The following is a 55,283-nucleotide window of genomic DNA, read 5'->3' as shown; positions in this document are numbered from 1 at the left end:
GTGCGATTCACGGCCCGCGTGCGTCCGGGTCACCAGCCGCTGACGGTGAGGGGCATGTTCTGCCAGATCTTGCAGTGCTTCGGGCCGGGGCCGCAGAAGGCGCCCTGCGTGCTGATGCGCCCGCCGTTCGTGATACCGGTCTGCTGCTGGCCGATCATGAAGGTCGGAGCGAACACGCCGTTGAGGTTCTGATTGAACTTGCCGTTACCCGAGTTGAGCTGCCGGGCCGCGGCCGTTCCACCCGCCGCGACCTGGCCCCCGCCGCCGCCGTGGCCGGTCACGAGGTTCGTCGCCCCACGCGGCAGGGCATGCGCGCTCGCGCAGGCCTCCGCCTCCTGCACCGCCGTGCTCCACGCGATCGCGGCCACGAAGGCGGCAAGCGTCAGGCGGCGGGCCGTCAGAGCCTGACATGGTCGCGAGCGGAACGTACAACGGCGAGACATCGTGGAACGCACCTACCTACCAAGGCCATCCGGCATGGGCTTTCGTCGCGGACATGAGCAATGCCGACCTCATACCCCGCGCCGTGGTCTCCCCCCCGCCCATGCCGAGCACGGCATGCACCATGACGCATTTTTTGTCGCTATGCCTTCTGGTCCGATATTCAGCTCATATACCCCCGAATGCCCCTATCGTCGTGAATCCGTGTCACTCCGACGACTGCATGGCGTCGAGATAGACCCAGGCGCCTTCGTGGCGGACGAATCGGCTCCGCTCGCGCATCTCGCCTGGCTGTCCGCGATAGGCGTACCGGGCGCGGAAGGTGACGGTGCCGTCGGTGTGGATCGGGCTCCCGCCGGTGACCGCCTCGATCTCCAGCCCGGTCCACCGCATGCCCTGCTCGAACTCGACCCGCGGGGGGCGGGTGGCGGGATGCCAGGTCCGCAGCAGGTACGACTCGTCCTCGACCGCGAACGCGCAGAACCGCGAGCGCATCAGCGCCTCGGCCGTGGGCGCGGCCTGACCCGCGTGAAACCGGCCGCAGCACTCGCCGTAGCCGACCGGCAGACCACAGGGACAGGGATCGCCGGAGCGCGGCGTGCGGCGGGATCGAGAGGTACGGCTCACCCCGCGAGGCTATCGTCCCCGGTCGCCGGGCACGCGCGGCCCTCGATCACCGGCCCCCGGACGCCGGCCCGCAGGTACGGCCCGCTCACGCGCGGACGAGGTCCCCGGCGGCGACGGTCCCTCTTGGAACCGCCCGCCGGAGACCTCGCCGTATCAGCCGTCGGCGCCGTCGGCGACGCGGGCTCGGCCCGCCTCACCGCGCGGCACCGCTCAGTTGTAGGGGTTGTCGTAGGTGGCGGTGCTCTTGGTGCGCATCTGGTATTGACCGTTGCTGCCGAACCATCCGCCGGTCACGTCGAAGCGGATGTTGCGGACGATGCCGCCGTAGTTCACCTCTCCACTGGAGTAGCTCACGGACTGGCACCCGGAGGCGGACGACGAACCGGTGACCGGCCCGCTGAAGTACGAACCGTTGACGTAGGTCGAGTAGTACGGCGAGGGATAGGCGTGCTGCCAGCACAGGCGCAGCGAGTAGCGGTACTTCGTGTTGCCGTCGTCGAACGCCACCGTGCCCTCGAGGAGAGCCAGCTGCGTCGCGTTGCCGTCGTTGCTCACCAGCTGCAGGTAGACCGGCTGGTCCGGGCCGTACGCCGCGTGGGCGGGGCTGAGCGGCAGGAGCGCGGCGGTCATCGCCACGATGGCGGCGGCGATCGACGTCGTCAAACGACGTCCTCGCGAGCGTGCGATCAATTCACACCTCATCCGTTGCAGGAGTGCCGAGTGCCCGGAGGGTATTGGGACATTCGCGGACCGATCCAGCACGGCGACCGAGGGTGCCCGATCCGGTCGGGCGTTAAACGACGCGATCGGGGGACCTTGGGAACGCCGTTCCCCGGCAACCAGGACAGAGAGGACGGCGGAACCGGTCGAAATTCCGATGTGCCCGTTGAACGTTTCACGCGCGTGAGACGGCGAAGGTCACCGGAAGACGCCGGTGTGGCCGAGGGAGTAGCGGCCCGGCTGGGGATAGACGCACAGCCCGTGCGGGCCGGCCCCGACGGGGATGGTGCGGACGAGTCTGCCCTCCTTGGTATCGAAGACGTACACGACGCCGTGGTAGCGGCCGCTGAGCCACAGCTTCGTGCCGTCCGCCGACACCCCGCCCATGTCGGGCGAGCCGCCGCCGGGGATCCGCCAGACGTCCACCACCTTCCGCTTCGGGAACGACACGACCGACACCGACCCCTCACCCCGGTTCGACACGTACAGGTGGCGCGAGTCGCGGCTGACGTACAGGCCGTGCGCGCCCCGGCCGGTCGGCAGGAACCCCATGACCGTGTACGTCGCCGCGTCCACCAGCCACACCCCGTGCCGTTCCATGTCGGCGACGTAGAAGACGGTGCCGTCGGGCGACAGCTTCACGTCCTGCGGCATGCTCATGTGACCCAGGTGGATGTGCCGGATCACTCTCGGCGTACGCCAGTCGAGCACGACCAGGTCGCCGCTGAACTCGCAGCTCGCGAGGAAGACCGAGCCGTCGGCGGTGAAGTCGCCGTGGTTGATGCCCCGGCACGGCAGCGACAGCGACCGCAGCAGCTTCATGCTGTGCGGGTCGCGCAGGTCGAGCTGGTTGTTCCGCTCCGCCATGACCAGCGCGTACCTGCCGTCGGGCGAGAAGTACAGGTTGTACGGATCTTCCACGGGCACCGGGCGGCCGGGCCTGCCGGTGCGGGGGTCGATGGGGGTCAGCGAGTTGCCCCGGTTGTTGTTCACCCACAGCGTCTTGAGGTCCCACGACGGCACCACGTGCTGAGGCAGCGCCCCGACCGTGAAGTGCCGCACGATCCGGTAGGTCTCCGGGTCGATGACGTCGACCGTGCCGCTCTCGCTGTTCGGCACGTACACCAGGGAGCGGAAGCCCTTCACGACGGGGCTGAGCATTCCCGGCCGATCGGCCGCGTAGACGTCGGCCTGATCCCGGCCCCTCGCCTCGACCGACGTGGACGGCGACGGCGAAACGGACGCCGGTGGGGCGCTCGCGACCCGCGACCGCACGACCCCCGGTGGCTCGGCATGCGGTGCGGGCGGCTCCGCCGCGCAACCGGCGAGGGCGAATCCTCCGATGATCGCCAGCACCACGGTCACGGCACCGGTTCCACGCGCTCGTCTCACGCCTGCCCCTTCGTCGCGGCGGGCTGTTCCCGGCCGGCCCCCGTACGATCACGACGACCGGCCGCGTACGCGCGGGAGCGGCGCACCCGGCGGGTCGGCGAGACGCTAACGCCCGCCGAGTTCGGTCCGAAGGCGGCTTTGCCTGCTCTTGCACGACTCCTTTCCGCCCTCTCGCACAGGGGGCGACGCCGCCGGACGGCATCGGCCGCCTCCGTAATGCGCGGGCCGGGGCCTGCGGAACCGCCCTCAAGCGGGACGGTGCCGAAGCGACCGGGACGGATCAGCGGCCTCGATGTCCCGTAGCTGCGCCGCGATCGCCTGATCGACCGGCGACGCGTCGGCCGGCGGGTGGTGGATCCACCAGCCCGGACCCCACCGGAGCACCTTGCCGTACAGGGTGAGGACGAGACCGCTCTCGAAGTCCTCCGCCGGGAGCCGGACATCACGCACCAGAGGGTCCTCGTCGGCCGAGTGGTCGTAGTGCCCGGCCCCAGGCACGTACGCCGTGCGGGTCTCGGCGAAGCAGTCGAAGAACACCCACCCGGCCGGGTGCGCCGAGGCGCGTCAGCTCGTCCCACTCCTGCGGGCCGAGCTCTCGATCCACGGCGAGATAGCCGAGCCGATGGAACTGCTCGGCGTAGACGGACGCGACTTCGGCCATACATCGCTGCTCGGTCCCGAAGAGGGCGGTGAAGGGACCGGGCACGCCAACCTGACCGTACCGGCCCAGTTCTTCTCTGACCTCTTCGTACTCCCGATCCCGCTCGTCGAGGAAGCAGAGGTTCTCCAGGAGCGTCCGGGCCACCGACTCCATCTCACGGCCGTTGCAGGCCCACATGCCCGAGAGCAGCACGACGTGCCGCACCTGGTCCAGCCACCGCCGCCGCAGATCGTCCACCGTACGCACAGCTCACACTAATCTCTGAGATCCACAGGGCGGGAGCGGTATTCGACCGGCGGCCGGGCTCTGCCGGGATAGACCATCACGAGGATGTGCTGAGGTGTCCAGGCCTCGTAATCGGGCCCGCGGTAGTGCACCCGGATCCGGTAGCGGCCCTTGCCCCGGAACGCGAGATTGGGCAGGTCGTCCTGCCCGACCATGGGGTCCATGAGCCGGACCTGCCCGGTCGTGCTCTCGTAGCCGACCTCCACGACGTGGTCCCACCCCTTCAGCTCCAGCGGTGGCCGCCGCCGGTACGTCTCCACCGTGAGGCAGATGTCGAAGTCCGAGTGGCTGAGGATGATCAAATGTCCCGGTCCCGCGGCCACCAGGCCGTTCTTCTGTGCCGCCCCCAGCAGGTCGTCCTCCCCAGGAAGCCGCGCCGTCGACTCGTCGTACTCGTAGGACTCCAGCACGCCGTAGTCGGTCCAGGTGCGGTCGCGGACCACCCGCACGGGCGTGATCCGCGGCCTGTGCCGTGACGCGTCGCACACCCGCTGGTTCCTCACCTCCTCGGCGCGGAAGTCCGCGCCTTCGGCGTCGAGCTTGGCCTGCACGTCGGCGGCGGCACGGGGGCAGATGGGCGCGATGAGATAGGCGTCCGACACGCGGCCCCGATACGCGCGGCATCCCGCGCGCCCGTACGCGAGCAGGTCGTGGTCCGACACGCCGGCGAACTGCCCGCCGGCACGGGCGCCGCAGAGGAAGGCGCGCTCCCCCATTGCGACTTTCGTCCAATCGTTCACCGGGCACTCCTCCAGCGGAGCGATCGGCCCCTTCGTCAGGTCGGCCGCGGGCAGCAGAGTCAGCAGTCCCAGCGCCGCCAGACCGGCCGTACCCCTTCGCAGGCGGCGGGAGGCGGCCAGCCGGCGGATCCGGTGGCGGGGAGTCCGGACGGCCGCGAGCACGCACAGCGCGGCCAGCGTTGGCGCGATGTCGGTGTCCAGGAAGAACGTCGGATCACCGGTTGCGCTCCACATCCCGAGACAGTCCCGGTCGATGCTCACGTCCACCGCGAAGGCGAGCGGAGCGGTGCCGTAGACGACCAGCATGAGCGCCGCCTGGACCCGCGCGACGACCGTGCCGGCGCGCGGGCGCCGGACCCGTACGCAGATCCAGTGGGTGAGGAACGCGACGACGACGCCGGGCAGGCCGGCGTACCGGAGCAGGGGCACCCAGTCGACGACCGTCCACCGTGCCACACCCGCCCCCATCGCTGCCTCCCAGCCCGGGCAGAAGGCGTAGGCGGCGTCGATACCCAGGAAGAGGGCCCCCTCCCGCAAGGACAGGACGTACGCGGATCCGGCCAGCGCCGCCGTCAGTGCGGCGGCCCACCACCATCGCGATCTCCAGGACACGTCGCGAGACGGTAGCGGCCCCCACTGACAGCGGACACCTGCCGCCGGCTCTCCGGGACCGGGGCGCCTCAGCGAGCGGCTTCCTCAGCCACGGCGGCGAGCAGTTCGTCCACCGCCGTGCGGCCGGGCAGCGAGGGGCTGGCACCGGGCAGCGTCGTCGCCAGCGCTCCGGCGGCCATCCCCCGGCGGACGGCGGTGGCGGTGTCGAGGCCGGCCGCGAGGGCCGCACCCAGGAAGCCGGTGAAGGCGTCACCGGCGGCGGTGGTGTCCACCGGGGTGACGGGGTAGGCGGGGAAATGCCGGGTGCGCTCGCGGGTGACCGACAGGGCGCCGCCCCCGCCGAGCGTGATGAGCGCGTGCCGCACGCCCCGGTCGAGGAACCAGCCCGCGGCCCGCTCGGCGGACTCGGCGTCGGCCACCCGCATTCCGGTCAGCGCCGCGGCCTCGCTCTCGTTGGGGGTGACGACGGAAACGTGCCGCCAGACGCCGTCGGGGAGCGGCTGCGCGGGCGCGGGGTCGAGCACCACGGTCAGGCCGGCCTCCGCGCCCGCCTCGGCGGCGTGGCAGGCCACGTCGACGGGGATCTCGAGCTGGAGGAGGAGCACGCTCGCCTTGCCGCGCACGGCCCGGATGCTCTCGTCCACCATCACCGTGTTGAGGTCCGCGTTGGCGAGAGGAGTCATGACGATGTCGTTCTCGCCCGAGGCGTCCACCCTGATGTGCGCGACGCCCGTGCGGGTGCCGACGGAGCGGATCTCCGTCAGCGCCACCCCGTGGGAGCGCAGCGCCGACGACACGATCTCGCCGAACGCGTCCGTGCCGACGCAGCCCACCAGCCAGGTGGGCGCTCCGGCGCGGGCGGCGGCGACCGCCTGGTTCGCGCCCTTCCCGCCCAGCACCAGGGTGACGTCGTCGCCGAGAACGGTCTCCCCCCGGCGGGGAAGCCGGCGGGCGAAGGCGGTGACATCCGCCGAGATGCTCCCGACGACGACGACACCATTCGGTTCCATGAGGTTTCTCCTGTTCCAGGCTGTTGGTGCTGCACCGAGCTCGCGGCGGTGCCGGCGCCGGCGACGCTCAGGCGGCCCGGCCGAGGGCCTCGATCGCACCGATCATGAGATCCCAGAACCGGTCCCGGTCGAGGCCGATCCCGACGTTCGCGTTGGGCTCCCAGTCCATCCGGCGGTGGAGGTCGGCCACGGTCGCCCCACGGGTGTGCGGGCCGTCCAGCTCGATCCGCAGGCCCACCCGCTCGTAGGTCAGGACCGTGGGATCGATCAGGTACGCCACCGTGATCGGGTCGTGCAGCGGCGGCGCGGGGAACCCCCAGGTCTCGTGGTAGCTGGAGCCGAAGAACGTGAGCAGTTCCACGCAGACGCGGGCGAGCGGGGTGCCGAGCGCCTCGATCCTGGCGAGCACATCGGCGGTCACCAGCGCCTGGTGGCTGACGTTGAGCCCGACCCACGTCGTCGGCACGCCGCTGTCCAGCACCTCCGCCGCCGCCTCCGGGTCGGCGTAGATGTTGAACTCCGCGTACGGCGTGTGGTTGCCGCGATCCGTGGAGCCACCCATGATCACGATTTCCCTGATCCGCTCGCGGTCCTCCGGGTGACGGCGCAGCAGCGTGGCGATGTTCGTCAGCGGCCCGATGGCCACCACGGTCACCGGTTCGGCGGCGGACGCCAGCGTGTCGTGGATCAGATCCACGCCGTGGCGGGCGTCCAGCGGGACGCTCGGCTCCCCGAACGCCGGGCCGTCCAGGCCGCTCTCCCCGTGCACGTAGTCGCCGATCTCCAGCGGCGCCGTCAGCGGGCGGTCGCAGCCGGCGGCGACCGGCACGCCGGTGACGCCGGCCAGGCTCAGCATCCGCCGCGCGTTGAGGGCGGTCTTCTCCACCGTCTGGTTTCCCGCGACCGTCGTGACCGCGCGCAGGTCGATCGCCGGGCTGGCCACCGCGAGCAGGATGGCCATGGCGTCGTCGTGCCCGGGGTCGCAGTCGAGGATCACCGGAATCGGCATGTCAGAGCTCCTTCGCGAGCCAGCGGACCGCCCGGGTGAACAGGGTGCGGTAGCCGTCCCAGGAGACGAACTCGTCCGGGCACCAGTGCGGCGCGATGTCGGACGCCCACGCGAGCGTCCGGCCCTCCCCGGCCTGCCGTACGGCGAGCAGGGGGTCGCCGCCGACGGTCGCGAGCAGCGTCGCGTCCTCGGGCAGCGTGAAACGGTTGTAGCCGAGCAGGTCGGGCCACTGGGCGGCGAGCCCGGCCACGATGGGGTGCGCGTCGTCGGCGAGCAGGCCGGGCACGCCCTGCGGGGTCTCGACGCGGTCGTCGTAACGGGAGATCCGGGCGGGGAGCACCCGCTCGACCGCCGTGCCGGCGAAGGCGGCCTTCGCCTCGAAGCCCTGGAAGCTCAGGTAACCGCCGGCCATGGCGAGGCCGCCGCCCCGCTCCACCCAGTCGGCCAGCAGGTCGATCCGGTTGACGGTCTTCTCGCTGGACAGCCAGGTGGCCGGGTGCAGCAGGATGCTGTTGGCCCCGATGTCGGACAGGACGATCACGTCGTAGGCGGCCAGCGCCTCGGGCGTGCCGGGGAACAACGCGGGCACGTCGTGCGCGGGCAGGTGGTCGACCTCGATGCCGTCGGCCACCAGGACGTCCCGCAGCGGATCGATACCGGTGTGGTAGGTGGTCGTGGTGAACGCGTCGAAGCCCTTGTAGTGGGTCGACTGGCTCACCCATGATTCGCCGGCGACCAGCACGCGGGTCATGAAATCGTCTCCTTCTGTTCTGTGTTCTCAAGCCGCGCGGCGGCTCCGTGTTATCAGGAGCCGCGCGGCTCTGTGTGATCAGTGGCCGCGCGCGGCGGCGAGGAAGAGCTCGCGCGGGTTGTCCGCGAGCAGCCGGGTGGTGTCGCCGGCGGTCAGCCCGTGCCGGTGCAGGCGCGGGACGAAGTGGGTCAGGATGTGGGCGTAGCCGGTGCCGCCGTAGCGGACGAGCATGGTCTTCAGGAACACGTCCTGGGAGAGCAGCACCCGGCCTCCGAGCCCGGCGCGGACCAGCCACGCCACCGCGGCGGCGTTCTCCTCGTCGCACGGGGACTGGCCCTCGCCCGGGTAGAGGTAGTCCATGCCGCACATGTCGTAGCCGAGGTAGGCCCCGCGCAGGGCGAGGGACACCTGGTAGTCGCGGTCGGCCCCGCTGGGGTTCAGGTGCGAGAGCACGGTGCCGGAGAGCAGACCGCCCTCCTCGGCGACGACGTCGAGCACGCGGTGGCCGTACCGCACCCAGCCGGGGAGGTGGACCGACAGTGGCACGCCGGTGCGGGCCTGCGCCCGGGCGGCGCCGCGCAGCACCTTCTCCTCCTCGGCGGTGAAGTCCGGCGAGACGCCGATCTCGCCGATGACTCCGGCGCGTACGCCGTCGACGCCCTCGACCAGGTCGCGCTCGATCTCGTCGGCGACGTCCGCCGCGCTCATCGAGCGGACCCGGGCTGGGTGGGTCTTCTGCAGGTAGAACCCGCAGCCCATGACGATGTTGAGCCCGGTGGCGCGGGCGATCGCGACCAGCTCGGCGGGCGCCCGCCCGATCCCCTCGGGGGTCACCTCGAGCAGGGTGCGCCCGCCGCGCTCGGCGAACCTGCGCACCTCCTCGATCGCGGTCCCCGTGTCGTCCAGCGACACGTTGTCGCGGGAGAGGTACGGGTCGTTGCGGAGCCTGCCGAGGAACTCGATCCGCACGGGGTCGCGGGCGACCAGCTCGCCCTCGGCGTCGCCCTCGTGCGCGGGGTGCCAGGCGCGGGCGCCGTCGTTGCGCAGGTGCTCGTGGCAGAGGGTGATCCCGAGGTCGTCGGGGGACACCGGGCCGAGCACCGTCGTCACGGCCGGAGGCCGGGCTGCGGAGGTCATTTCCGTATCGCCCCGAACTTCGCCCACACCTTGCTGTTGGCGAAGATCGCCAGCAGCAGGATGGCGCCCTGGACGATCTGCACGTAGAACGGCGAGACGTGCAGCAGCACCAGGCCGTTGGCGATCACGCCGAGCGTGAGCGCGCCGAGGATCGTGCCGAGCATGCTCGCCCGGCCGCCGAAGAGGCTGGTGCCGCCGAGCACGACGGCGGTGATGACCTCCAGCTCGAAGCCGGTGCCGGCGTTGGACGAGCCGGAGCTGAGGCGGGTGGCGATCAGCACGCCCGCGATCGCCGCCGCCAGGCCGGTGAGCACGTAGACGGTCAGCCCGATCTTCCGCGTGTTCACACCGGTGCGGCGCAGCGACTCGCCGTTGGAGCCGAGGCCGATGACATAGCGGCCGAACGGCGTCCGCGTGAGGACGAACCAGCCGACGAGCGCGACGACCACGGCGAGGATGGCCGGGACGGGCACCCCGGCGATGCGGCCCTGGCCGATCTGGACGATCCAGAGATCTCCGTCGATGGGGGTCGAGTAGCCCTCGGTGGCGCGCAGCGCCGTACCCCGCATGATCGACAACATCGCGAGCGTGACGATGAACGGCGGGATGTTCTGGTAGGAGGAGAACCATCCGTTCACGAAACCGAGCAGCGCGCCGAGCGCGAGGATCGCGACCAGGGCGAGGGTGGGGTTCCACCCGTGCTGCAGCACGATCGCGAGCAGCGACCCGGACAGCGCGACCGTGGAGCCGACCGACAGGTCGATGCCCGAGGTGCTGATCACGAAGGTCATCGCGGTCGCGACGACCAGCGTGGGGGCGATCTGCCGCAACAGGTTGAGTATGTTGCCCGTCGTGGCGAACCGGTCGGCGGAGAACGCGAAGAAGATCAGCAGGACCACCAGCACGACCGCGATCGCGATCGTCTGCGCGTGCCGGCCGATGTGGGCGTTGGCCCGGGCCGACCTGGTGGTGACGACCCGCTGGCTGGTTCCGTGGCTGGTTCCGGTCTTGGTGGGGGTCACCGTCGACTCCCCTCCTTGTCTCCCTCGTCGTGGGCGACGATCTCGGACACGAGCCGTTCGAGGCTCGTGTTCTGGGCGTCCAGGTCGGCCCTGAGCGTGCCCTCGTACATGACGCATAGCCGGTCGCAGACCCGGAAGAGGTCCTGCAGGCGGTGCGTGATGAGGATCACCGAGACGCCCTGCGCCGAGACCGTCTTGATCAGTTCGAGGACGGTCTCGACCTCGGCGACGGCGAGCGCCGCCGTCGGCTCGTCGAGGATGAGCAGCTTGGGCCCGAACGTCACCGCCCGGGCGATGGCGACCGCCTGCCGCTGGCCGCCCGACAGCCCTCCGACGGGGATGTCGGTCAGCGGAATCCTGATGTTCAGGGCGTCCAGGTGGCGCCTGGCGTCCGCGTGCATCTTGCGCAGGTCGAGCATCATCCCGCCGGCCTTGCGCGGCTCCCTGCCGAGGAACAGGTTCCCCGCCACGTCGATGTCGTCGCAGAGCGCGAGGTCCTGGTAGACCATCTCGATGCCCAGCTCGCGGGCGTCCTTCGGGCTGGCGAAGGAGACCGGCCGGCCGTCGAAGACGATCTCGCCGGAGTCCGGCACGACGGCGCCGGCCAGCACCTTCATGAGGGTGGACTTGCCGGCCGCGTTGTCGCCGACGAGCCCCACCACCTCTCCGGGGCCGACGCGCAGCGTCGGGCCGCGCAGCGCGTCGACCATTCCGTAGCGCTTGCGGATGTCGCGCATGACCACCCGGTCAACGCGACCCGTCTCTTGGTCCGTCATGCGAGTCCCTTCGCCGCTCACTTGAAGGTGGCGCGGTACGGGTCGACGTTGTCCTTGGTCACGATCGTCACGGGCACGTCGATCTTCTTCTTGGCCTGGGCGCCGCCGACCAGGGCCTTGGCCTCCTTGACGGCCTCGTAGCCCTCGGTCTTCGGGTCCTGCTGGACCACTCCGGCGACGAATCCCTCGTCGATGCCGTTGATGGCCTCCTTGGTCAGGTCCCAGCCGAAGACCTTGACCTTGTCGCCCGCGTTCTGCGACTTGACCGCCGCGACCGTGCCGAGCAGGGCCGGCTCGCCGGTGGCGTACACGATGTTCATGTCGGAGCGCGAGGTGAGCAGGTTCTCCGCGGCCGTCATCGCGGTCTCCTGCTTGTTCTGTCCGTCGACGGTCTGCACGATCGAGGCGCCCGCGCCCTCGACGGTCTTGTTGAAGTCGTCCTTGCGGATGTTCTGGATGAAGGAGTTCAGCGCGCCCACCACGCCGATCTTCGGCGCCTTCAGGCCCTGCGCCTGGGCCCACTTGTTGACGAAGTCGCCCGCCTGCTGGGCGGCCGCGGCGTTGTCCACACCCACCTGCGTGTCCACCGCGGGCGAGTCGACGATGGCGTCGACGGCGACGACCTTGAGCCCGGCGTCCTTGGCGATCTTCACCGCGGGCTTGATGCCCTCGACGTCGATGGCGACCACGATGACCGCGTCGAACTGCTGCTGGACGAAGTTGTCGACGGCCTCGTTCTGCTTGGCCGGGTCGTCGTTGGCGTTGAAGATCGTGAGATCGACGTTCGCCTCCTTCGCCGCCTGCTGGGCGCCGGCGTTCATCTCGTTGAAGAAGATCGCCTGCTGGTTGATCTGGACCAGTCCGATCCGCGGCCTGTCTCCGCCGGAGTCCCCGGAAGCGCCGGAGTCGTCCGAGCCGCCGCAGGCCGACGCCAGCAGGCCGGTGGCCAGGATCGTCGTCGCCGCCGTCAGGCGGATGAGCCTCGTGGATCGAGCCATAGGAGATGTGCCTTTCGGAGGGGGCCGGGATGGAGTGAGATCGATTGGGTAATCGATTACCCGAGTGCCGGGCATGCTAGTGCGACCCAAAAAGCACCGTCAAGGTGCAGTTTTTTCACAGAACCTCTATCGTTCCGTGTGATCCCAGCATCGCAAGGGGCGGCAAGGTCGATCGTTGGCAAAGATTAAGGGAAATCGATTACACGATGGGCGTGACGATTCACGACGTGGCCCGCGCGGCCGGCGTCTCCGTGGCCTCGGCCTCCCGCGCGCTCTCCGGACGGCGTAAGGTCACGCCCGAGGTCGCCGAGCGGGTGGCGCGCGCCGCCGCCGAGCTCGGGTACCAGCCGAACGCGGTCGCCAAGGCGCTGCGCGACCAGACGACCGGCACCATCGGCATGGTCGTGCCGGGCATCGGCAACCCGTTCTTCACCACGATCGTCGAGGCCGTCGAGCGCGAGCTGCAGAACTCCGGCACGGACCTGCTGCTGTGCTCGTCCAGGTACGATCCCCAGGTCGAGGCGCGGAGACTGGAGACCCTGCTGGCCCGGCGCGTGGACGGGCTGATCATCAGTCCGTGCGACATCGAGGCCAGCGTCCCCGCCGTGCTGGACGCGGCCCGCCGGGTGCCCCTCGTGCAGCTCGACCGCCACATCGAGGGCGGCGCGGCCGACTGGGTGGGCGTGGACGACGAGGCCGGGCTGGTTCTGGCGGTCGAACACGTGATCGCGGGCGGGGCCCGCTCTGTGGTCTTCGCGGGCAGCCGGCTGGTGAGCTCCTCCGCCCGGCTGCGGCTCAGCGGGTTCGAACGCGCGGCGGCGCGGGCCGGGGTGGAGGTCCGGGAGCCGCTGCTGGGCGAGTTCACCCTCGAATGGGGTATCGAGGCCGGGCGCAGGCTGCTCGGCGCCGGCCCGCTGCCGGACGCGGTGGTCTGCGCGAACGACGAGATCGCCGTGGGCCTGGTGCGGGCGCTGCGGTTCGGCGGGGCGCGCGTCCCCGAGGACGTGTCGGTGGTCGGGTTCGACGACGTCGGGCACGCGACGATGTGCGACCCGCCGCTCAGCACGGTGCGGCAGCCCGTGGAGGAGATGGCGGCGGAGGCGGTGCGCCTGCTCGGCCAGGTCAAAGCCGCCGATCCGCGGCCCGCGCAGCGCATCGCCATCGCGCCACGACTCGTCGTACGGCAGAGCAGCCGGCCGGTGCGGGCCGACGCGCAGTGAGCGAGGGAAGGGAGTCCGCGTGAACGAGGCGGTGGCGCTGGCACGCGAGCTGATCAGGATCGACTCGGTGGGCGGGGGCGAGGCCGCGGTGGCCGAGCCGCTGGCCGGACGGCTGTCCGACGCCGGTTTCGCGGTGCGGCGGCACGAGCACGCCCCCGGCCGCACGGGGCTGATCGCCCGCTGGGGAACGGGCGTGCCGGTGACACTGACCGGGCACCTCGACACGGTGCCCTTGGGCGGGCAGGCGTGGCGGCACGCGCCGCACGGCGCGGACATCGACGGCGACCGCCTGTACGGGCGCGGCTCGAGCGACATGAAGGCCGGCGTCGCCGCGCTGGTGGTCGCCGCCGAGCGGCATGTGCGCCGCACCGGGTCGAAGGCCGCCCTGGAGATCGTCTTCACCGTCGGCGAGGAGACCGGGTGCGAGGGCGCGGCCGGCATGGCGGCCGCGGGCCTGGTGGGCAGGTCGCGCGCGCTGCTGGTGGCCGAGCCGACCGCCAACCGGGTGCTGCTCGGGCACAAGGGCGCGCTCTGGCTGGAGGCCACGACGCGGGGCACGACCGCGCACGGCTCGATGCCGCATCTGGGCGACAACGCGATCTACAAGATCGCCCGGGTGATCGGCGCCGTCGAGACGTTCGACACCGGAGTGCCCGACCACCCCTTCCTCGGCCCGTCCACGGTGAACGTGGGAACGGTGCGCGGCGGGATCAACGTCAACTCGGTGCCCGACCTGGCCACCGCGACGATCGACCTGCGCACGGTCGCCGGCCAGGACCACGGACGGCTTCGCGAGCGGTTGCGGGCCGCGCTCGGTGACGACGCCACCCTCGACGTGCTCGTGGACCTGCCCGCGATCTGGACGGAGCCGGACGACCCCTTCGTCCGGGCCCTGGTCGAGGCGGGGGCGGGCGCTCCCGGCGACCGGCCGGCGGCCAGCTACTTCACCGACGCCTCGATCCTCGCCGCCGCCTGTGGCGGGGGACCCACCGTCATCTGCGGCCCTGGCGAGCCCGAACAGGCGCACGTCACCGACGAATACTGCCTGGTCCACCGGATCGAGGAGGCCGTCGAGATCTACACCGCCGCCCTGGGGCGGTTCGCCTGATCACGTGAGCGGCCCGGCGACGCGGCCGCCACAGTCGTGTCACGGCGGTCCACGGCGAACACCGGGCGGTTATGGTCGGATTGCGGCAAAGCGATCATCAATCTGCCGGTGACCCGAGGAGGTCGCGTGCGCGACACGTCCACGCCCCTGCACATGCGACGGGACGGATTCCATCCCGCCCCGGAGCTCTCCGCACTGCGGAACGACGAGGGGGTGGCCCGGATCCGCACCGTGTTCGGCACCGACGCCTGGCTGGTCACCAGGTTCGAGGATGTCCGTACCGTTCTGAGCCATCCCGAGCTGTACAGCAACGCGCTCGTGCCTCCGCTCCGGCCGCCCGGCGCACCACCGCCCAGCCGGGAGGAGACCGCCGCGATGCGCGCGGGCAACCTGCTCGGCTCCGACCCTCCGGAGCACACCCGGCTGCGCCGGATGCTCACGGCCCAGTTCACCGTCCGCCGTATGCGCCGTCTGGAGCCCAGAGTCCAGCAGATCGTCGACGACCATCTGGACGCCATGGAGCGCGGCGGGCCGCCCGCCGATCTGGTGACGGACTTCGCCCTCCCGGTCCCCTCCCTGGTGATCTGCGAACTGCTGGGCGTGCCGTACGCCGACCGTGCCGGTTTCCAGGGGACGTCCAAGCGGATGCTGGACGTGTCCCTGCCTCCGGACGAACGCGCGGCCGCGGCGGCGGAGGCTCGGGCCTACATCGCCGGCCTGATCAAGGCGATCCGGGCCGATCCCGGTGAGGAGCTGCTCGGGATGCTCGTACGCGAGCACGGCGACGAGTTGAGCGACGCCGAACTCACCGGCATCGGCACCCTGCTGCTGCTCGCCGGGCACGAGACCACGGCCAACATGCTGTCTTTGGGCACACTCGCCCTGCTGCGGCACCCCGGTCAGCTCACGCTGCTGCGCGACGAGCCGCACCGCGTGGACGCCGCCGTCGAGGAACTGCTGCGGTGGCTGAGCATCGTGCACTCCGGGACGGTCAAGATGACCACGACCGAGGTCCGGCTGGGCGATCGGACCATCGGCCCCGGCGAGACCGTCGTCTGCTCCCTTCCCGCCGCCAACCGCGACCCCGGGCTCGTCCCGAACCCGGACGACCTGGACATCCGCCGGGATGTCATCGGCCACGTCGCATTCGGACACGGCGTCCATCATTGTCTCGGCGCTCCCCTGGCCCGCATGGAGATGCGCATCGCGTTCCCCGCCCTGCTGCGCAGGTTTCCCGGTCTGCGACCGGCGGGCGAGCCCGTGTTCCGCTCCCTCACCGTCGTACACGGCCTGACCACGATGCCGGTCGCCTGGTAGGCGTCCCGCTCACCGCCGAGCACCCGGCCCGACGGCCACTTCACCGACGTCCCGCCGAGGCAGAGGTCGCGCATGCGATGACGGCCTGTATGAGCTGGACGAACACGGCGATGGGGCTGCCGGCTACCGATTTGTTATGTGTCGAACCTGCCCGTAAGGGCACAAGCTGGGACAGTCAACCATGGGAGCGTGAAGTAATGGCCGTAACAGGCATCATTTCCGCCATAATCATCGGGCTTGTCATCGGCGCGCTCGGCCGGCTCGTCGTACCCGGACGTCAGAGCATCCCGATCTGGCTGACCATCGTGATCGGCATCGTCGCCGCCCTCATCGGTACGGCGATCGCGGGAGCCCTGGGGGTCGCCGACACCCGCGGCATCGACTGGATCGAACTGATCCTCCAGGTGGTTCTCGCCGCGGTCGGAGTCATCCTGACCGCCAGCCTGTACGGCAGGCGTCGCCTCGACTAGACGACCCGTGCTTCTGCCCCGGCGGCCCCGGTCCACGTCATCCGGACCGGGGCCGCCGGGGTCTGGGCCGGGGCACGCTCACCAAGATCGCGGGGACCGGGGTCAGTCCGGCAGCCAGTCGAAGGAGAAGCGGCCGCCTTCCCGGATTACCCGGCCGGCGGCCGGGCCGGGGAAGTGGGCGGGCAGCAGGATGGTCCGGTCGGCGGCGCACTCCTCCATCAGCGCGCGACGGGTGCGGGCCGCCTGTTCCGGGTCCTGGTCGCCGCCCTGCGCGAGCTCCGGCACGGCGAACTGCAGCGGGTGATGGATCACGTCACCGCTGAAGAGGGCGTGGCGGCCACCGCCGTACACGTCCACTGCCAGGTGCCCGCCCGTGTGCCCGGGCATGCCGCGCAGCGAAACCCGGACGCCGCCCTCGTCGAGGACCACGTGCTCCTCGCCGACCAGCACGGCCTGCTCGGCGCGTACGACCGGCTCGACGCTGTCGGCGAACGTGTGGGCGAGATCGGCGAGCACCGGGTCGTCCGGGTCGGAGCGGAACAGCGCCTCCAGCCACTCGAACTCGCTCCGGCCGAAGAGGTAGACGGCATTGGGAAACGTGGGCGTCCAGCGGCCCGCCTCCAGTCTGGTGTTCCATCCGCAGTGGTCGGGGTGAAGGTGGGTGGACACCACGACGTCCACCTCCTCCGGGCGCACTCCCGCCGCGGCGAGCCGCTCCAGGTAGGGGGTGTCGAACCGATGGTGGGCGAGCAGCGCCGGGCGCTCCTTGAAGTTGCCGTTCCCGCTGTCGACGACGATGATCCGACCGGCCGCGCGGATGACGTAGCAGTTGATGCTGAGGATCAGCTCGCCCGTGACCGCATCGACGAAGCGCGGTCCCAGGTCCCGGGCGGCCCGCTCAGCGATCTCGTCGGTGATCGCGGGAAACAGCTCTTTCGAAATGAAGGGCCATCGCTCCAGCTCGGTCACCCGGCTGATCGCGGCCTCTCCCAGGTGCAGGTCGTTCACGGACCGGTCCTCGCCGTATCAGGGTGGGAGCTCATGTCGAATGTCTCCTTCTGTGAAGTGCTGCCGTGAAGTGGAGTGGCGACGGCTGGATCGGCCCCGCCCGCCGAACGGCACGGTGGTCGCCGCGTTCCCGGCGTGGAGCTGCCCGCAGGCGATGCCGTAGGGGGCCGGCCTTTGAGAGAGACGGCCTTGGCCGGGCCGGTGATCGCGTGTTTTCCGGTGTGGTGGCGTCACCGTAGTCACCCCCGGCCCCCGCCCGCCTCCGGGTTTCCACGTATCCCGGGTACGTAGGCGCGGGCGAACGGTTTCGTACGTAGGTGGGATCGGACTTTGACCGAATCCCCGCAGGGGACCTACCGTTGACCGGGAGTTTCCGGCACTTCACCTGCCCCGAGGTGATCATGGCGAGAGCGGCCGTTCGCCTTTCCGGCGCGGTTCTTTCCACCGAGATCACGACGTTCGTCGGCAGGCGGCGCTCGGCCGTCCGCATCAGGGAACTGCTGTCCACCACCCGCCTGGTCACCGTGACCGGCACTGGCGGCGTAGGGAAGACCCGGCTGGCGCTGCATGTGGCGAAGGAGCTGAGCGGGGAGTTCGACGCGGGCGTCTGGATGGTCGACCTTTCGGCCCTGCGGGATCCCGCGCTCGTGCCGCACGCGATCATGTCCGCCTTCGGCGTCGCCGACGGGTCGGCGCAGGAGCCCATGACCGTCCTCGCGACAGCGCTGGCCCGGCGGCGGCTGCTCCTGCTGCTCGACAACTGCGAGCACCTTCGGGACGCGTGCGCGGAGATCGTGGGCTGCCTGCTGCGGGCCTGTCCGGGGTTGCGCGTTCTGAGCACGAGCCGGCAGCCTCTCGGACTGCCCGGCGAGCACTCGCTGGTGCTGCCACCCCTGGGAGCGCCGGACCCCGCAGCCGTGACCGGGCCGGACGATCTCCAGGGCTACGACGCGGTGAAGCTGTTCCTGGACCGGGCGACCGCGGTCCTGCCCGACTTCCGGCTCACCGCGGACAACGCCCACGACGTGGCCGCGTTGTGCGCCCAGCTGGACGGCCTTCCGCTCGCCATCGAACTGGCGGCGGTGCGGCTGCGGGCGCTGTCCGTACGTCAGATCCTTCAACGGCTGGACCAGCGCTACCGGTTGCTCAACCAGGGCAGCACCACGGCCCGGCCGCGGCAGAAGACGCTTCGGGGACTCATGGACTGGAGTCACGACCTCTGCTCTCAGGAGGAGCAGCGGTTGTGGGCGAGGCTGTCGGTCTTCTCCGGCGGCTTCGAACTGGAGGCGGTGGAGGAGGTCTGCTCCTGCGAGGATCTTCCCCGGGTGAGGATCCTCGACACGGTCGCCGCCCTCGTGGAGAAGTCGATCCTCATACGCGAGGAGTACGACGGACGTGTGCGCTACCGGCTCCTCGAGACGATCCGTCAGTACGGCGCGGAGCGCCTGGCCCTCGGCAGCGAGACGGCCGCGGCCGTGCGGCGCCGGCACCGCGACTACTACCTGCGGCTGGCCGAGAGCGCCGAGCTGGGATGCACGCGAGCGCTGGAGGCCGGCTGGCAGAGTCGCGCCCGGCGTGACCAGGCGAACTTCCGGGCCGCCCTGGAGTTCTGCCTCGCTACCGAAGGAGAGGCGGAGTCCGGCCTGCGGATGGCCGCCGCCCTGTGGCTGCACTGGCGCGCGCTGAATCTGCTCACTGAGGGACGCCGCTGGTTCGACCGGCTGCTGGAGGCGGAGACCCGGGCGACGGCCGCGCGGGCCAACGCCCTGTGGGCGAACGCGTGGCTCGCCGCGCTGCAGGGCGACTTCGACCGGGTGACCGCCCTGCTCACCGAGTGTGAGCTGCTGAGCCGGCAGCTCGACGACGCCGGTATCTCCCACCACGTCACGGACATGTGGGGCCTGGTCGCCCTGTTCCACGGCGACTTCGAGCGCACGCTCGAACTCGTCGACACGGCACTCGCCGGCTACCGGGAGCGGAAGGACGCCGTCAGCGGCGCCCTGGCCCTTCTGCGGCTGGCCCAGGCCGCCCTCGCCCTCGGCGATCACTCTCGCGCCCGGGCAGTCGCCTCGGAGTGCCTGGCGCGGTGCGAGACGTCCGGCGCCACCTGGGTCACGATCTACGCGCTCTGGATCCTGGGCATCGCGGAGTGGGAGATGGGCGACACGGTGCTCGCCATCGAGCACGAACGGGCGGCGGTACGCGCCGGTCGCTCCCACGGCGACCGGCTCGGTGGCTCTCTCGGTCTTCAAGCGATCGCCTGGATGAGCGCACAGTGCGGGGACGCGAGGTTCGCCGCCAGGCTCCTCGGGGCGACGCGCCGGATCTGGGGTGAGATCGGCACCTCGTTCCCCTATCACGCGCATCTCGCCCCCTACCAGGACCGGTGCGTGCTCCGCCTCCGATCCGCCCTCGGCGCCGACCGCTTCGAAATGTGCACCGTCGAGGGCGAGCGGCTGCCCGAACGGGCGGTGTTCGAGATGGCGGAGTCAGGGGTGACATGCCCGGAAGGCGAGACCAGCGGCGGCGCCGCCGGCTCTCTCACTCCCCGGGAGAGGGAGATCGCGGGCCTCGTCGCGCAGGGGCTGAGCAATCCGGAGATAGCGAGGAAGCTCGTCATCTCGTCGCGTACGGCGGAGACGCACGTCCAGAACATTTTGACCAAACTGGGTTTCACGTCACGGGTTCAGATCGCGACCTGGGTCACCCGAGGACGGTCGAGCACCTGACCTGGCGGCACGCGACGATGCGGCGGACCGGACGCCGCCCGGCGGTTGCGGCCGCCGCGTCGCGTCCGCGTCGCCGGACGGTCACGTCGTCTGACGTGGATCCTGCTGTGCCGCCGGGACCACGCGGTTGGCGCGCAGCCGGACGGCGTGGTCGAGCACGCCGTGGTCGTACGCGGTCTCCGCGTGCAGCGCCAGGTCGACGCCGGACACCTCGTCCTCCTCGCTCACGCGGAAGCCCATCAGCCGGTGGATCAGTGTGCCGATGCCGTAGGTGACCGCGAAGGCGTACAGCGCGACCACCGGGACCGCCATCGCCTGCTTGCCCAGCTGGGTCAGACCGCCCCCGTACAGCAGGCCACGGGGACCGTCGGCGCCGGTGAGCGTGCGGGTGGCGAGCAGCCCGATGAACAGGGTGCCGACGATGCCCCCGACCAGATGCACGCCGACCACGTCGAGGGAGTCGTCGTAGCCGTGCCGGAACTTCCAGCCGACCGCCTGCGAGCAGATCATGCCCGCGGCCAGGCCGATCACCAGGGCACCCAGCACGTCGACCGATCCGCACGACGGTGTGATCGCGACCAGCCCGGCCACGACGCCCGAAGCGACCCCGAACGTGGTGGGGCGGCCGTCGCGGCGCTGCTCCACCAGCAGCCAGCCCAGAAGGCCGGTGCACCCCGCGGCCAGGGTGTTGAGGAAGACCGCGGCGGCGGTGCCGTCCGCGGCCAGCGCGGAGCCGGCGTTGAATCCGAACCAGCCGAACCACAGCAGCCCGGCGCCGAGCAGCACCAGGGGCAGGTTGTGCGGCCGCATGGCCTCGGCCTTGAACCCGATCCGCGGCCCGAGCACCAGCGCCATGGCGAGCCCGGAGGCCCCCGAGGTGATCTCCACGACCAGGCCGCCCGCGTAGTCGAGAGTGCCCATGGATTGGATCCAGCCACCGGGGCCCCACACCCAGTGCGCGATGGGGGCGTAGACCACGAGCGCCCACACGGGGACGAAGACCATCCAGGCCGAGAAGCGGGCCCGGTCGGCGATGGCACCGCTGATCAGCGCCGCGGTGATGACGGCGAAGGTGAGCTGGAACGTCGCGAACAGCAGCGTCGGCACCTGCCCGGTGACCGATCCGGTGGTGATGTCGTGCAGCCCCACGTGGGCCAGGCCGCCGATCACTCCCCCGATGTCGGGGCCGAACGCCAGGCTGTATCCGGCGGCCAGCCAGACGAGGGTGACCAGGGCGATCGAGACGAAGCTCATCATGATCATGTTGAGCACGCTCTTGGCCCTGACCATCCCGCCGTAGAAGAAGGCCAGGCCCGGCGTCATCAGCAGGACGAGCGCGGTACAGGCCAGGAGCCAGGCGGTGGCGCCCCCGTCTACCTTCACCGGCATGTCATCGCCTCACACTCCTCACGGTGGTCGTCCGCGGGTTCCGCCACGGGCGCACCATGAGACTCACCGCCGGCCGTTTCACGGCGTATTCGGGAGTGTTACCGAGGTGTTTCCTGTTCCGAGGGCATCACCGGTTCTGTTGCGGGGGCGTTACCGGCTCCTCACACATGGCCCGCTCGCCGCCGGCGGTGGCGCACGAACGCCCAGCGGACCGGCCGCCTCCTCCCCCGGTGTTCGAGGGAGGAGGCCGAGAGGGCGGCCCGGGAGCGCTGCCGGTCCCTGCGGTCGGGTGCGGATCCTCAGGCGACCGAGGCGGGGAACCGCTCCCACACCCGGTGGGCGGCCATCAGCCGCTGCACCTCGCCGAACACCTCCGTGGCGGAGTCACCCGTGACCACGCCCGGTGTGGCGGACACCCCGGCCTGCGCGAGCAGCTTCGCGCCCGCGCCCCAGGCGCCGATCGCCTTGGCGTGCCGCCAGCATTCGTCGATCAGGAGCGTCACACGCGGGTCCACCGCGGCGGAGTCGCCTGCGCCCGCCTTGGCGTCGCGCGCGGGCAGAGCGTCCGGGGCCGGCGCCGGCGCGGCCGCCACCAGCAGGGCGTCGAACTCGACCGACCGGGCGGTGGCGAAGGTCCGCTGCACGGGCGTGTCCCCCAGCATGCCGCCGTGCGGGGCGATCAGCAGCGGCACCATGCCGGCGGCGAACACGGCCGTGCGCAGTTCGCGTACGCCGTCGAGATCGGCGGCGTCGTCGACGACGACGCCGACCACGCGGCCGTCGACCGGCCACTCCTTGCCCACCTGCGAGAGCGCGGGGCTGGGCGCCTGGTCGGCGAGCGGCAGCGCCGGCTCCGGCGCGGGAAGGCCCAGCCCGGTGGCGACCTCCCGGCAGAGCACCGGGTCGATGTTCGCCAGGCACTGGAGCTGGCGCTCCTTGATCGCCTGCTCGTAGCACTTGCCCAGCTCGAACGTGTAGGCGCGGATGATGTGCTCCTTCTCCACCGGCGACATGCTCAGCCAGAACAGGCGGGCCTGGCTGTAGTGGTCGCCGAAGGACACGGGGTTGGCGCGGACCTTCCTCGCCCGGGCGACCTCGACCGGTGCGTCGACGAACGCGTTGTCGCCATCACCGGCGACGAACGGGTTGCCGCCGTCGAGGGAGTTCGGCCGATACGGCGCGACCCCGGCGTGGACGGCGTGCTGGTGAAAACCGTCCCGGAGCATGTCGTTGACCGGGCAGTGCGGCCGGTTGATCGGGATCTGGGCGAAGTTCGGGCCGCCCAGCCGGGTGATCTGCGTGTCGAGATAGGAGAACAGCCGCGTCTGCAGCAGCGGGTCGTTGGTGACGTCGATGCCCGGCGGCAGGTGGCCGACGTGGAAGGCGACCTGCTCGACCTCGGCGAAGAAGTTCGTGGGCGTCCGGTCGAGCGTCATCTTCCCGATGGGCTGCACCGGCGCGAGCTCCTCGGGCACGATCTTGGTCGGGTCGAGCAGGTCGATGCCCTCGAAGGCCTGGTCGGGAGTGTCCGGGAACACCTGGATGCCGAGCTCCCACTCGGGGTGGGCGCCGGCCTCGATCGCGTCGTACAGGTCGCGGCGGTGGAAGTCCGGGTCCACGCCGCCGAGCAGCTGCGCCTCCTCCCAGGTCAGCGAGTGCACGCCGAGTTTGGGCTTCCAGTGGAACTTGACCAGCACCGTCTCCCCGGCCTCGTTCACGAGCCGGAAGGTGTGGACGCCGAAGCCCTCCATCATCCGGAAGGAACGCGGGATGCCGCGGTCGGACATGTTCCACATGGTGTGGTGCTGCGCCTCGGTGTGCAGCGAGACGAAGTCCCAGAACGTGTCGTGCGCGCTCTGCGCCTGCGGGATCTCCCGGTCCGGGTGCGGCTTGCCCGCGTGGATGACGTCGGGGAACTTGATGCCGTCCTGGATGAAGAAGACCGGGATGTTGTTGGCGACGAGGTCGAAGGTGCCCTCGTCGGTGTAGAACTTCGTCGCGAAGCCGCGGGTGTCGCGCACCGTGTCGGCCGATCCGCGCGAACCGAGGACGGTGGAGAACCGCACGAAGACGTCGGTCTTCCTCCCCTTCTTGAGGAAGCCGGCCTTGGTCACCGCCGAGGCGGTGCCGTACGCCTCGAACACGCCGTGGGCTCCGGCGCCGCGGGCGTGGACGACGCGCTCGGGAATGCGCTCGTGGTCGAAATGCGTGATCTTCTCACGCAGGTGGTGGTCCTGCAGCAGGGTCGGGCCGCGTTCCCCCGCCTTGAGGGAATGGTCGGTGTCGCGCAGCCGCGCCCCCTGCGCGGTCGTGAGATAGGCGCCCTGTTGCCCCTTCGCGGTGGCGGGCGCGCCGGTCTCCGCGCCGGTGGGTGTGACGGTCGCGGGAGCGCCCTGCTCCTTTTTCGGCGGCAGGGGGTCGTGCGGCGTCGTCGGCTCCTCGAGAGTCGCCGGGGCACTGCCCGGCGAGCCGGGAACGTCCGGCGTCAGGAAGTCGGCCACCTTCTCCGCGGCGTTCTCCACGACGTCCTTGACCACCTTGGCGGGCTTGCTGGCGTCCATTCGGCGAGGTCCTTCCTGGAGCGGTACGGGCAGGTCCGCGCCGGATTACCCGCAGGTAGGAGAGCCAAACGTGCCGCGGCGCCCCGGGACGGCGACGTCCCCGCGACGGACCGGCCGTCGCGGGGACAATCCGCCGCACCAGGCGTCAGCCGTACCAGGCGTCAGCCGTACGGGCGGTTGGACATGTGCTCGGCCGTGCCGACGCGGTGCTTCTGCTTACGCACACCGGCGAGGCCGAGCAGACCGAGCAGGCCCAACAGCCCCCACAGGCCTCCGCCGCCGCCGCCCTTGTTCTCATTGGGCTGCGGTGACGGACTGGGCTGGCTGTGCGTGGCCGGGACGGCGGGCGCGTCCGCCGTGGCGGCCGCGGCCGGGGCGAGTGTGAGCAGGAAGGCCAGCCCCAGGCTCGTGAGCAACTTGCGCATTGAATCCCCCGATCCGGCGGTCTCGCGTTCGATGGGACCGCCTTCTGTCTCTCCGGACGAAGCCCCCGGGCGTATCCCCCACGACGTTCGCCGCCGTGCCCGGGAATAGAGCGCCGCGTGCCGGCCGGCTTCGAAAGACCGGCGGCGCTTCACCCGTACCTGTTCGCGGTCGATGGGAACACCGGTCTGCTACTCGCCGGTGACGTACCTGCGCAACCGGGGCCGCTCGTGGGTCTCGGCGCCGACGTCCGGAGACTCCTCCGAGCGCGTCATCGCGTCCTCGAGACCGCCCGTGCCGGCGCCGGTGGCCCCCGTGCCGCCGGGGGTGCCGGTGGTGCCCGTGGCCCCGGTAGTGCCGGTGGTGCCCGTGGCCCCGGTAGTGCCGGTGGTGCCCGTGGCCCCGGTAGTGCCGGTTTCGCCGTACCCGAGGCGCTCGCGCTCGCGCAGGCCGCCCTCGTGGGCCCAGCCGCCTTCGCCCGGCCGGTTGGCCTCCTGCCAGGAGGTCTCCCAGCTGATCCCGTAGTAGCGGTACAGGGTGCGCTCCTCCTCGGCCGACAGGTATCCGCCGGCGTCCACGTCGATGTTCGGAGCGTCCTTGACGCGGTCCTTGTCGTACGGCACCTCGACGTGATCGGCGACCAGTTCCGCGTCCCGCATCGGGACGAAGGATTCCTTGATGCCGAACAGGCCGGTGTTGATGCACAGCCACTCGGGGCGGCCGGTGACCTCGTCGAGGAAGACGTGCTTGACCTCGCCGATCTTGTTCCCGTTGCCGTCAAAGAGGTCATGGTCCAAGACCGCGGGAATCTGCTCCTGCGTGATCATGCGCTTCCCTCCTTCTCCCTGCATCCCGATCCTCACCGCGCATATCCGATCAATGCGGTCGCGGTGTCGATAAATACCGATAAGAGGGATTGAAAAAGGCAACCTTTGGCAGCCCGCCGGTCAGCCGCGCCGCCCGCGCCCGGCCCGCCGGATGAGCTCGCGAACGAACTCGCGGTCATGGGACCGGCGAGAGCCTCGCCTGCTACCGATCCCGCCGTCCGAGCCGGACTCGATGTCGCACTCCGTCACACAAGCGGCACATGTATCGCCCAAAGAGAGTATTCGCGGGCGAGCGCCGGTCCGATCTTCTAGGGTTCGCTGGATCTTCAGGATTCGCCGAGCCGGCGGAAAGCGGTGGAGGAGCACGATGAGCGCGGACGACCGCATCGAACGGGCCGGGCTGTTATACGAACGAGCAGTCTTCGGGGGTGATACGGGCGCTGTGACGGCGGCCGAGCGGGAGCTGGACGCGGTGGAGGCGGACCTCGCCCTCGCCCGGGGCCGCATCGTGCACGCGCGGTTCCTGGACAGCAGGCAGGAGGACCCTCACGAGTTGCGCCTGTTCGAGCGCGCGGCCGAGCTCTACCGCGATCTCGCGGACGTACGCGGCGAGGCGGAGGCGCTGTTCTGGATCGGGTGTTTCCACCAGGTCGTACGCGATGACGACGCTGCCGCGGTTCCCGTGCTCGAACAGTCCCACCGGCGAGCGGTGCACGCCGGCGACGCCCTGACCGCGTCCTACGCCCTCCGGCACCTGGGCATCGCCGATCACAGGGCGGGCCGCCTGGACTCGGCGCGGGAACGGCTGGAGGAGTCGACCCGGCTCCGTCGTGCGGCCGGGTTCCTTCCCGGCGTCGCCGCCAATCTGGTCGGACTGGCCTATGTCACCGCCGGAGAAGGCCGCCGCGACGAGGCGCTGCGGCTTCTCGACGAGGCCGGCTCGATCGCCGAGGCCGCGGGCGCTGACGGCATACTGCGCCACATCCGGGAGGCGCAGGCCCGGCTGTGAACGGTCGTCTTCCACGATTCAGAGCCCGGAAGGAAAGCGGCGATACGCGGCCCACGCGGGTCGGGGCACGCTCGGGCCTTGGCGGCCCTCCCGCTCCCGATCCCCGTCGTCCGGAGGCGACGGTCCCCTCGGGAGACGTTGACAGCCTTGGGATGCCGCTCAACGCCGGCGCCGTTCTCGCGACCGTGGCCATCGACGCCGGCCGGGCATGTCAGGCGACCCCCCGCATCCAGGCCGGGCTGTTCACACGCCTCACCATCGAGGCGTACCGATATGACGATGAGATGACCACCTGAACCCGAACGGGACATCACCATGACCAGGATGGCTTCGCTGCCTGATCGTAACGAGCGGTTCGCCCGCGGCTACCTTCCCTGCGCACCGCAACGCGGGCGGACGCGTCACCGGGGCCGTGATCGACGACATCGCCTACCTCGCCTTCCTGGCCGAGAAGGTGTTCGAAAACCCCCGGCAGGGCGACGGCGACCCCGGGGCGCCGTCCGCGACGGTCTGATCGCCGCGGGGCTCGAACTGGCCCGCACCGGTGGCCCCGACGCCGTGGTGCTTCGCGAAGCGACCCGGATAGTCGGCGTCGTGCCCAACACCGCTTACCGCCACTTCGCAGATCGCGACGAACTCCTCGCCGCGGTCTGCGCCGCGGCCATGAGCGAGTTGGGCGACCGCATAGCCGCCGACGTCGCCCGCGTGCCCGGCGAGCACGGCGACCCCACCGCGGCTCGCAACCGTCTCGGCGCGATCGGAGCGGCCTACCTCCGATTCGCCCACGATGACCCAGGCCTGTTCGCGACCGCGTTCGCCCTGCCGCGGCAACACGCCTACAGCGCCACCGGCAACGACACCAGCGAGCCCGACGGCAGCCCTCTCGGCCAACTGCGCACCGCACTGGACGAACTGGTCGACGCCGGCGTGCTCGACCCGAGACGCCGCGACGGCATCGAATACCCCATCTGGTCCGCCGTCCACGGAATGGCCGTCCTCACAGAGAAAGGCCCACTACGCGACGTCCCCTGCTCCGACCGCCGCAGGCTGGAAGAACTCACCCTCGCGTTCATCAGCGACTGCCTCAAGTAGCGCTTGCTGGAACCGCCATACCTCGTGGGCCGCGTCCGACGCGCTGTGGTACTCGCTGAGGAACTGCTCGTGCCAGCTCTCCGGCAGCACACGCAAGATCTCCGGGTCGTCCTCGGCGTGATGCACCGGGTCGCCTGTCATTCCACCAGGCCACCGCCGCGGCCTGGGGCACCCCGTATGTTCCGCCACATCGATCAACTGATGTCATCGCAGATCCTCGCCGGAGGCAGGAAAGGACCTCAACCCGCTACGCGCGCGTCAGTGCTTGGGGGCACGGGTGAGGTGGGTGCGCTGTTCAAGCTCGTCGAGCGCGAACCCAATCGCGATTCTCGCGCACGACGGTGAACCCGGCCGATCGATAGAGCGCCACCGCGGCGTCGTTCGTGGACGGTGTCACGACGGAGACCGCGCCCGCACCCCGATGGGCGAGAGCCGCGCACGCGCCCAGCACTGCATCGCGCCCATAGCCGTGCCCGCGATGGTCCGGATGGGTGCCGACCGGCTCGAGCAGCCCGCACCTGCCCACACCCGCGAACCATCCGGTCGCGGCGGCCGCGGGCTCCCCCGCGGGCGTGCGTACGAGCGCCTCCACGGCCAGCCCGCCCGCCGGCGACCGCTTCATCGCACGCCAGCGTTCGACGGTGAACGTGGATCCCACGAAGGCGGACCGCTGCAGCAGCACCCGGTCGGCCGCACCGGCCTCACCGACCGGCTCGGCGCGGCTCGACACGGGGCGCGGGGTCCACGACATGACGAGCCAGGGCTCCTCCTGATCGAGTTCCCACCCGGGCACAGGCAGACCGTCGGACCTGTCGGTGCCGGGCGTAAGCAGTTCCCCGGCATCGGCCGCGAGCGCTCCGAGATCGGCGCCGGGCGCGGCGGTCACGCGCAGCACGGGGCCGTCGAGGAATCCGACCGCCACCGGTGCCACATCATCAGTCCAAAGGAGAACGGCCGCGTCGTCGAACCGCAGATGCCACCCCACGTCTCCGGGATGCAGGCCGCCGCCCGGGGCATCGGCTGGCGTCCACTCGGCCAGCGCGCGCAGCGCCGGGCCGGTTTCTGCAGAGGTCAGGCGGTGCCGGCGAGTGGGATCATGGACGGCACGTTAGCCAGCGCGCCACCGTGTGTCAAAGGCTTCAATCAGGCCGTCGAACCGCCTCGCCCCGATCGCATGCATCCTGTCTCCCGCCGAGCGCTCCCGTCACCCCGACGGGCACGGGTACCACTCCATGCCATCGCCGGGAACCGTCTCCGGAACACCGATCCCCGGGTGGGAGAAGGGATGCGGACCGCTTCACTGTGCCCGGCTTGATATGAACTGACCGAACAGGCCGTCTCCGTTCCTCCGGTTCGTGCTACGACCAGCACTCCAGTGACACACAGACGACCCGATGCCGCCTCACGTTAGGTCTCCAGCACGGTGTCCCAGATCGCCGCATCAAGGATGGTCGGTTCCCGGCCGGGGAGGAGGGGCTGCTCGGCCCAGATGGTCTTGCCGTCGGCGTGGTAGCGGGTGCCCCAGCGGGAGGTGAGCTGGGCGACCAGGAACAGGCCGCGGCCGCCTTCGTCGGTGAGGCGGGCCCGGCGCAGGTGCGGAGAGCTGAGGCTGCCGTCGGACACCTCGCAGATGAGGACGTCGGTGTGGATCAGGCGCAGCTCGATGGGGCCGTGTGCGTGGCGGATGGCGTTGGTGACCAACTCGCTGACGATAAGCCCGGTGGTGAAGGCGAGCGGCTCCAGGTCCCAGTCGGCCAGCTGCCCGATGGCCAGGGCGCGAGCATCGGCGACTAGGGCGGGGTCGGCCGGCAGCAGCCAGGAGGCGACCCGGTCCGCGCCCAGGACGCGGGTGCGGGCCAGCAGCAGGGCGACGTCCTCGGCGCGGCGCTCGGGCAGCAAGGCGGCCACCACGGCCTCGCAGAGCTGGTCCAGCGACCGGCCGGGAACGGACAGGGCGCGGGCCAGCCGGTCGAGTCCGGCCTTGGCGTCTCGCCCCTGAGCCTCGATGAGGCCGCCGGTGTGGAGCACCAGCAGGGTGCCCTCGGCGAGCTGGAGCTCGGTGGTTTCGAAGGGCAGCCCGCCCAGGCCCAGGGGCGGGCCCGGCGGCAGGTCGAGGAACTCCGCCGCGCCATCGGGGTGAACCACGACGGGGGGCGGGTGCCCGGCCCGGGCCAGGGTGCAGGTGCGGGCGATGGGATCGTAGACGGAGTACAGGCAGGTGGCCCCCTTGATGTCGGAGTCCTCTTGGGCGAAGCGGATGACGAGGGCGTCGAGCTGAGTGAGGACCTCCTCGGGGGCGAGGTCGAGCTCGGCCAGTGTGTGGACGGCGGCGCGCAGCCGGCCCATGGTGGCGGCGGCGTGCAGGCCGTGGCCGGTGACCCCACCGACGACCAGGGCGACGCGGGCGCCGGATATGGGCAGCACGTCGAACCAGTCTCCGCCGGCGTGAGCGTGGGCGGCGGTGGGCAGGTAGAGGCTGGCGCTCTCGACGGCGGGATACCGGGGCAGCTCGCGTGGTAGCAGGCTCCGCTGCAGGGCCAGGGCGGTGGTGTGCTCGCGGGTGTAGCGGCGCGCGTTGTCGACGCACACCGCGGCGCGGGAGGCGAGCTCCTCGGCCAGGGCGAGGTCCCCCTCGTCGAAGGGCTCGGGATTCCTGTAGCGGACGAAGCCGGCCAGGCCCAGGGTGATCCCGCGGGCCCGCAGCGGCACCATCATGAGCGAGTGCATCCCGAACTCACGGATCTTCCCGGCCCTTCGCGCGTCGGGGGCGAACCACTCGCCGGTGTTCAGGGCCGGCACCAGGACCGGCTGCCCAATGGCCAGGCACCGGGCCTCGGGGGTGTCCGGAGAGTAGGCCACCGTCTCGCCCACCCGGTACAAGGCCTCCGGGGCGTGCTCCTGCAGCGTGCGGATTCCCGCCCGGCGGGCCAGGGCCTGCCCGCCTGCCGGGCCGGGGGGCGGTTCTTCGCCCTGAAGGGTCGTCTCCAGCAGGTCGACGCTGACGATGTCGGCGAGCGCGGGAACGGCCGCGTCGGCCAACTCCTGGGCGGTATGCGACACGTCCAGCGTCGTGCCGATGCGGGTGCCGGCCTCGTTCAGCAGAGCCAGCCGCTGCTGAGCCCGGTAGCCGTCGGTGACGTCGACGGACGCCTGGCACATCCCCAGGATGCGGCCGGCCGCGTCGGTCAGCCGGAAGCAAGAGTCGGACCACACGCGCTCGTGGTCCGGGTCGCGCGGAGTGCGGCCGTGCACATGAAAGCCGAGCACCGGCTCGCCGGTGTCCCGCACCCGGCGCAGGACCGCCTCGAGCCCCACGACGTCTACGTCTGGCACGACATCGCTGATGTGCCGGCCGAGGAGCTGCTCGGCCGGCACGGCGATATCGCGCTCCGCCTCGGCGTTCACACACAGGTAGCGCAACTCGGGATCCATGACGACCACGCTGATCGGGGATTGGGTGAACAGCGCCTCCAGGATCGCCCGGTCCATCGCCTCCCTGCGAGCCTGATGCGCGTCGGCGGCGATGACCATCCAGGCCCGCCCGCCCTTCGAGCACATCACCGGGCGCACCTGCAGCGCCACCCGCACCACGTGCCCGTCGCGGCGCCGCATGCCCAGCACGCCGTCCCAGCTCTCCTCAGCCGGGTGCCGCTCAAGGGCGGCCACCGCCGCCTGCCGGTCCTCTTGGCCGGCCAGCAGGTCCGCCGCCGGCCGTCCGCAGACCTCATGCGCCGGGTAGCCGAGGAGGGCCCGCGCCTGCGGGCTCCACAGGAAGACGCTGCCCTGGATATCCACCACCGCGATGGCCGGGTCCGCTCCCGGGAACCGGCGCCCCGATCCGCTGCCGGGGCCATCTCCGACGATCTTGGGCGCGCCCATCGGCACCAACCCCGCCCTGACCCCTTACCGCTACCTCTTCCCCATGCTACTGGGGTGCGACGGCACGCTCCTCCGGAGTGCAGCCCTTGAGGCGATCCCCCGCTTCCCCCCGCACCCCTCCACGGTCCATCCCCCGCCCGCACCCCGAACTGCTCGGCTTCGACCGGCCCGAGCACGCTTGTTCAGAGAAGGCCGCGTTGGGCGGCCCAGCGCACGGCGGGAATGGGGGCGGGCACGCCGAGCCGGTCGCAGATCGCGCGCCTCTTGCGCCGTACCGTCCGCTCGGACATGTCCATCCTGCGCGCCACGGAGTCCGTCGGAAGGCCCTCCGCGAGGAGGCTGAGCAGGGTGATGTCCTCCTCGTTCAGCGGGCAGGCTTCGTCGCCCTTGTGCACAGGGCGGAGCATCTGTTCCTCCCGGAAGGGCCGTTTCTTCCGCCTCGCTTCACATGCCTATCCGGGCCGCCGCCGAGGCCCATGCGGTGCTGTCCGCGCCGGGTTCGTAGCGGCGGACGGGCTGCGTCGCGCGACCAGGGCGCGCATGTCCTCCAGCCGGTGGCCGGTCACCCCCGAGCGAGCGGGCCTGGACCAGGACGTTTCCCAGCGCGGTAGCCTCCTGGGGACCGGCCTCGACAGGAAGCCCGCACGCGTCCGCCGTGAGTTGACACAGCAGGTCGTTGCGCGCGCCCCCACCGACAATGTGCACGACCTCGGCCTGACGGCCGGAGAGGCGCTGGGCATCCTCCAGGGCGGCGCGGTGCGCGATGGCGAGGCTGTCGAGGTTGCACCGCACGGTCTCGGCGGGACCGTCCGGCGGTCGCTGCCCGAGCCGCCGGCAGGCGACGGCGATCTTCTCGGGCATGTCCCCCGATGGCAGGAACGCGGGGTCGTCGGGATCGATCACCGCCCGGAGCGCCGGCCCCCGAGCCGCCCCGAGCAGGAGATCCTCCAGATCGACATCGAGACCGTCGGCCTTCCACTGGCGCAGGCTCTCCTGTAGCAGCCACAGGCCCATGACATTGCGCAGGTAGCGAATCGTGCCGTCGACACCCGCCTCGTTGGTGAAGTTGGCCTTGCGGCTGTCTTTGGTGAGCACGGGTCGATCGAGCTCGACACCCACCAGGGACCAGGTTCCACACGAGATGTAGGCGAACCGCTCGCCACGGGCGGGCACGCCCACGACCGCAGAGGCCGGCCGGCACGGTGACCGTGACGGGTACCGCGACGCTAGGAGGCCGACAGGTCACCACGTCCTACGACGCCACCTACACCGGCATCGACTGCGGCTGATCGAACGGCGGTGGCCACGGCGCACGCGCCGAGCCACCGCCCCGCTGAACCGGGACGCCCGGTCAGCTGTCGATGACCGTGGCCGACAACAACGGAGTGTCCCTCACGGAGAACGGCTCCGACGCGGCCGCCCGTCAGTTCACCGGCACCCTGCCGACGGTCACGGTGACCGACACCCGCCTTCCCGAGGAGATCCCCGCGGGCCGGTTCTGGGCGGTCGTCGGCCAGTCCAGCCAGTTCACCGCGACCGATGACTCCGCCAAGACCATCGGCCCCGAATACCTGGGATGGAAACCGCGGCTGCTGAGCGGCTCCTCCACCGGGGCCGTCTCGGCCGGTGAGCCCGTCTCCAGCGTCATCTCCGACGGCACGGGAGCGCCCACGGTGGGTCTGGAGGTCCAGGAGTTGCTCGCGTCGATCGCGAACTCCACCGACGAGATCGGCACCTCGCAGGTCAACGCCGACCTCGCCCTGCGCACCCCGGTCGACGTCGCCGCCGGCGAATACCACTCCACCCTGACCCTGTCACTGTTCAACCAGTCCTGAACCGAGGATGCGGCGGGACGTCCCCGCCGCCGGGTCCGGGACGTGCGCGAGTCCGGCGCACGTCCGTACGGATCTACGGGCGTCCCCGGCCGTTGTCACCCAGTTGGTCACTCTGCCGTAGAGGCTTCTTCCTCGGATGCACGCGCGTCGACTCACCGTCTGCCCTGACTACAGCGCCGGGCACGGCGCCAGCGAAGACCGCTGGTATGCCTGGGCCTGGCGTGATTACCGCGCCCGCCCGGTGGGTCCCGGCCGGAGGGGCAGCCGCGACGCACCGGGGTCAGGCGCCGCGCCGCGCCAGCAGCAGGTAGGTCAAGATCTCCGGGTAGACCATCGGGGACGGCTGGATCTCGCAGCGGAAGCCGCGCGCCTCCAGCAGCTCCCTGATTTCGGCCATCCGGCCATGCAGGTCCTGGACCTCCATCACCACGTTGTCGATGCGGTCCCACTGGTCGTCGGCGATGCCGCGCAGCACCTCCAGCTCGGCGCCCTCCACGTCGATCTTCATCAGGTCGATGTGCGCCAGGCCGGACAGGTAGCCCTCAAGGCGGCGGACAGGCACGGTGAGGTACTCGGGCTCGTACTGCGCGGTCACATCCCAGTCGGGATGCCGCTGCCGGACCACGTTGACCTGCAACTCCTTGTCCTCCGGATAGCGCGTGGAGTTCCCTGGCATGTTCGGGTAGTGCACGAAGGACGTGTCCTCGACACGCTCACCGATGGCCTCCCGGACAACGCGGACCCCCGTCAGCCCGTGCAGCTCGATGTTGCGGCACAGGTAGTCGGCGGTTCGCGGCACCGGCTCGAAGGCAAGGATCGAGGCGCCCGGCCACTGCCGCTTGGCGAAGACCGTGAACAGGCCGATGTTCGCGCCGACGTCGACGATCGTGGGTCTCTCTGAGAGGGAAAACTGGTCGTAACATTCGTGCTTGAAGATTTCCTGGTACTGGAAGTTCGCCTCGTGCTCGACCGGGGCGTACAACTGCAGCTCTTCGTCGCCCAGCACGAGCAGGTCGTTGGCCCTCACGATGTCCACTGGTCTCTCCCGGAGTGATCGGGTGGGTGATTCCACCGGCCGGAGCTCTCAGAAGAGCCGGCTGGAGGGGGCGTACTCCGCGGACGCGGCGAATGTCTCGCCGCTCAGGTGGCGCCTGGGATCCCGACCGTAGCCGGGTCGCGGTCGCCGAGGCGGCGCAGGCATGACTCGTAGCCGGAATCGGGGCGGCGGTGCCGGTGGCCCGGCAGCGGGTCGCGCAGCAAGTTCATCGGCGGCATGAGGCCGAGGGTCGTGATGACCGTCCACAGGTTCGCGGTCAGGGCGCCGTCGGCGACCATCACACCCTTGGGATCGTTCGCCGAGCCGAAGGCGTGCTGGAGGAACGCCATCCGTCCGGTACGGAACCGAACGTCTGGGGCCGGAGCGGCTGCTGTCTCTCGTCATGGATCAGGACGAGAAACGTGCCATCCTCGTCGTCAAACGGGGTGATCATGGTCGCTCCCACTTCCTTGAGTCGATCGAGTGACGCCCCGGCACTGTTTCCCGGGGGCATTGGCGGGCTCGATACTCCACCGAGCCGACGGCCCGGATCTGCGCGAAGCGTTGACACAACGATGGTCAACTCGGTTGAATTTGGTGTCAAGAGTGCATCCATCGACACCCTCTGATCTCAACTAACAGCCCCTGGCATTTGGTTGGCCGGAGACACACCCGGGTCTCGCCGGTCGCGGACGCATGAGCCTTGATCACGTGGTGCGGCCGCCGGTCAACTCCAAGGGCAAGGAGGAGCGTCCGCCCAAGTCGCTCACTTTGATCGGCACCGCGGCCATCCTCGGGCCACCCTAAAGATCAGAAGAGGCCACCCGCGTGGTGGCGGATGGCCTCTGAGCTGTGTGGGCGATACTGGGATCGAACCAGTGACCTCTTCGGTGTGAACGAAGCGCTCTCCCGCTGAGCTAATCGCCCGGGATCGTCTGCGCCTCGCGGCGCCGACGGGGAAAACCATACCGCACTCGAGGGGTGATGGCGAAAGCACGGCCCGGTCGGCTCGATCGTCCCGCCTTCGTCAACACCTTCGAAAGGTTCGCCAGACGATCCCCGGCGTGGGGGTGTGGTGTCATAGCATCGTGATGCTCCATGCTCGACCCATACGCACGACCTGAGATCATTCGCCCGCAATGGCATCGCCGGCGCGGCCCCGCCGACACGCAAAGCAGAGGTAAGGACAAGCCTGTTGGTGATGTTTGAGCTGGTAGATGACCGAATGTCAAGCTGTGATGTGCGTTACAGAAGGGCCTGGAGGCGGAATCTTTCCTACGGGTCTCTTCGTTCGTCTCGTAGCACGAGCGCCCGGCGAGGCCCGACCGCACAGTGAAGACGCAGTGAAAGCCCCTGACAGGGGACCCGACGACGAAAAGGTTTGGCTGACGATGAACAGCACCACCGTCTCTGCCGAGCTAGGCCTTCGGCTTGTGGTCCCCGACCGTACGACCGTCCCCCTGCTCGCCGGCCTGAGCTACACGGCTGAGGATCCGTACGCCATCCGGATGGCCTTCCACGTGGGGAATGACGAGCCGGTCGAGTGGATATTCGCCCGCGAGCTGCTGACCGTGGGCATAGTGCGGCGTGTGGGAGACGGGGACGTCCAGGTGTGGCCGGCCCGTTCGGACGGCGAGCGCACGCTCAACATCAGTCTCACCTCGCCCTTCGGCCAGGCCCTGTTCGAGGTGCCCCTGGCCCCGCTCACCGAGTTCCTGCACCGGACCTACGAGCTCGTCCCAGCCGGCCGTGAGACCGACTTCATGGACCTGGACGAGGAGCTCACCAACATGCTCTGGAGCTCCTAGGAACTAGCCCGGCCTTCGCTGGATCGCCCTCATCCGCGCGATCTCGATCTGCTGACCGGAAACGACGTCCTGGGCCATCGTCCGCATGGCCCGGTCACGTCCCCGGCGCAGTTCCTGCGCCGCCATGCTCACCGCACCCTCGTGGTGCCGGATCATCAGCGTGAGGAACAGCCTGTCGAAGGCAGGCCCCCGCGCGGTGCGCAGGCGGTTGAGCTCCTCCTCGCTCGCCATGCCGTAGCCGCTCGCGCCGTGCTGGTGCGCGGGCGGCGGCGTGCGGCCCAGCCTCCGCAGCCACGACTCCATGACCTCGATCTCCGGGCGCTGCCCGTCCAGCACGCGCTCCGCCAGCGCCGTCACCAGCGGATCCCCGGTGCGCGCCGCGACCAGCCCGGCCATCTCCAGCGCCTGCCGATGATGCGGGATCATCGCCTCGGCGAACTGGACGTCCGCCGCCACCGGCCCTGTCCGCACCGTTGCACGACCCGGCGGGGAACCGGCCTGCCCGGGGGCGCCGGGGACGATCACCGGGGCGTCGGCGTGCGCCGGTGCGGCGGCTTCGGGTGAGCAGGCGGCCAGCGCAGGCGCAACTGCCAGCACAACCGTTACCAATCCGGTCCGCACCGGCCGCGGCCTCGACATAACTTCCATAGTGGGCGATGATCCGCGGACATGGGGGCGATGTGAGCAGTAGGTTGAAGGCCACGCTGGTGGCGGCCGTTGTCCTCCTGGCGGCCCCGGCGTGCGCCTCCGATGAGCCCGCGCCGTCCCCGGCCGCCGCCCCGGCCTCCGCCCCGGCCTCCGCCCCGACCGGCATCCCGGTCCAGGACGAGATCAGGCACAGCCCCAACATGAAGGTGGTCGCCAACGTCCCCCTGGCGGCGCCGTTCGACGGCCCGGACGACTGGGGCACCGACATGGCCTTCCAGGGCCGCTACGCGTTCGTGGGCAACTACCAGGGCTTCACGGTGCACGACATCGGCGATCCGGAGCACCCGCAAGTCGTCGCCCGGGTCGAGTGCCCGGGCGGGCAGAACGACATCTCGGTCTCCGGCGACCTGCTGTTCCTGTCCGTGGACGAGCCCCGTACGGACGACACCTGCGCGAGCGACGCCGGAGACCCGGCCGCCGCCGGCGTGTGGGAGGGCATCCGTGTCTTCGACATCTCGGACAAGGCCCACCCGCGCTACCTGAAGTCCGTACGCACGGAGTGCGGCTCCCACACCCACGCGATCGTCCCGGGCGAGGACGCCGGCACGCTCTACCTGTACGTCTCGGCCTCCGGCCCGGAGCCGGGCGCGCCGAACTGCCCGCCCCCGCACCAGAACATCTCGATCGTGGAGGTGCCCGTCGGCGACCCGGGGAAGGCGCGGGTCGTGGCCAAGCCGGAGCTGTTCGCGGGCCGACCGGCGGGCGAGAACGCCACGGGCGGCTGCCACGACATCACGGTGTACCCGGAGAAGGACCTGGCCGCGGGCGCCTGCTTCGGCGACGGCGTCCTGCTGGACATCTCCGACCCGGTGCGGCCCACGCTGCTGCAGACCGTACGCGACGAGGAGAACTTCTCCATCTGGCACTCGGCCACGTTCAACAACGACGGCACCAAGGTCGTCTTCAGCGACGAGATGGGCGGCGGCCTGGCCGCCACCTGCCTGCCCTCGGTCGGCGCGACCAAGGGCGCGGACGCGATCTACGCACTGACGTCGCAGCGCACACTCGTGCGGCAGGGCTACTTCAAGATCCCCCGGGTGCAGGGCGCCAAGGAGAACTGCGTGGCACACAACGGCTCGCTGATGCCCGTACCGGGCCGCGACGTGATGGTGCAGGGGTGGTACATGGGCGGAGTCTCGGTCTGGGACTTCACCGACTCCGCCCATCCGCGGGAGATCGCCTACTTCGAGCGCGGGCCGCTGGCTCCCGAGCTCGACCTCGGCGGCTCGTGGTCGGCCTACTACTACAACGGCTACATCTACTCCAGCGACATCACCAAGGGCCTCGACGTGCTGCGGCTGGACGACCCCCGCACCGATCCGGCCAAGACCGTACGCATGGAGGAGCTCAACGCGCAGAGCCAGCGGTCCTACTGAGGATCACGGGTCGACGTCGGCCGCCGAACGCTCGGCGAAGACCTTCATGGCCTCCAGCGTCACCGGCCCGGGGGCCTGCGGCAGCGCCTTCCCGTCGACGGCCCTGATCGGCTGGATGTCGCGCGTGGTGGAGGTGAGGAACGCCTCCTCGGCCTCGTACAGCGCCGAGATCGGCACGTCGGTCTCCTCGCCGCCGCACCATTCGAGGGTGAGCGCGCGGGTGACGCCGGCCAGGCAGCCGGAGGAGAGCGTCGGGGTGACCAGACGCCCGCCCGTGACGATGAAGATGTTGCTGCCGGTGCCCTCACACAGGTTCCCGGCCAGGTTCTCGAAGATGGCCTCCGCGCCGCCGCGCTCCTTGGCGTATGCCAGGGCCTTGGCGTTGTCGCCGTAGGAGGTGCTCTTGACGCCGGCCAGCGCGCCGCGCTCGTTGCGGGGCCAGGGCACCACGACGACGTCGGCGGTGGCGGGGAACGGCGCCTGCTCGCCCACGATGACGATCGCGTTCGTGCCGGTCGACCCCCGGTCGGAGCCGAGCGGTCCCGGGCCGCTGGTGTAGGTGATCCTGATGCGCGCCAGCGGCCATCTCGGCGCGGCCGCCAGGCAGCGGCGGACGCCGTCGGCGATCGCGGTGAGATCGGGCTCGGGCAGGTCCATCCGCTTGGCCGACAGCGCCAGCCGGTCGAGGTGACGGGTCAGCGCGAACGACTCCCCGTTCACCGCCTTGACCGTCTCGAACACGCCGTCGCCGACCATCAGCCCGTGGTCGTACACCGAGACCACGGCCTTGTCGGGCTCGTACAGCTCCCCGTTCACCCAGATGGGTACAGACATCTCCTGCTCCGTTCGTTACCGATGTCGCGGCCCGTCCGCGGACGCGAGCCCGATGAGCCGGGCGGCCTTGAGCTCGGTCTCGTGCCATTCCCTCCGGGGGTCGGACCCCCAGGTGATGCCCGCTCCCGTACCGAACCGGATCATGTCGTGCTCGATCCAGAAGGTGCGGATGCCGACCGCCAGCGCCCCCTCGCACCGGTCGGCGTCGACCCAGCCCACGGCCCCACAGTACGGCCCCCGGGGCTCTGGTTCGAGCTCGTTGATGATCCTGAGCGCCGACGATTTCGGCGCCCCGGTCACCGAGCCGGGCGGGAAGGTGGCGGCGAACAGCTCCGGCCAGCCGACGCCGCCCGCGAGCCGCGCCCGCACCGTCGACACCAGGTGCACGAGCCCGGGGTGCTCCTCGACCGCGAACAGCGAGGGCACGGTCACCGAGCCTACCTGCGCCACGCGGCCGAGGTCGTTGCGAACCAGGTCGACGATCATCAGGTTCTCGGCGTAGTCCTTGTCGAGGAGGTCGTCCGCCGTCACGCCGGTGCCCTTGATCGGCCGGGACTCGACCGCCTCGCCGCTCCTGGACAGGTACAGCTCCGGCGAGGCCGACACGACGGTCAGCCCGGGCACGGCGACCACGGCCGCGTACGGCGCGGGATTGCCCTCGGCCAGCCGTGCGGCGAGGGCGAGGGGGTCCACGTCCGGGAAGGGCAGCGGCGCGGACAGGACGCGGCAGAGGTTGGCCTGGTAGACCTCTCCCCGCCCGATGTGGTCCCTGATCCGCTGGACGCCCCGCTCGTACCCCTCCCGGTCCAGCGACGTGGTCCAGGCGTCGCGGGCGGGGCCCCGCCACGGGCCGCGCGGTGGGGGCAGCGGAGCGGGCCGGACCGTGTCGAACCGCGCGCAGACGACCTTCCCCTCGTACGACACGACCACCGCCCACCAGCCGGATCCGTCGAGGGCAGCGAGGTCGGTGGTCACCTCCCGCAGGCCGGTGGCCAGGCATCCCCCGATATGGGCGAAGGCGTCGTACACGTGTCCATTCTCCCGCCCCTGGGCCGATTCGCGGCTCCCGATGCCGTGAATCAGGCGGCCCGGCTGGTCAGCAGGCCCAGCAGCGCGCGGGCGGCGGGGAGCGGAGCGGTGCGGGGCAGGGCGGCGTACACGGTGCGGCGCGGCGCGAACTCGCCGAGCGACCGCAGCGCCACGTCCTTCCGTACGGCGGGCGCGGCCATGGCGGGCACCAGCGTCACCCCGAGCCCGGCGGCCACGTAGCCGAGCTTGCCGGTCCACTCCCCGATCCGCAGGTCGACCCTGGGCGCGAAACCGGCCCGGGCGCAGGCGGCGCCGAGCATGGTCACGGTGCCGGGAGGAGCGCCCTCGATCCAGCTCTCGTCGCGCAGGTCGCGCAGGTCCACCTTCTCGCACGCCGCCAGGGGGTGGCCGGTGGGGAGGGCGACGAGCAGCTCGTCCTCCATCAGGCGGGTGACCTCGACCTCGGGACCCGCCCCCAGCCCGGAGGGGTAGTCGCTCACCACCGCGATGTCGATCTCCGCGCGGCCGAGCCCGTCCATCAGGGCGGTACTCAGGCCCTCCACCATGCTGACCGCCACCTCCGGGCGGGAGGCCCGCAGCTCGCGCAGGGCGGCGGGGACCAGCACGGCGTTGGCCGTGGCGAACGCGCCGACCCGCAGCCGGCCGCCGGAGCCCTGGTGGATGGCGGCGAGCTCCTCACCCGCCCGGCCGAGCCGCTCCAGCACCTCCCGGGCGTAGCGGTGCAGCGTCCGGCCCGCGGGGGTCAGCCGTACGCCCCGGGGCAGCCGTGCGAACAGCGGGCCGCCCGCCTGGGCCTCCAGGGACGCGATGCGCCGGGAGACCGCCGACTGGGTGTAGTTGAGCTGCACCGCGGCGGCCGTGAACGACCCCGTACGGGCCACGACGTCGAGCAGCACAAGCGCGTCGGTGTCGAACATGCTCCGATCCATGAGCGAGGGGAATGAGTGCCATGCAATCTAGTCGCTGGTGGAATGGTTTGTTCCTCCCATAACGTCCAGGGACATGATTGCTTTTCTCGGCCTTGGCCGCATGGGCGTTCCGATGGCCGGACGCCTCGTCGCCGCCGGTCACAAGGTGGCCGTGTGGAACCGTACGCCACGGGAGGTGCCGGGCACGGAGGCGGCCCCCTCCCCCGCCGCGGCCGTCGCCGGAGCGGACGTGGTGATCACCATGCTGAGCGATCCCGAGGCGGTGTCCGAGGTGGTGCGGGCGGCGCTGCCGGGGCTGCGGCCGGGGTCGGTGCTGGTGGAGATGTCCACGATCGGCCCCGACGCGGTGCGGCGGCTGCGCGGCCTGCTCCCCGCGGGCGTGGGCCTGGTCGACGCGCCCGTGCTGGGCAGCGTGGGCCCGGCCGCCGAGGGCACGCTGGTCGTGCTCGCGGGGGGCCGTAGAGAGGACCTCGACCGCGTGTCGGACGTGCTGAGCGTCTTCGGGACGGTCCGCGAGACGGGCGGGCCGGGATCGGGCGCCGCGGCCAAGCTCGCCGTGATGAGCGCGCTGGTGACCGCCCAGGTGGGGCTGGCCGAGACGCTGGCCTACGCGGACGCGCTCGGGGTCGGCCGCACCGCCCTCCTGGACGTCCTCGGGGCGACGCCGCTGGCCGGGCTGGCGCAGCGGCTGCGGCCCGTGGTCGAGTCGGGCCCGTCCGAGACCAGGTACGCCCTCGGCCTGGCCGCCAAGGACCTGCGGCTGGCCACGGAGGGGCCGGGGAGCCGCCAGACGGTGACCGCCGCCGCCCGTGACCTGCTCGCGGGGGCGGTCGCGGACGGACTGGCGGGGCACGACCTGACCGCCGTCGTCCCGTTCGCGGCGTCCCGGGCGGCGCAGACCCCCGGGCGGCAGGAGGTGCGGGCGGTCAACCCGGCCTCCGTCCCGGCGACCAACGGCTACTACTCCCACGCCGTACGCCTCGGCGACCTGCTGTTCGTGTCCGGGCAGGTGGCGCTGGACGAGGACGGGAAGGTCATCGGCGAGGGCGACATGACCCGGCAGTCCGAGGTCGTGATGGAGAACCTGGGCCGGATCCTGGCCGACCAGGGCTCGTCGTTCGACCGGATCCTGCACATCAGGACGTTCCTGACCGACATGGACCGGCTGCCCGAGTACGCCGCGGTCCGCGGCCGGTTCATCACCGGCGAGCCGCCCGCCAGCACCACCGTGGAGGTCGGACGGCTGTTCCGGCCCGGGCTGGTGATCGAGATCGAGGTGGTCGCCGCCCTCTGAGTCCCTACGCCAGGGCGCCGACGGCGGACTCGGCGGCGGCGACCACGGCGCCGCTCTCGACCAGCCGGACGACCGCCTCGATCTCCGGCGCGAGGAAGCGGTCGGCCCCCGGCCCCGCAACGGACTCGCGCAGCGCCGCGACGACCGCGCCCGTCCCCGGCGCGGGCGCGTACGGCCTGCGCAGGTCGAGCGCCCGGGCGGCGGTCAGCAGTTCGATCGCGAGCACGCGGGTGAGCCCGTCGACGGCCCGCCGCAGCTTGCGGCCCGCCGACCAGCCCATCGAGACGTGGTCCTCCTGCATGGCGGAGCTCGGGATCGAATCCACGCTCGCCGGCGCCGCCAGCCGCTTGAGCTCGGACACGATCGCCGCCTGGGTGTACTGCGCGATCATGTGCCCGGAGTCGACCCCCGGGTCGTCGGCCAGGAACGCCGGAAGGCCGTGGCTGCGCGCCACGTCCAGCATGCGGTCGGTGCGCCGTTCGGCGATCGAGGCGAGGTCGGCCACGGCGATGGCCAGGAAATCCAGGACGTACGCCACGGGAGCGCCGTGGAAGTTGCCGTTGGACTCCACCCGGCCGTCGGCGAGCACGACGGGGTTGTCGATGGCGCTGGCGATCTCGCGGGCGGCGACGGCGGAGGCGTGGGCGAGGGTGTCCCTGGCGGCGCCGGCGACCTGGGGGGCGCAGCGCAGGGAGTAGGCGTCCTGGACGCGGGTGCAGGAGCCGTCGCGGTGGGAGGCCATCACGCCGGAGCCCGCGAGCAGCGCCCGCATGTTGGCCGCCGCCAGGGCCTGGCCCGGGTGGGGCCGCAGCGCCTGCAGGTCGGCCGCGAACACGTAGTCGGTGCCGAGCAGCGCCTCCACGCTCATCGCGGCGCTGACGTCGGCGGTCGTGAGGAGACGGGACAGGTCGTGCAGCGCGAGCACCAGCATGCCGAGCATGCCGTCGGTGCCGTTGATCAGGGCGAGCCCCTCCTTGGCTGCCAGCTCGACGGGCTCGACGCCGTGTTCCTTGAGCGCCTCCGCGGCGGGCAGCAGGCGTCCCTCCGCGTCCCGTACGACGCCCTCACCCATGATCGTCAGAGCGACGTGGGCGAGCGGGGCGAGGTCTCCGGAACAGCCGAGGCTGCCGTACTCGTGGACGACCGGGGTGAGCCGGGCGTTCAGCAGGGACTCCAGCACCCGGGCGGTGGCCGGGCGCACGCCGGTGTGCCCGGTGGCGAGCGTGCGCAGGCGCAGCAGCATCATGGCCCGGACGACCTCGGTCTCCACCTCGGGCCCGGAACCGGCCGCGTGCGAGCGGATGAGGCTGCGCTGGAGCCGGCCGCGCAGCGAGGGATCGATGTGCCGCGTGGCGAGGGCGCCGAACCCGGTGGAGACGCCGTAGGCCGGGGTGTCGGCCTCCGCGAGCTCCTCGACCCTCCCCCGCGAGGCGGCCATCTCGGCGATCGCGTCGTCCGTCAGGCCGGCCCGCGCGCCGTATCTCGCGACCCGGACCACGTCGTCGAAGGCGAGCGGTCCGGGACCGACGGCCACGACCTCGTTGTCGTGCATCGTCCCACTCCATCACGTCGTACCCGTTCGCGCGTGCGCGCGTGGCGGGTAACCAGCGTATATCAGCTTAGGTCCTTACACCCGAAAAGCCTCTCCAGCCCTTCCCGTCCCGCACCGGTGAGCCGCAGAGCCCTGGGCACCGTGCCACGCACCAGCCACTCCCTGGCCAGGAGCCGATCCAGGACCGCGGCACCGAGCGCCCCGCCAAGGTGCGGCCGGCGCTCCAGCCAGTCCAGGCAGTCGGGGGCGAACCTGCGGCGGGCGCGGCGCACCCGCTCCACGTCCACGCCGAGCTCCGTCAGCGCCTCGGCCCCGCTCACGGTCAGCAGGCACCCGCCGTCGGCCTCGACCAGGCGCCCGTCGCGCACCAGCGCGTCGTACAGTTCGACCCCCACCCGGCCGGCGAGGTGGTCGTAGCAGCTGCGCGCCTCCCGCAGCAGACGGGCCTGCCGCGACTGCCGCAGGGACCGTACGGCGACGCGCCCGCTGATCCGGGCCAGCACCTCCAGAGTGCGGGCGACGTCGGGACCGGCGAGGCGGTAGTAGCGATGCCGCCCCTGCTTCACCACGGTGACCAGACCCCCGTCGAGGAGCCGGGCCAGATGGGAGCTCGCGGTGGGGGCGCTCACGCCCGCGATCCTGGCCAGCTCCCCCGCCGCCAGCGCCCTGCCGTCAAGCAGTGCGGTAAGCATGGCGGCGCGGGCGCCGTCCGCGATCAGGGCCGCGACCGGGGCGATGTCGGCGTCCCCCGCGATCTCGGCGTCTCCCGTGGCCCCGGTGCTCGCCGGGGTCTCGGTGCTCCCCGGGGTCTCGATGCTCCCGGCGATCTCGACGCTTCCCGCGATCCCGGTCGTTCCGGGCTCCCGGGCGGCGCCGGGGATCGCGGCGTACGTGCGGTCAGGCGTGACGGTCATACTCCGACGCTAACGCGGGGACGGTTCGACCGAGCTGGAAGCGTCGGCAGGAACTCGCGGTTTGAGCAGGGGGAACGCCGCTGATTTGGGGAGTCGGCGGGAGATTGGATAAAGTCTTCCCGTGAGCCCGGCCGGACAGAGCCGGGGACGCGGAAGTGGCTCAGTGGTAGAGCATCACCTTGCCAAGGTGAGGGTCGCGGGTTCGAATCCCGTCTTCCGCTCGAAGCTTGACACTGTGCAGCTTGACACTGTGCGGCTTGACACGGTGGAGTGGCCGAGAGGCGAGGCAGCGGCCTGCAAAGCCGCGTACACGGGTTCAAATCCCGTCTCCACCTCTTGGTACGTCCAAGGGCGATTAGCTCAGCGGGAGAGCGCTTCCCTGACACGGAAGAGGTCACTGGTTCAATCCCAGTATCGCCCACCACCAAGCATTGGCACGAGAGGCCAGATCCCGGCGTCGGGACCTGGCCTCTCGTCGTATGCTGACGATATGTCCGGGGCGATAAGCGCGGACCCGGGCGCCGCCGATTTCCGGCGGTCCGGAAATCGATGCCCGGTCAATATTCCAAGCTCATCCTCTTCTCTCCCTCGGCATATTCCGGTCTCTCCGCCGCCGCGGCCGCGCCTTGCGCCAGGTCGGCGATCAGCCCATGACGGCCATGACGATGCGAACGAGCGACAAAGGGCCCTCCGGCCGGGTGCTGATGAACTGGGCGGTCGGTGACGCCGCGCACGCCATGTATCCCATGGGATCCAACGGCGCCACGCAGTCCATCGTCGACGCCACGGTCCTGGCGGCGCTCGCCGGGCACGACGATCTCGCGGCCGCGCTGGCCGCGTACGAGAGCGAGCGCAGGCCCCGGACGACGGCCCTGCAGGAGGCCGGCCGCCGGATGGGGCCGGAGGTCGTCATCGACATCGCCGACGAACGCGCCCCCGACGGCTTCGACTCGATCGACTCCGTCATCCCTCCGCACGAGCTCGCCCGGATCTCGGCGAGCTACGCACGGCTCGGCGGCTCCGACCCGTAGACGGTCGACACCCGGCCTCCTGGCCGGCCCGCCGAGCCCGCCTCGGCCGCGGCGCCCACCCCGGTTCCTCCGGGGCCGGCGCCGGACGCCGCGGCGGACGTGGGCTGAGAGGGTCAGTCGGCGCGGGCGGACAGCTCGTCGAAGAGCTCCAGCGCCGCCTGCCGTACGTCGTCGGGCGAGATGCCGTTCAGGGTGTCGCGTGCCTGAGCGGCGTCACGGGTCGTGGCGAAGGTGATCGCGACCGACTTGGCGGCCGCGTGGCGCAGCGATCCGGTGGGCGCGCTGTCGGCCACTTCCTGCGCGCTCGTGGCCAGGTCGAGGTTGTCTTTGCCGAATTGGGTGGTCAAAGCGTTCTCCTGGGATGATGGCGGCTTGGCCCATTATCCGCGACGGCTCCGCGATGTGGGGCGGCACCCCGCGAAGTTCGCGTGTCCCCCTTGCTGTCTCACCGGTCAGCGTCTCACGAATTCCACCGGTCAGCGTCTCACGAGGCGGGTCCGTACGACCAGGTCGTGCAGGGCCTCGTGGGCCGACGGGGCGTCCGGCAGCGCGGACGCGTCCCGGGCGTCCTCCAGGCGTGCGGTGAGCGCGTCGAGGTCGGCCGCGAGCCGCTCCCGCCCGGGTGCGCCGCCGGGCAGCCCGCCGTGCTCGGCCGCCCGCTTGGCCTCCACCAGGCCGGGCAGGTACGACGGCCCCCCGTCGAGGAGCAGGGTGAGGTCGGCGACGAGCTCGCCCGTGCGCATGAGACGGATGCCCGTCAGCAGCACCCGGAACGCGTAGAGCAGCGGCTTCAGCTCCGCCGTACGGTCGAACAGCCGCCGCTGGGTGCGCGCGAAACCGAGGTAGTGGTGGGCGTGGTGCCGGGTCAGGCAGCCCCGCGCGAGGGCGCGCATCTCCTGGTGCACCGGGGAGGTGGCCACGACCAGCGGCGACAGAAGCTGCTCCAGCACATAGCCGTTGCGGCCGAGCAGCAGCCGGCAGAACTTGGCGAGGTCGTGGGTCACGAGATCGACCTCCACGCCGTCGCGCGTCCACGATCGGGTCACGGTCTCCTCGCCGGTGCGCAGGCCGACGACATCCTCGGCCGGCAGCACGTGCACGCCGCGCAGGTCGACGTCGGAATCCACCGAAGGGAACCCGTACAGGTGCGCGCCGCTCACTGTGGCGAACGCCAGCGGGTGCCGCTCGCCCGCGGCGACCTCGGGCAGCCAGGACGGCAGGACGACGGTCACGGCGTTTCCCCTCCCATCGCGGTCACGACGCCTCCTCTTCCGCCGCGGTCGCGGCGCCTTCCCGGGTGTACGGCGCCTTCCCCTCCGTCGCCGTCACAGGGCCCGCCTCCGCACGTCGATCAGGAACTCCTCGACGGCCGCCCGGTCCGGCCGCGCGGGCAGCGCGCCACCGGCCCGGTCGTCCAGCTCGGCCAGCAACCGTCCGCGCCACTCCAGCACGCTGGGCCAGGACGTCTCCCCCCGCCGTACGGCGAGCAGCCGGTCGCGGTGGGCGCGCACGTCGATCAGCGGCTCCCCGTGCCGGGCCAGGTGGACGGCGCTCAGCAGCAGCCGGATCATGTGCATCGCCATCTTCCACCGCCTGACGTCGCCACCCGCCCGGGGCGGGTCCTCCGGCCCGAGACGGCGGAACTGCCGTGCGGCCGATCCCGCGAACGCCCGCTCGGCCCTCCCGGACAGGAACGCCCGGCGCATCGCCAGCAGCCGCTCGCCCACCGGTGTCGCCAGATCCACCAGCGGCGACCACAGGCACTCCAGCACGACCGGGTTGCCCTCCAGCGCGAGCACGCAGAACCGCTCGACCTCCCACGAGAACTGCTCGGGCAGCGGCCCCTCCACATGATCCGGCGGCTTGTCGAGCCGCCAGAACATCGGGGTGGGCGTCACGAACACGCCCCGCCTGTCGACGTCCGACTCCTCGGTCTCCAGCCCGTACGCGCGCGAGCCGATGACGACCGACAGCACGGTGCCGCCGGGGGACGTCAGGGTCATGTCGCCGGATCTTGTCACAAAGGTAGGCTCCCGGTCCGGGACGCGGAAAGGTAGCGAATTAATGGCCGACTTCGGACATGAGCTGTGGTTCGGGGCGTTTCTCACGCCCGACGCGGCGGGACACCACCGGATCGTCCGGCAGGCCGTGCTCGCCGACGAGATCGGGCTCGACATCATCGGCATCCAGGACCACCCGTACCTGCCGTCGTTCCTGGACACCTGGACGCTGCTGTCGGCGCTCGCGGGGCGCACCGAGCGGGTGCGGCTGTTCCCCGACGTGGTGAACCTGCCGCTGCGTCCGCCGGCGGTGCTCGCCAGGGCCGCCGCGTCCCTCGACATCCTGAGCGGGGGCCGGGTCGAGCTGGGCCTCGGATCCGGGGCGTTCTGGGACGGCATCGCGGCCATGGGCGGCCCGCGCCACAGCCCGGGCGAGGCCGTGGACGCGCTGGAGGAGGCCGTCGCGGTCCTGCGCGCGCTGTGGACGCCGGGCGAGGACGTACGGTTCGACGGCAGGCACTACCGGCTCGAGGGCGCGCGGCCGGGGCCGTTCCCTCCGCATCCGATCGGGCTGTGGCTCGGCGCCTACAAGCGGCGCATGCTGGAGCTGACCGGGCGGCTCGGCGACGGCTGGGTGCCCTCGTCCGGGTACGCCGCACCGGGCGAGCTGGGCGCGATGAGCGAGATCCTGGACGCCGCGGCCGAGCGGGCCGGGCGCGATCCCGCCGGGATCCGCCGCGCCTACAACATCGAGGGCCGGTTCTCCGGCGTCGCCGGGGAGGGCTTCCTCGACGGTCCGCCGGTCGTGTGGGCCGGGCAGCTCACCGAGCTCGCGCTCCGTCACGGCATGAGTGTGTTCGTTCTCGCCGTCGACGATGACAGGGACCTCAAGGTCTTCGCCGAGGAGGTGGCCCCCGCCGTACGCGAGGCGGTGGCGCGGGAGCGCGGGCGGGCGACGCGGTCCGACGCCGGAAGGCCGGTCGAGATCGCGGGCGGGACACCGGCGGGGGCGGCGCCCGGCACGGGGCCCGGCACGGGACTCGACGATGCCACCCGGCCGCGGCTGCCCAAGCGGGACATCGCCGCGCTCACGCCGCAGCAACAGGCGAACGGCCGGCGGCTCGTGCTCATCCACGATCACCTGCGCCGGGAGCTGACCCAGATCAGGGACGCCCTGGGGCAGGTCGCCGCGGGCCGCTCCGACGCCGCGGCGCTCCGCTCGATGATCAACCAGCTCACCATGCGGCAGAACTACTGGACCCTCGGCACGTTCTGCGCATCGTACTGCCGTCTGCTGACCACCCATCACACCATCGAGGACGAGCACATGTTCCCGATGCTGACCGCGGCGCAGGAGTCGCTGGCGCCGGTCGTGGCCCGTCTGGAGCAGGAGCACGAGGTCATCGCCGGGGTGCTGACGGAGCTGGACGCCGCCCTCGTCGCCATGATCGAGGACCCGGACCGGCTCGACGGCGTACGCGACCAGGTGGACCTGCTGTCGGACGTGCTGCTGTCGCACCTGCGCTACGAGGAGGAGGAGCTCGTGGAGCCCATCGCCCGCCTCAACCTGGACATCTGAGCGGCGCGGGGCCGGACGATCGACCGCCGCGCCGGCCGAGTCAACGACCACACGCCGGGGCTCTGACCGGCGCGCCGGCCGTGCACAGGGTGCCCGGCCGGCGCGGCCCCGCACCCCCACCCCCGGCCCCGGCCCCGGCGAAATCGGCGTGCGGCGACCGGCCGGCGGTGTCTACCCTTACGGCCGTGCGCGATCTCGCCCTGCTGCCCAAGGCCCACCTGCACGTCCACCTGGAGAGCGCGGTGCGGCCGGACACCCTGGCGGAGATCGCCACGGCCAACGGCAGGCCCGTGCCGGCACTGGCCGCGAACGCCCCCTTCGACGGCTTCCGCCAGTTCGCCGACCACAACGCGCTCGTGCGGGAGTGCCTGCTCAGGCCGGAGGACTTCCACCGCATCGCCGTGGAGTTCTGCGCGGACGAGGCGGCCCAGGGCACCCGGTGGGCGGAGGTCACCTTCACCGCGGCCGCGCACGGGGAGCGGCTCGGCGACCTCGAGATGCCGCTGGAGGCCGTGCTCGCCGGTCTCGCCGAGGGCGGGGCGGCGTACGGCGTCGAGTGCCGGGTGCTGCTCGACCATTCGCGGCGGCGCTCGGCCGAGCGCGCCCGGCGCACGGTGCAGCTCGCCACGCGGTACGCCGGAGACGGCGTGATCGGCGTGGGCGTGGCCGGGGAGGAGTCCTACCCGCTGGCGCCGTTCGCAGAGGTGTTCGCCGCCGCGGCGGACGCGGGGGTCCACGTCGTGCATCACGCGGGCGAGTGCGAGGGCCCGGACAGCGTCCGCGAGGCGATCACGGTGGGGCGCGCCGAGCGCCTGGGCCACGGCATCCGCGTGCTGGAGGACCCGGACCTGACGGCGGAGGTACGCGATCGTGGCATCGCGCTGGAGGTGTGCCCGTCGTCCAACGTCGCGCTCGGCGTCGTGAACGGCATGGCCGCCCACCCGCTCCCCCGGCTGCGCGAGGCGGGGCTGATCGTCACGCTCAACACCGACATCCCGTCGAACATCGGGACCAGCCTGTCGGAGGAGTACGCGAGGGTCGCGGACGCCTTCGGCTACGACGACGCGGTGCTGGCCGGGCTCGCCCGAGCCTCCATCGACGCGTCGTTCGCCCCCGAGGAGACCAAGCACGCCCTGCGCCGCGAGGTGGACGCCTGGCTCGCCGCGCCTTTCCGAGAGCTCAGCCGGCCTTGACCAGGAGCCGCCGCCGCCGGTGGATCAGGCCGTCGTCGGTTCGCCCCCAGGCAGTAGTGGGGGCCGTGACCGAACGCCAGATGCGGGTTGGGCGCGGGCCCGGCGAACCTCCGGATGCCGAACCGCGACGGCTCGTCGAACGCCGAGGGATCGTTGTTGGCGGCCGCGGGGTTGGGCAGCACGACGGTCCCCGCCGGGATGGCGCCGCCGGGCAGCTCGATGTCCTCCGTCACCAACCGGAGCAGGCTGTTTCCGCCCGGTCCCTCTCGTAGCGCAGGATCTCCTCCACCGCGGATTCCAGCAGCTCGGGCCGGGCCGTCAGCTCCGCGTGCTGCCCGGGGTGGCACAGCAGGCGGAACGCGCCCCGGATGATCACCGACGCGGTCGTCTCGTGCCCGGCCATGATCAGCGTGAACACCATATGGGTCAGCTCGTCCTCGCTCAGCGCGTCCTCCCCGTCGCGCGCCGCGACGAGCAGGTCGATGAGGTCGTCGCCCGGCCTGGTCCGGTGCCCCACGACCAGGTCCCTGGCGTACGCCATGAACGCGGCGAACCCCTCCGCCCTGGCCTCGGCGCTCGCCTCGGACGAGGACAGGAACATCTCCGTCCAGCCGCGGAACTGCTCGAACCGGTCCATCGGCACGCCGAGCACCTCGCAGATCACCCGGGCGGGCAGCGGCAGCGCGAAGTCGGCGACCACGTCGAACTCCTCGCCGGCCGCGTCGAGCAGCTCCCCGGCGATGGCGCCCGCGCGAGGCCGCCAGCGCTCGATGTCCCGGGGGTGAAGGTGCTCTGCACGATGCGGCGGTAGCGGGTGTGTTCGGGCGGATCCTGGTTGATCAGCGCCGCCGGGTCGTCGTCCAGGCCCGTGCCGCTGACCATCTTGGGCAGTCCCGCCGCCCGCAGGGCGCGGCTGCTCGCCGGGGACGTGAGCACGGCCCGGACGTCCTCGTACCTGACGATCAGTGGGGACGCGTCAGGTCCACGCTGCCTGGAACGTACGTAGCGGTCCCCGGCCGGTCAATGTCCCGCCGCGGCCACACATCCGTTGGGGCCTCCGGCGACGGAGTGCCCACGGGCAGGCGTGTTTCGCACACAGCACGACGCCCTTCTGGGATGATCTCGATGAAAAATCCGTCGGACGTCGAGAGACCGTGACTGATGCCCCCCATTGATCAATCAACCGCCTTCGTGTCGGCCCATCCGGTCGGAACAGTCATCATCAGCGTCATCGCCCTGGTCTTGCTGGTCCTGGCCTTCTTCGCCCTGCGCGCCCTGATCCGCCTGTTCCGCCGCTGGGCGGCGGGCCGGCCCACCGAGGACGTTCTCACCATCGTCGCCGCCAGCATCGCCACGGGCGTCTCCGCCCAGGGCATGTGGCGCTTCTCCGGCGACGTCCTCGGGTTCGACGGGCCGCTGCGGCTTCTGCTGTTCGCCTTCATCGAGGTCGCCGTCATCACCAGCGCCGTACGCGCGCGCCGCAACATGCGGGAGAACTACTCGGCCGGCATCGACGGCCTGGCCGTGTGGGTGCTGACGTCCCTGTCGGCCGTCCTGTCGAGCATGGACGCCCGCAGCGTCGCCGAGGCCGTCTTCCGTCTCGCCGCCCCGCTCGTGGCCGCCTGGCTGTGGGAGCGGGGCATGGCCATCGAACGGGTCCGCATCACCGGCAGGGGCCGCATCAACTGGCGGCTCACCCCCGAGCGGGTGCTGGTCCGGATCGGCCTGGCCGAGGCGAGCGACCGTACGGCGAGCGAGGTGGACGCCCACCGCAGGCTCACCAGGGTGGCGCTGGCCGCCAAGCGGGTCCGCGCGCTGCGCGAGGCCGGGGCGTCCGACCGCAAGCTGCGCGTCGCGATGGCCAGGCTCGACAAGGCGATGGACCAGGCCGTGGAGTACACCGGCCTGGCCGTGGACGAGAAGCGGCAGGAGGCCCTGCTGTCCCAGATCGGCGCGCTCTACAACACCTCCGCGCTGATCGACCTCGCTCCGCCGGTGCCCTGGGCGCCCGAGCCCGAGCAGCCGCCCGCGGCTCCGGCGCTGCCCGCCCCGACCATCGCGGAGCTGATCGACGACGAGGAGGAGGACGTCGCGGCGGAACCCGCGCCCGTCGTCGACACCGCGCAGCGGGCGGCCCAGCTGCGCGCCGCACGGCAGTACTGGGACCAGCAGATCGCGCGCAAGTACGTCCCCCGGGCCGCCGACATCGCCCAGGAGGTGGGGATCCCGCTCCTCGCGGCGAAGGAGTGGCGGGCACTGTGGAAGCTCGAACCCCAGGCGTACGCGCTGATCGAGGCGGCGTTCCGGGAGCACGGGATCGTCGACACCGGCACGTTCCCGGCCATCGAGGTGCCCGAGCGCGAGCGCGTGCTCGTCGTGAACGGCTCCACTTCGGGAGCGGCCGCGCACGACTCCTGACGGGGAGCCCGCCCGGCTTCACCTACGGGAACGGGGCGGCGGAACCGGACCGACCGGTTCCGCCGCCCTGTCGCTTCTCCGCGTCGTGGACCTGGGCGCGCATGGCCGGCGCGCCGGCGGCGGGCACCATGGTGCGGCCGGCGCCGACCAGGATCCGGTCACCGGTGACCTTGCCGGACACGGCAGCACCCTGGGGTGGATCCACGCTTCCGCTGTCAGTCACCGCGGCCGGCGGCGCAGCTCACCGGAGGTGGCGCGGGCACACTGATCGGCTGCTGCCGCCGGTACTCTTCCAGGTCGACGAGGTTCCCGTTGATCGCGTTGCGCCTCTGCAGTTCCGCCCAGTACACCGGGTCGAGGAAGATCGCGGGGTTCCACAGCGACTGCGTCAGGTCCTTCCGTTGCCCCAGGTACAGCACGGCGTCGGCCAGCTTTCCCAAGGGGACGCCGCACAGCCGCGGCGCGTCCATGAACTGTCCCGCGTCGGTGGATTCCAGCCAGCTGCCCGAGCACGGGATCACGGTGCGCCGTGGACAGGTCACCAGGCGGGGATGGCTACCGGCCACGATCACGTAGACGTGCCGGCCGGTCTGTTCCTCGATCAGCGGGACTCCGTGATCGGCGTTCTGTCCTGGCTCCGGCGAGTGCATCACGTGCCCGCTGCCGTAGCAGATCAGTGCCCGGCGTCTCTTGGCGAGCACTTCCCGTTCCACCACTGACGCCATGTGGGCGTCACGCTGGGCGAGAAAGACATCCACTTGGTCTTGGGTGGTGATGTGGGACCAGTCGATCGGCGGATCCCCGAGCAGCACCCGGATCCTTCGCTCCGCGGGCAGCGTCCAGTTGACGGCGCGGACGGTCCGGAAGAACTGTTCACGGATCGGCTGGTCGCCGGTGGCCACGGGCGACTGCGTGGTGTTCCGCCAGACCTGCCGCAACACGTGGTCGTCGACGGCCGCACCGGCGACGAACCGGTCAACGATCGGCTGGTACAACGCGTTGCCGAACTCGACGACGATGTCGTCGACCACCTGCGGCAACCGCGGATCCGCAAGCAGCATCTGCTGCGCGTCACCGTGTTCCTGCCGGCCGTGCGTCTCACCGATCGCGACGAGCCGGTGGCGCTCGAAGGCCGCGAGCACCGCCTGGGTGAGGTCCCGTGGGGCCGTGTCGGCCCTGCCCGTCGAGCCGGTCGTCAGCAGTCCGCCGCCGCTGCCCACCGAGCTGGTCGTCAGCAGTCCGCCGGCCGCCGTACCGGCACCGGTGACGGCGAGAAACCTACGCCGCGTCAACCGTGGATCTCTCACGTCTGATCCTTTCCGAACGGGATTCGCTCGTGTGACGGACACCGTGCTCACGGGTCGTGCCTCTCGTGGACGCCTCTCGGGGATGGTTGTACGGCACGGCCGGTGTCGCCCGGGTGTCAGCGGCTGACACCCGGCCGACACCGGATACCTGGCATCGTGAGCGGTGCGGTCGCGCCTGCCGGACGCGGCACCGCCAACGAGAAGGAGGACGGTCGTGCGAGTTCTGGTCGTCGAAGACTTCGAGGTTCTGGCCAGGACGATCGGTACCGGCTTGCGCCGCGAGGGCATGGCGGTGGACGTCGTTCTCGACGGCGACGACGCTCTGGCCCACCTGGCCGGCACCCGATACGACGTGGTGGTGCTGGACCGTGACCTGCCCGGCACATCCGGCGACGACGTGTGCCGGCACATCGCCGCCGGCGGCGCCGGGTCGCGGGTGCTGATGCTCACCGCCGCGGGCACCGTGCGAGACAAAGTCGAGGGCCTGGGTTTGGGCGCCGACGACTACCTGCCCAAACCGTTCGACTTCACCGAACTCGTGGCCCGCGTGCGCGCGCTGGGGCGCCGCTCGGCGCCCGCCGTGCCTCCGATCCTCCAGGCGGAGGATCTGACCCTGGACCCGAGCCGGCGGGTGGCCTTTCGCGGCGGACGGCGCTTGGAGCTCACCCCGAAGGAGTTCGCCCTGCTGGAATGCCTGCTCGCTGCAGGTGACCGGGTCATGTCCTCGGAGGAGTTGCTGGAACGGGTCTGGGACGAGGCCGCAGACCCGTTCACCACAGCCGTCAAGACGACGGTGCGCCGGTTGCGGGCCAAACTGGGCGAACCGCCGGTGATCGAAACCATCCGTGAGGGCGGCTACCGGATCGGAGGTCCGCGATGAGTCCCGCATCGCACCCGACGGTGACCGGCCGCGCCGACCGCGCCGACCGCGCCCGGCACCGCCTGCGCCGGCCGTCCCTGCGCGCGCAGCTCACGACACTGTACGCCGGCCTGGTTCTGGCCGTCGTCGTCCCGATGCTGCTGTTCGCCGGCTTCCTCTTCGGGAGGGACCGGATCCGCCTGCGGGCCGGGGACACCGCCCCTCCTCCCGACACGGCCCTCCAGCGGGCCGATGCCGCGCTCGTGATCACCGCGATCATCGTCGTGGTCCTCACCGTGCTGATCGCGTGGTGGCTGGCCGGGCGCTTCCTCCGCCCGCTGCGGGCC

57 protein-coding genes, 4 tRNA genes and 1 pseudogene (1 of these 62 cut by a window edge) are annotated in these 55,283 nt (G+C 71.3%); 21 read left to right on the top strand and 41 right to left on the bottom strand.

Annotated features, from left to right (window positions below; translation table 11 throughout):
- Positions 1 to 29 precede the first annotated feature (29 nt).
- The 14 genes from AB0O28_RS14930 to AB0O28_RS14865 form a co-directional block, all read right to left on the bottom strand.
- Positions 30 to 368, bottom strand: coding sequence for a hypothetical protein (locus tag AB0O28_RS14930; RefSeq protein WP_363640213.1), 339 nt, complete (start codon positions 366 to 368; stop codon positions 30 to 32).
- 280 nt (positions 369 to 648) lie between these two features.
- Positions 649 to 1,068 (bottom strand): YchJ family metal-binding protein, encoded by a 420-nt coding sequence (locus tag AB0O28_RS14925; RefSeq protein WP_363640211.1) that lies wholly within the window; start codon positions 1,066 to 1,068, stop codon positions 649 to 651.
- Positions 1,069 to 1,278: 210 nt separating this feature from the next.
- Complete coding sequence (locus tag AB0O28_RS14920) at positions 1,279 to 1,731, bottom strand: hypothetical protein (RefSeq protein WP_363640209.1); 453 nt, start codon at positions 1,729 to 1,731, stop codon at positions 1,279 to 1,281.
- 255 nt (positions 1,732 to 1,986) lie between these two features.
- Complete coding sequence (locus AB0O28_RS14915) at positions 1,987 to 3,180, bottom strand: hypothetical protein (protein WP_363640207.1); 1,194 nt, start codon at positions 3,178 to 3,180, stop codon at positions 1,987 to 1,989.
- A gap of 246 nt (positions 3,181 to 3,426) precedes the next feature.
- A complete protein-coding gene (locus AB0O28_RS14910; protein WP_363640205.1) occupies positions 3,427 to 3,630 on the bottom strand; it encodes a hypothetical protein in 204 nt (67 codons plus the stop codon).
- A complete protein-coding gene (locus AB0O28_RS14905) occupies positions 3,623 to 4,087 on the bottom strand; it encodes a hypothetical protein (RefSeq protein WP_363640203.1) in 465 nt (154 codons plus the stop codon). Before AB0O28_RS14905 ends, AB0O28_RS14910 begins: the two co-directional genes overlap by 8 nt.
- A gap of 8 nt (positions 4,088 to 4,095) precedes the next feature.
- Positions 4,096 to 5,478 carry a hypothetical protein gene (locus tag AB0O28_RS14900; protein ID WP_363640201.1) on the bottom strand — a complete coding sequence of 461 codons (1,383 nt, stop codon included), beginning with the start codon at positions 5,476 to 5,478 and terminating at the stop codon, positions 4,096 to 4,098.
- Between the two features lie 68 nt (positions 5,479 to 5,546).
- Entirely contained in the window at positions 5,547 to 6,488 is a 942-nt protein-coding gene (locus AB0O28_RS14895; protein WP_363640199.1) for a ribokinase, read from the bottom strand.
- 67 nt (positions 6,489 to 6,555) lie between these two features.
- On the bottom strand, positions 6,556 to 7,497 hold the full coding sequence (locus tag AB0O28_RS14890) for a nucleoside hydrolase (protein ID WP_363640197.1): 942 nt from the start codon (positions 7,495 to 7,497) through the stop codon (positions 6,556 to 6,558).
- Position 7,498: 1 nt separating this feature from the next.
- Complete coding sequence (locus tag AB0O28_RS14885; protein ID WP_363640195.1) at positions 7,499 to 8,248, bottom strand: glutamine amidotransferase; 750 nt, start codon at positions 8,246 to 8,248, stop codon at positions 7,499 to 7,501.
- Between the two features lie 78 nt (positions 8,249 to 8,326).
- Positions 8,327 to 9,358, bottom strand: coding sequence for a phosphotriesterase-related protein (locus tag AB0O28_RS14880; protein ID WP_363640193.1), 1,032 nt, complete (start codon positions 9,356 to 9,358; stop codon positions 8,327 to 8,329).
- 23 nt (positions 9,359 to 9,381) lie between these two features.
- On the bottom strand, positions 9,382 to 10,407 hold the full coding sequence (locus tag AB0O28_RS14875) for an ABC transporter permease (protein ID WP_363640191.1): 1,026 nt from the start codon (positions 10,405 to 10,407) through the stop codon (positions 9,382 to 9,384).
- Positions 10,404 to 11,183, bottom strand: a complete 780-nt coding sequence (locus AB0O28_RS14870) for an ATP-binding cassette domain-containing protein (protein WP_363640189.1) — start codon at positions 11,181 to 11,183, stop codon at positions 10,404 to 10,406. The genes AB0O28_RS14875 and AB0O28_RS14870 overlap by 4 nt, the downstream gene beginning before the upstream one ends.
- A gap of 17 nt (positions 11,184 to 11,200) precedes the next feature.
- A complete protein-coding gene (locus AB0O28_RS14865) occupies positions 11,201 to 12,181 on the bottom strand; it encodes a substrate-binding domain-containing protein (protein ID WP_363640187.1) in 981 nt (326 codons plus the stop codon).
- A gap of 206 nt (positions 12,182 to 12,387) precedes the next feature.
- On the opposite strand from AB0O28_RS14865, the gene AB0O28_RS14860 reads away from it, so the two are divergent.
- The 4 genes from AB0O28_RS14860 (at position 12,388) to AB0O28_RS14845 (ending at position 16,296) form a co-directional block, all read left to right on the top strand.
- On the top strand, positions 12,388 to 13,401 hold the full coding sequence (locus AB0O28_RS14860) for a LacI family DNA-binding transcriptional regulator (RefSeq protein WP_363640185.1): 1,014 nt from the start codon (positions 12,388 to 12,390) through the stop codon (positions 13,399 to 13,401).
- Positions 13,402 to 13,420: 19 nt separating this feature from the next.
- Complete coding sequence (locus AB0O28_RS14855) at positions 13,421 to 14,509, top strand: M20 family metallopeptidase (protein ID WP_363640183.1); 1,089 nt, start codon at positions 13,421 to 13,423, stop codon at positions 14,507 to 14,509.
- Positions 14,510 to 14,635: 126 nt separating this feature from the next.
- Complete coding sequence (locus AB0O28_RS14850) at positions 14,636 to 15,826, top strand: cytochrome P450 (RefSeq protein ID WP_363640181.1); 1,191 nt, start codon at positions 14,636 to 14,638, stop codon at positions 15,824 to 15,826.
- A 197-nt stretch (positions 15,827 to 16,023) separates the two neighbouring features.
- Positions 16,024 to 16,296, top strand: a complete 273-nt coding sequence (locus AB0O28_RS14845; RefSeq protein WP_363640461.1) for a GlsB/YeaQ/YmgE family stress response membrane protein — start codon at positions 16,024 to 16,026, stop codon at positions 16,294 to 16,296.
- A 102-nt stretch (positions 16,297 to 16,398) separates the two neighbouring features.
- Here the strand turns inward: AB0O28_RS14845 and AB0O28_RS14840 are convergent, their stop codons facing one another.
- Positions 16,399 to 17,304: an MBL fold metallo-hydrolase gene (locus tag AB0O28_RS14840; RefSeq protein WP_363640179.1), complete on the bottom strand. Its 906-nt coding sequence runs from the start codon at positions 17,302 to 17,304 to the stop codon at positions 16,399 to 16,401.
- A gap of 359 nt (positions 17,305 to 17,663) precedes the next feature.
- Between AB0O28_RS14840 and AB0O28_RS14835 the strand changes: the two genes are divergently transcribed.
- Positions 17,664 to 20,033, top strand: coding sequence for a LuxR C-terminal-related transcriptional regulator (locus tag AB0O28_RS14835; protein WP_363640177.1), 2,370 nt, complete (start codon positions 17,664 to 17,666; stop codon positions 20,031 to 20,033).
- An 81-nt stretch (positions 20,034 to 20,114) separates the two neighbouring features.
- Here the strand turns inward: AB0O28_RS14835 and AB0O28_RS14830 are convergent, their stop codons facing one another.
- The 4 genes from AB0O28_RS14830 to AB0O28_RS14815 form a co-directional block, all read right to left on the bottom strand.
- Positions 20,115 to 21,422: an ammonium transporter gene (locus tag AB0O28_RS14830; RefSeq protein ID WP_363640175.1), complete on the bottom strand. Its 1,308-nt coding sequence runs from the start codon at positions 21,420 to 21,422 to the stop codon at positions 20,115 to 20,117.
- Positions 21,423 to 21,721: 299 nt separating this feature from the next.
- Positions 21,722 to 23,983, bottom strand: a complete 2,262-nt coding sequence (locus tag AB0O28_RS14825) for a catalase (protein ID WP_363640173.1) — start codon at positions 23,981 to 23,983, stop codon at positions 21,722 to 21,724.
- A gap of 161 nt (positions 23,984 to 24,144) precedes the next feature.
- The gene (locus AB0O28_RS14820; RefSeq protein ID WP_363640171.1) at positions 24,145 to 24,408 is read right to left on the bottom strand and encodes a WGxxGxxG family protein; all 264 of its coding nucleotides are present in this window, start codon (positions 24,406 to 24,408) and stop codon (positions 24,145 to 24,147) included.
- A 189-nt stretch (positions 24,409 to 24,597) separates the two neighbouring features.
- Positions 24,598 to 25,233 carry a PRC-barrel domain-containing protein gene (locus AB0O28_RS14815; protein WP_363640169.1) on the bottom strand — a complete coding sequence of 212 codons (636 nt, stop codon included), beginning with the start codon at positions 25,231 to 25,233 and terminating at the stop codon, positions 24,598 to 24,600.
- A gap of 367 nt (positions 25,234 to 25,600) precedes the next feature.
- On the opposite strand from AB0O28_RS14815, the gene AB0O28_RS14810 reads away from it, so the two are divergent.
- From AB0O28_RS14810 to AB0O28_RS14800, 3 genes are all read left to right on the top strand, one after another.
- On the top strand, positions 25,601 to 26,242 hold the full coding sequence (locus AB0O28_RS14810; RefSeq protein ID WP_363640167.1) for a hypothetical protein: 642 nt from the start codon (positions 25,601 to 25,603) through the stop codon (positions 26,240 to 26,242).
- Between the two features lie 152 nt (positions 26,243 to 26,394).
- On the top strand, positions 26,395 to 26,538 hold the full coding sequence (locus tag AB0O28_RS14805; protein WP_363640165.1) for a hypothetical protein: 144 nt from the start codon (positions 26,395 to 26,397) through the stop codon (positions 26,536 to 26,538).
- Between the two features lie 298 nt (positions 26,539 to 26,836).
- Entirely contained in the window at positions 26,837 to 27,334 is a 498-nt protein-coding gene (locus AB0O28_RS14800; protein ID WP_363640459.1) for a TetR-like C-terminal domain-containing protein, read from the top strand.
- Between the two features lie 295 nt (positions 27,335 to 27,629).
- On the opposite strand, the gene AB0O28_RS14795 is transcribed toward AB0O28_RS14800, so the two are convergent.
- From AB0O28_RS14795 to AB0O28_RS14780, 4 genes are all read right to left on the bottom strand, one after another.
- Positions 27,630 to 28,256, bottom strand: coding sequence for a GNAT family N-acetyltransferase (locus tag AB0O28_RS14795; protein WP_363640163.1), 627 nt, complete (start codon positions 28,254 to 28,256; stop codon positions 27,630 to 27,632).
- A 485-nt stretch (positions 28,257 to 28,741) separates the two neighbouring features.
- Positions 28,742 to 31,213: a SpoIIE family protein phosphatase gene (locus tag AB0O28_RS14790; RefSeq protein WP_363640161.1), complete on the bottom strand. Its 2,472-nt coding sequence runs from the start codon at positions 31,211 to 31,213 to the stop codon at positions 28,742 to 28,744.
- 182 nt (positions 31,214 to 31,395) lie between these two features.
- Positions 31,396 to 31,620, bottom strand: a complete 225-nt coding sequence (locus tag AB0O28_RS14785; protein WP_363640159.1) for a LuxR C-terminal-related transcriptional regulator — start codon at positions 31,618 to 31,620, stop codon at positions 31,396 to 31,398.
- Positions 31,621 to 31,657: 37 nt separating this feature from the next.
- Entirely contained in the window at positions 31,658 to 32,332 is a 675-nt protein-coding gene (locus AB0O28_RS14780; RefSeq protein ID WP_363640157.1) for an FGGY-family carbohydrate kinase, read from the bottom strand.
- A 242-nt stretch (positions 32,333 to 32,574) separates the two neighbouring features.
- On the opposite strand from AB0O28_RS14780, the gene AB0O28_RS14775 reads away from it, so the two are divergent.
- Positions 32,575 to 33,048 carry a hypothetical protein gene (locus AB0O28_RS14775; protein ID WP_363640155.1) on the top strand — a complete coding sequence of 158 codons (474 nt, stop codon included), beginning with the start codon at positions 32,575 to 32,577 and terminating at the stop codon, positions 33,046 to 33,048.
- Between the two features lie 280 nt (positions 33,049 to 33,328).
- Here AB0O28_RS14775 and AB0O28_RS14770 read toward each other — a convergent pair whose 3' ends face one another.
- From AB0O28_RS14770 to AB0O28_RS14755, 4 genes are all read right to left on the bottom strand, one after another.
- Complete coding sequence (locus tag AB0O28_RS14770) at positions 33,329 to 34,084, bottom strand: FkbM family methyltransferase (RefSeq protein ID WP_363640153.1); 756 nt, start codon at positions 34,082 to 34,084, stop codon at positions 33,329 to 33,331.
- Between the two features lie 104 nt (positions 34,085 to 34,188).
- Entirely contained in the window at positions 34,189 to 34,434 is a 246-nt protein-coding gene (locus AB0O28_RS14765; protein ID WP_363640151.1) for a hypothetical protein, read from the bottom strand.
- Positions 34,383 to 34,538: an MbtH family NRPS accessory protein gene (locus AB0O28_RS14760; RefSeq protein WP_363640149.1), complete on the bottom strand. Its 156-nt coding sequence runs from the start codon at positions 34,536 to 34,538 to the stop codon at positions 34,383 to 34,385. The genes AB0O28_RS14765 and AB0O28_RS14760 overlap by 52 nt, the downstream gene beginning before the upstream one ends.
- A gap of 401 nt (positions 34,539 to 34,939) precedes the next feature.
- Positions 34,940 to 35,011, bottom strand: a tRNA-Val gene (locus tag AB0O28_RS14755).
- A gap of 464 nt (positions 35,012 to 35,475) precedes the next feature.
- On the opposite strand from AB0O28_RS14755, the gene AB0O28_RS14750 reads away from it, so the two are divergent.
- Positions 35,476 to 35,892, top strand: coding sequence for an SsgA family sporulation/cell division regulator (locus AB0O28_RS14750; RefSeq protein ID WP_036329836.1), 417 nt, complete (start codon positions 35,476 to 35,478; stop codon positions 35,890 to 35,892).
- A gap of 3 nt (positions 35,893 to 35,895) precedes the next feature.
- On the opposite strand, the gene AB0O28_RS14745 is transcribed toward AB0O28_RS14750, so the two are convergent.
- Positions 35,896 to 36,489, bottom strand: coding sequence for a DUF305 domain-containing protein (locus AB0O28_RS14745; protein WP_363640146.1), 594 nt, complete (start codon positions 36,487 to 36,489; stop codon positions 35,896 to 35,898).
- An 83-nt stretch (positions 36,490 to 36,572) separates the two neighbouring features.
- Between AB0O28_RS14745 and AB0O28_RS14740 the strand changes: the two genes are divergently transcribed.
- On the top strand, positions 36,573 to 37,976 hold the full coding sequence (locus AB0O28_RS14740; RefSeq protein ID WP_363640144.1) for a hypothetical protein: 1,404 nt from the start codon (positions 36,573 to 36,575) through the stop codon (positions 37,974 to 37,976).
- A 3-nt stretch (positions 37,977 to 37,979) separates the two neighbouring features.
- Here AB0O28_RS14740 and AB0O28_RS14735 read toward each other — a convergent pair whose 3' ends face one another.
- Genes AB0O28_RS14735 through AB0O28_RS14725 form a run of 3 tightly spaced genes read right to left on the bottom strand, consistent with a single transcriptional unit; the run spans position 37,980 to position 40,777 of the window.
- Complete coding sequence (locus tag AB0O28_RS14735; RefSeq protein ID WP_363640142.1) at positions 37,980 to 38,810, bottom strand: aminotransferase class IV; 831 nt, start codon at positions 38,808 to 38,810, stop codon at positions 37,980 to 37,982.
- A gap of 15 nt (positions 38,811 to 38,825) precedes the next feature.
- Positions 38,826 to 39,839 carry a chorismate-binding protein gene (locus AB0O28_RS14730; RefSeq protein ID WP_363640140.1) on the bottom strand — a complete coding sequence of 338 codons (1,014 nt, stop codon included), beginning with the start codon at positions 39,837 to 39,839 and terminating at the stop codon, positions 38,826 to 38,828.
- A 50-nt stretch (positions 39,840 to 39,889) separates the two neighbouring features.
- A complete protein-coding gene (locus AB0O28_RS14725; RefSeq protein ID WP_363640138.1) occupies positions 39,890 to 40,777 on the bottom strand; it encodes a LysR family transcriptional regulator in 888 nt (295 codons plus the stop codon).
- Between the two features lie 85 nt (positions 40,778 to 40,862).
- On the opposite strand from AB0O28_RS14725, the gene AB0O28_RS14720 reads away from it, so the two are divergent.
- Positions 40,863 to 42,083 carry an NAD(P)-binding domain-containing protein gene (locus tag AB0O28_RS14720; protein WP_363640136.1) on the top strand — a complete coding sequence of 407 codons (1,221 nt, stop codon included), beginning with the start codon at positions 40,863 to 40,865 and terminating at the stop codon, positions 42,081 to 42,083.
- Positions 42,084 to 42,087: 4 nt separating this feature from the next.
- On the opposite strand, the gene hutH is transcribed toward AB0O28_RS14720, so the two are convergent.
- Positions 42,088 to 43,635 carry a histidine ammonia-lyase gene (gene hutH / locus AB0O28_RS14715; protein WP_363640134.1) on the bottom strand — a complete coding sequence of 516 codons (1,548 nt, stop codon included), beginning with the start codon at positions 43,633 to 43,635 and terminating at the stop codon, positions 42,088 to 42,090.
- Positions 43,636 to 43,697: 62 nt separating this feature from the next.
- The gene (locus AB0O28_RS14710) at positions 43,698 to 44,549 is read right to left on the bottom strand and encodes a helix-turn-helix domain-containing protein (RefSeq protein ID WP_363640132.1); all 852 of its coding nucleotides are present in this window, start codon (positions 44,547 to 44,549) and stop codon (positions 43,698 to 43,700) included.
- Between the two features lie 149 nt (positions 44,550 to 44,698).
- Here AB0O28_RS14710 and AB0O28_RS14705 point away from each other — a divergent pair.
- From AB0O28_RS14705 to AB0O28_RS14690, 4 genes are all read left to right on the top strand, one after another.
- Positions 44,699 to 44,770: transfer RNA gene (locus AB0O28_RS14705), tRNA-Gly, on the top strand.
- Between the two features lie 43 nt (positions 44,771 to 44,813).
- Positions 44,814 to 44,884: transfer RNA gene (locus AB0O28_RS14700), tRNA-Cys, on the top strand.
- A gap of 14 nt (positions 44,885 to 44,898) precedes the next feature.
- Positions 44,899 to 44,973 (top strand) — tRNA-Val (locus tag AB0O28_RS14695).
- A gap of 235 nt (positions 44,974 to 45,208) precedes the next feature.
- Positions 45,209 to 45,580: an FAD-dependent monooxygenase gene (locus AB0O28_RS14690; protein WP_363640130.1), complete on the top strand. Its 372-nt coding sequence runs from the start codon at positions 45,209 to 45,211 to the stop codon at positions 45,578 to 45,580.
- Positions 45,581 to 45,693: 113 nt separating this feature from the next.
- Here the strand turns inward: AB0O28_RS14690 and AB0O28_RS14685 are convergent, their stop codons facing one another.
- The 3 genes from AB0O28_RS14685 to AB0O28_RS14675 all read right to left on the bottom strand — a co-directional run bounded on the left by AB0O28_RS14685 (position 45,694) and on the right by AB0O28_RS14675 (position 47,583).
- A complete protein-coding gene (locus tag AB0O28_RS14685; RefSeq protein WP_363640128.1) occupies positions 45,694 to 45,927 on the bottom strand; it encodes a hypothetical protein in 234 nt (77 codons plus the stop codon).
- Positions 45,928 to 46,056: 129 nt separating this feature from the next.
- Positions 46,057 to 46,812 carry a nucleotidyltransferase domain-containing protein gene (locus AB0O28_RS14680; RefSeq protein WP_363640126.1) on the bottom strand — a complete coding sequence of 252 codons (756 nt, stop codon included), beginning with the start codon at positions 46,810 to 46,812 and terminating at the stop codon, positions 46,057 to 46,059.
- Positions 46,813 to 46,905: 93 nt separating this feature from the next.
- Entirely contained in the window at positions 46,906 to 47,583 is a 678-nt protein-coding gene (locus AB0O28_RS14675; RefSeq protein WP_363640124.1) for a nucleotidyltransferase domain-containing protein, read from the bottom strand.
- Between the two features lie 61 nt (positions 47,584 to 47,644).
- Between AB0O28_RS14675 and AB0O28_RS14670 the strand changes: the two genes are divergently transcribed.
- Positions 47,645 to 49,159, top strand: coding sequence for an LLM class flavin-dependent oxidoreductase (locus AB0O28_RS14670; protein WP_363640122.1), 1,515 nt, complete (start codon positions 47,645 to 47,647; stop codon positions 49,157 to 49,159).
- A gap of 185 nt (positions 49,160 to 49,344) precedes the next feature.
- Positions 49,345 to 50,352 (top strand): adenosine deaminase, encoded by a 1,008-nt coding sequence (gene add / locus AB0O28_RS14665; RefSeq protein ID WP_363640120.1) that lies wholly within the window; start codon positions 49,345 to 49,347, stop codon positions 50,350 to 50,352.
- Positions 50,353 to 50,453: 101 nt separating this feature from the next.
- Here add and AB0O28_RS14660 read toward each other — a convergent pair.
- The 3 genes and pseudogenes from AB0O28_RS14660 to AB0O28_RS14650 all read right to left on the bottom strand — a co-directional run.
- Positions 50,454 to 50,585 (bottom strand): annotated as a pseudogene (locus AB0O28_RS14660) (cytochrome P450); the annotation flags it as partial.
- Positions 50,582 to 51,052 (bottom strand): cytochrome P450, encoded by a 471-nt coding sequence (locus tag AB0O28_RS14655; RefSeq protein WP_363640118.1) that lies wholly within the window; start codon positions 51,050 to 51,052, stop codon positions 50,582 to 50,584. The gene AB0O28_RS14655 and the pseudogene AB0O28_RS14660, both read right to left, overlap by 4 nt.
- On the bottom strand, positions 51,013 to 51,288 hold the full coding sequence (locus AB0O28_RS14650) for a hypothetical protein (protein ID WP_363640116.1): 276 nt from the start codon (positions 51,286 to 51,288) through the stop codon (positions 51,013 to 51,015). Before AB0O28_RS14650 ends, AB0O28_RS14655 begins: the two co-directional genes overlap by 40 nt.
- 255 nt (positions 51,289 to 51,543) lie before the next feature.
- On the opposite strand from AB0O28_RS14650, the gene AB0O28_RS14645 reads away from it, so the two are divergent.
- The gene (locus AB0O28_RS14645) at positions 51,544 to 52,770 is read left to right on the top strand and encodes a hypothetical protein (RefSeq protein WP_363640114.1); all 1,227 of its coding nucleotides are present in this window, start codon (positions 51,544 to 51,546) and stop codon (positions 52,768 to 52,770) included.
- Positions 52,771 to 52,792: 22 nt separating this feature from the next.
- Here AB0O28_RS14645 and AB0O28_RS14640 read toward each other — a convergent pair whose 3' ends face one another.
- Both AB0O28_RS14640 and AB0O28_RS14635 read right to left on the bottom strand, forming a co-directional pair.
- The gene (locus AB0O28_RS14640) at positions 52,793 to 52,951 is read right to left on the bottom strand and encodes a hypothetical protein (RefSeq protein ID WP_363640112.1); all 159 of its coding nucleotides are present in this window, start codon (positions 52,949 to 52,951) and stop codon (positions 52,793 to 52,795) included.
- Between the two features lie 34 nt (positions 52,952 to 52,985).
- On the bottom strand, positions 52,986 to 54,077 hold the full coding sequence (locus AB0O28_RS14635) for a hypothetical protein (RefSeq protein ID WP_363640110.1): 1,092 nt from the start codon (positions 54,075 to 54,077) through the stop codon (positions 52,986 to 52,988).
- Positions 54,078 to 54,291: 214 nt separating this feature from the next.
- Between AB0O28_RS14635 and AB0O28_RS14630 the strand changes: the two genes are divergently transcribed.
- Both AB0O28_RS14630 and AB0O28_RS14625 read left to right on the top strand, forming a co-directional pair.
- The gene (locus AB0O28_RS14630) at positions 54,292 to 54,957 is read left to right on the top strand and encodes a response regulator transcription factor (RefSeq protein ID WP_363640108.1); all 666 of its coding nucleotides are present in this window, start codon (positions 54,292 to 54,294) and stop codon (positions 54,955 to 54,957) included.
- Positions 54,954 to 55,283: the start of a HAMP domain-containing sensor histidine kinase gene (locus AB0O28_RS14625; protein WP_363640106.1), read on the top strand. The gene runs 795 nt beyond the window's last position; the window shows 330 of its 1,125 coding nt (coding positions 1-330); the start codon lies at positions 54,954 to 54,956; the stop codon falls past the right edge of the window. The genes AB0O28_RS14630 and AB0O28_RS14625 overlap by 4 nt, the downstream gene beginning before the upstream one ends.

Origin of the sequence: Microbispora sp. NPDC088329 (assembly GCF_040685655.1) — a bacterium.
Classification (GTDB): Bacteria; Actinomycetota; Actinomycetes; order Streptosporangiales; family Streptosporangiaceae; genus Microbispora.
The sequence above is the reverse complement of the archived record's forward strand: the minus strand, read 5'-3'. Positions and strand labels throughout refer to the sequence as shown.

Excerpts from the sequence above, each read along its gene's own strand:
- AB0O28_RS14890 (WP_363640197.1), bottom strand. The coding sequence starts at position 7,497 with ATGCCGATTCCGGTGATCCTCGACTGCGACCCCGGGCACGACGACGCC.
- AB0O28_RS14735 (WP_363640142.1), bottom strand. The coding sequence starts at position 38,810 with ATGTCTGTACCCATCTGGGTGAACGGGGAGCTGTACGAGCCCGACAAG.
- AB0O28_RS14765 (WP_363640151.1), bottom strand. The coding sequence starts at position 34,434 with ATGGCGTTCCTCCAGCACGCCTTCGGCTCGGCGAACGATCCCAAGGGT.
- AB0O28_RS14820 (WP_363640171.1), bottom strand. The coding sequence starts at position 24,408 with ATGCGCAAGTTGCTCACGAGCCTGGGGCTGGCCTTCCTGCTCACACTC.
- AB0O28_RS14805 (WP_363640165.1), top strand. The coding sequence starts at position 26,395 with ATGCCGCTCAACGCCGGCGCCGTTCTCGCGACCGTGGCCATCGACGCC.
- AB0O28_RS14785 (WP_363640159.1), bottom strand. The coding sequence starts at position 31,620 with ATGCTCCGCCCTGTGCACAAGGGCGACGAAGCCTGCCCGCTGAACGAG.
- AB0O28_RS14760 (WP_363640149.1), bottom strand. The coding sequence starts at position 34,538 with ATGATCACCCCGTTTGACGACGAGGATGGCACGTTTCTCGTCCTGATC.
- AB0O28_RS14710 (WP_363640132.1), bottom strand. The coding sequence starts at position 44,549 with ATGACCGTCACGCCTGACCGCACGTACGCCGCGATCCCCGGCGCCGCC.
- AB0O28_RS14825 (WP_363640173.1), bottom strand. The coding sequence starts at position 23,983 with ATGGACGCCAGCAAGCCCGCCAAGGTGGTCAAGGACGTCGTGGAGAAC.
- AB0O28_RS14845 (WP_363640461.1), top strand. The coding sequence starts at position 16,024 with ATGGCCGTAACAGGCATCATTTCCGCCATAATCATCGGGCTTGTCATC.
- AB0O28_RS14815 (WP_363640169.1), bottom strand. The coding sequence starts at position 25,233 with ATGATCACGCAGGAGCAGATTCCCGCGGTCTTGGACCATGACCTCTTT.
- AB0O28_RS14830 (WP_363640175.1), bottom strand. The coding sequence starts at position 21,422 with ATGCCGGTGAAGGTAGACGGGGGCGCCACCGCCTGGCTCCTGGCCTGT.
- AB0O28_RS14810 (WP_363640167.1), top strand. The coding sequence starts at position 25,601 with ATGAGCGCGGACGACCGCATCGAACGGGCCGGGCTGTTATACGAACGA.
- AB0O28_RS14790 (WP_363640161.1), bottom strand. The coding sequence starts at position 31,213 with ATGGGCGCGCCCAAGATCGTCGGAGATGGCCCCGGCAGCGGATCGGGG.
- hutH (WP_363640134.1), bottom strand. The coding sequence starts at position 43,635 with ATGCACGACAACGAGGTCGTGGCCGTCGGTCCCGGACCGCTCGCCTTC.
- AB0O28_RS14725 (WP_363640138.1), bottom strand. The coding sequence starts at position 40,777 with ATGTTCGACACCGACGCGCTTGTGCTGCTCGACGTCGTGGCCCGTACG.
- AB0O28_RS14675 (WP_363640124.1), bottom strand. The coding sequence starts at position 47,583 with ATGACCCTGACGTCCCCCGGCGGCACCGTGCTGTCGGTCGTCATCGGC.
- AB0O28_RS14885 (WP_363640195.1), bottom strand. The coding sequence starts at position 8,248 with ATGACCCGCGTGCTGGTCGCCGGCGAATCATGGGTGAGCCAGTCGACC.
- AB0O28_RS14690 (WP_363640130.1), top strand. The coding sequence starts at position 45,209 with ATGACGATGCGAACGAGCGACAAAGGGCCCTCCGGCCGGGTGCTGATG.
- AB0O28_RS14865 (WP_363640187.1), bottom strand. The coding sequence starts at position 12,181 with ATGGCTCGATCCACGAGGCTCATCCGCCTGACGGCGGCGACGACGATC.
- AB0O28_RS14895 (WP_363640199.1), bottom strand. The coding sequence starts at position 6,488 with ATGGAACCGAATGGTGTCGTCGTCGTCGGGAGCATCTCGGCGGATGTC.
- AB0O28_RS14775 (WP_363640155.1), top strand. The coding sequence starts at position 32,575 with ATGACCGTGGCCGACAACAACGGAGTGTCCCTCACGGAGAACGGCTCC.
- AB0O28_RS14860 (WP_363640185.1), top strand. The coding sequence starts at position 12,388 with ATGGGCGTGACGATTCACGACGTGGCCCGCGCGGCCGGCGTCTCCGTG.
- AB0O28_RS14720 (WP_363640136.1), top strand. The coding sequence starts at position 40,863 with ATGATTGCTTTTCTCGGCCTTGGCCGCATGGGCGTTCCGATGGCCGGA.
- AB0O28_RS14750 (WP_036329836.1), top strand. The coding sequence starts at position 35,476 with ATGAACAGCACCACCGTCTCTGCCGAGCTAGGCCTTCGGCTTGTGGTC.
- AB0O28_RS14670 (WP_363640122.1), top strand. The coding sequence starts at position 47,645 with ATGGCCGACTTCGGACATGAGCTGTGGTTCGGGGCGTTTCTCACGCCC.
- AB0O28_RS14870 (WP_363640189.1), bottom strand. The coding sequence starts at position 11,183 with ATGACGGACCAAGAGACGGGTCGCGTTGACCGGGTGGTCATGCGCGAC.